The organism is Streptomyces sp. NPDC001153, from assembly GCF_053598315.1.
In genome coordinates this window covers 55962-112538 of sequence record NZ_JBSFJZ010000011.1, presented here as the reverse complement: position 1 = coordinate 112538, position 56577 = coordinate 55962, and the positions used below count along the sequence as shown (strand labels likewise).

Annotated in this window: 50 protein-coding genes, 2 tRNA genes and 4 pseudogenes (2 of these 56 running past the window's edge); 37 read left to right on the top strand and 19 right to left on the bottom strand. The window is 71.8% G+C overall.

Annotated elements, in window-relative coordinates; translation table 11 throughout:
• The 6 genes in view from ACWDEN_RS14960 to ACWDEN_RS14935 are tightly spaced (at most 30 nt apart) and all read right to left on the bottom strand, a layout consistent with a single transcriptional unit that may run on beyond the window.
• Positions 1-10, bottom strand: the 5' portion of a protein-coding gene (locus tag ACWDEN_RS14960) for a cytochrome P450 (protein ID WP_450859237.1). The gene continues 1223 nt to the left of window position 1, outside the view; 10 of the gene's 1233 nt are visible here — the first part of the coding sequence; its start codon is at positions 8-10; the stop codon falls past the left edge of the window.
• Positions 7-1692 carry an AMP-binding protein gene (locus ACWDEN_RS14955; protein WP_450859235.1) on the bottom strand — a complete coding sequence of 562 codons (1686 nt, stop codon included), beginning with the start codon at positions 1690-1692 and terminating at the stop codon, positions 7-9. Before ACWDEN_RS14955 ends, ACWDEN_RS14960 begins: the two co-directional genes overlap by 4 nt.
• Before the next feature lie 30 nt (positions 1693-1722).
• Positions 1723-2892, bottom strand: a complete 1170-nt coding sequence (locus ACWDEN_RS14950) for an FAD-dependent oxidoreductase (RefSeq protein WP_450859233.1) — start codon at positions 2890-2892, stop codon at positions 1723-1725.
• Complete coding sequence (locus ACWDEN_RS14945) at positions 2889-4169, bottom strand: DegT/DnrJ/EryC1/StrS aminotransferase family protein (protein ID WP_450859231.1); 1281 nt, start codon at positions 4167-4169, stop codon at positions 2889-2891. Before ACWDEN_RS14945 ends, ACWDEN_RS14950 begins: the two co-directional genes overlap by 4 nt.
• Positions 4163-5218, bottom strand: coding sequence for a 4-hydroxy-2-oxovalerate aldolase (gene dmpG, locus ACWDEN_RS14940; protein WP_266529219.1), 1056 nt, complete (start codon positions 5216-5218; stop codon positions 4163-4165). Before dmpG ends, ACWDEN_RS14945 begins: the two co-directional genes overlap by 7 nt.
• Positions 5215-6105, bottom strand: a complete 891-nt coding sequence (locus tag ACWDEN_RS14935; protein WP_351608692.1) for an acetaldehyde dehydrogenase (acetylating) — start codon at positions 6103-6105, stop codon at positions 5215-5217. The genes dmpG and ACWDEN_RS14935 overlap by 4 nt, the downstream gene beginning before the upstream one ends.
• Positions 6106-6383: 278 nt before the next feature.
• On the opposite strand from ACWDEN_RS14935, the gene ACWDEN_RS14930 reads away from it, so the two are divergent.
• From ACWDEN_RS14930 to ACWDEN_RS14895, 8 genes are read left to right on the top strand one after another with little or no spacing between them, the layout of a single operon-like run.
• Positions 6384-8417 carry an amino acid adenylation domain-containing protein gene (locus ACWDEN_RS14930; RefSeq protein WP_450859228.1) on the top strand — a complete coding sequence of 678 codons (2034 nt, stop codon included), beginning with the start codon at positions 6384-6386 and terminating at the stop codon, positions 8415-8417.
• 6 nt (positions 8418-8423) lie between these two features.
• On the top strand, positions 8424-9245 hold the full coding sequence (locus ACWDEN_RS14925; RefSeq protein ID WP_450859226.1) for a thioesterase II family protein: 822 nt from the start codon (positions 8424-8426) through the stop codon (positions 9243-9245).
• Positions 9235-10425, top strand: coding sequence for a cytochrome P450 (locus ACWDEN_RS14920; RefSeq protein WP_351608683.1), 1191 nt, complete (start codon positions 9235-9237; stop codon positions 10423-10425). Before ACWDEN_RS14925 ends, ACWDEN_RS14920 begins: the two co-directional genes overlap by 11 nt.
• A 13-nt stretch (positions 10426-10438) precedes the next feature.
• Positions 10439-11119 carry a uracil phosphoribosyltransferase gene (upp, locus tag ACWDEN_RS14915; RefSeq protein ID WP_351608680.1) on the top strand — a complete coding sequence of 227 codons (681 nt, stop codon included), beginning with the start codon at positions 10439-10441 and terminating at the stop codon, positions 11117-11119.
• 39 nt (positions 11120-11158) lie between these two features.
• Positions 11159-12463 carry an ATP-grasp domain-containing protein gene (locus ACWDEN_RS14910; protein WP_351608677.1) on the top strand — a complete coding sequence of 435 codons (1305 nt, stop codon included), beginning with the start codon at positions 11159-11161 and terminating at the stop codon, positions 12461-12463.
• A gap of 27 nt (positions 12464-12490) precedes the next feature.
• Entirely contained in the window at positions 12491-13765 is a 1275-nt protein-coding gene (locus ACWDEN_RS14905) for a histidinol-phosphate transaminase (protein ID WP_351608674.1), read from the top strand.
• A 35-nt stretch (positions 13766-13800) separates the two neighbouring features.
• A complete protein-coding gene (locus ACWDEN_RS14900) occupies positions 13801-14229 on the top strand; it encodes a cobalamin B12-binding domain-containing protein (RefSeq protein WP_450859223.1) in 429 nt (142 codons plus the stop codon).
• Positions 14229-15500, top strand: coding sequence for a methylaspartate mutase (locus tag ACWDEN_RS14895; protein ID WP_450859221.1), 1272 nt, complete (start codon positions 14229-14231; stop codon positions 15498-15500). The genes ACWDEN_RS14900 and ACWDEN_RS14895 overlap by 1 nt, the downstream gene beginning before the upstream one ends.
• A gap of 104 nt (positions 15501-15604) precedes the next feature.
• Here ACWDEN_RS14895 and ACWDEN_RS14890 read toward each other — a convergent pair whose 3' ends face one another.
• Entirely contained in the window at positions 15605-15898 is a 294-nt protein-coding gene (locus tag ACWDEN_RS14890) for a hypothetical protein (protein WP_351608666.1), read from the bottom strand.
• 48 nt (positions 15899-15946) lie between these two features.
• Between ACWDEN_RS14890 and ACWDEN_RS14885 the strand changes: the two are divergent.
• Together ACWDEN_RS14885 and ACWDEN_RS14880 are read left to right on the top strand one after the other, a co-directional pair.
• Positions 15947-16602, top strand: a pseudogene (locus ACWDEN_RS14885) (transposase family protein).
• Positions 16603-16680: 78 nt separating this feature from the next.
• The gene (locus tag ACWDEN_RS14880; protein ID WP_450859218.1) at positions 16681-19605 is read left to right on the top strand and encodes a BTAD domain-containing putative transcriptional regulator; all 2925 of its coding nucleotides are present in this window, start codon (positions 16681-16683) and stop codon (positions 19603-19605) included.
• On the opposite strand, the gene ACWDEN_RS14875 is transcribed toward ACWDEN_RS14880, so the two are convergent.
• A complete protein-coding gene (locus tag ACWDEN_RS14875; protein ID WP_450859371.1) occupies positions 19571-22690 on the bottom strand; it encodes a BTAD domain-containing putative transcriptional regulator in 3120 nt (1039 codons plus the stop codon). The two genes, ACWDEN_RS14880 and ACWDEN_RS14875, sit on opposite strands and share 35 nt — an antisense overlap.
• Positions 22691-22908: 218 nt before the next feature.
• A pseudogene (locus tag ACWDEN_RS14870) lies at positions 22909-23028 on the bottom strand (CorA family divalent cation transporter); the annotation flags it as partial.
• Between the two features lie 333 nt (positions 23029-23361).
• On the opposite strand from ACWDEN_RS14870, the pseudogene ACWDEN_RS14865 reads away from it, so the two are divergent.
• Positions 23362-24087: pseudogene (locus ACWDEN_RS14865) on the top strand (site-specific integrase); the annotation flags it as partial.
• Positions 24088-24630: 543 nt separating this feature from the next.
• On the opposite strand, the gene ACWDEN_RS14860 reads toward ACWDEN_RS14865, so the two are convergent.
• Positions 24631-24704 (bottom strand) — tRNA-Pro (locus tag ACWDEN_RS14860).
• Between the two features lie 105 nt (positions 24705-24809).
• Between ACWDEN_RS14860 and ACWDEN_RS14855 the strand changes: the two genes are divergently transcribed.
• Entirely contained in the window at positions 24810-25322 is a 513-nt protein-coding gene (locus ACWDEN_RS14855; protein ID WP_450859216.1) for a DUF309 domain-containing protein, read from the top strand.
• 44 nt (positions 25323-25366) lie between these two features.
• A complete protein-coding gene (gene cobF / locus ACWDEN_RS14850; RefSeq protein WP_450859214.1) occupies positions 25367-26140 on the top strand; it encodes a precorrin-6A synthase (deacetylating) in 774 nt (257 codons plus the stop codon).
• A 45-nt stretch (positions 26141-26185) separates the two neighbouring features.
• Here the strand turns inward: cobF and ACWDEN_RS14845 are convergent, their stop codons facing one another.
• Entirely contained in the window at positions 26186-26932 is a 747-nt protein-coding gene (locus tag ACWDEN_RS14845; RefSeq protein WP_351608653.1) for a cobalt-precorrin-6A reductase, read from the bottom strand.
• 71 nt (positions 26933-27003) lie between these two features.
• Here ACWDEN_RS14845 and ACWDEN_RS14840 point away from each other — a divergent pair, with 71 nt between their 5' ends.
• Positions 27004-27795, top strand: coding sequence for a TIGR01458 family HAD-type hydrolase (locus ACWDEN_RS14840; protein WP_450859369.1), 792 nt, complete (start codon positions 27004-27006; stop codon positions 27793-27795).
• On the opposite strand, the gene ACWDEN_RS14835 is transcribed toward ACWDEN_RS14840, so the two are convergent.
• The 3 genes from ACWDEN_RS14835 to ACWDEN_RS14825 form a co-directional block, all read right to left on the bottom strand.
• Positions 27792-28565, bottom strand: coding sequence for a sulfite exporter TauE/SafE family protein (locus ACWDEN_RS14835; protein ID WP_351608651.1), 774 nt, complete (start codon positions 28563-28565; stop codon positions 27792-27794). The genes ACWDEN_RS14840 and ACWDEN_RS14835 overlap by 4 nt on opposite strands.
• Before the next feature lie 146 nt (positions 28566-28711).
• Positions 28712-30226: a long-chain-fatty-acid--CoA ligase gene (locus ACWDEN_RS14830; protein WP_450859211.1), complete on the bottom strand. Its 1515-nt coding sequence runs from the start codon at positions 30224-30226 to the stop codon at positions 28712-28714.
• A 61-nt stretch (positions 30227-30287) separates the two neighbouring features.
• On the bottom strand, positions 30288-31475 hold the full coding sequence (locus ACWDEN_RS14825; protein ID WP_351608648.1) for a thiolase family protein: 1188 nt from the start codon (positions 31473-31475) through the stop codon (positions 30288-30290).
• A 172-nt stretch (positions 31476-31647) separates the two neighbouring features.
• Here ACWDEN_RS14825 and ACWDEN_RS14820 point away from each other — a divergent pair, with 172 nt between their 5' ends.
• The 5 genes from ACWDEN_RS14820 to ACWDEN_RS14800 all read left to right on the top strand — a co-directional run bounded on the left by ACWDEN_RS14820 (position 31648) and on the right by ACWDEN_RS14800 (position 34947).
• Positions 31648-32457, top strand: coding sequence for an alpha/beta hydrolase (locus ACWDEN_RS14820; RefSeq protein ID WP_450859209.1), 810 nt, complete (start codon positions 31648-31650; stop codon positions 32455-32457).
• An 85-nt stretch (positions 32458-32542) separates the two neighbouring features.
• Positions 32543-33034 carry a Dps family protein gene (locus ACWDEN_RS14815; protein WP_351608643.1) on the top strand — a complete coding sequence of 164 codons (492 nt, stop codon included), beginning with the start codon at positions 32543-32545 and terminating at the stop codon, positions 33032-33034.
• A 30-nt stretch (positions 33035-33064) separates the two neighbouring features.
• Positions 33065-33409, top strand: a complete 345-nt coding sequence (locus ACWDEN_RS14810) for a DUF3140 domain-containing protein (RefSeq protein ID WP_351608640.1) — start codon at positions 33065-33067, stop codon at positions 33407-33409.
• A 2-nt stretch (positions 33410-33411) separates the two neighbouring features.
• Entirely contained in the window at positions 33412-34059 is a 648-nt protein-coding gene (locus tag ACWDEN_RS14805; RefSeq protein ID WP_351608638.1) for an endonuclease, read from the top strand.
• Positions 34060-34107: 48 nt separating this feature from the next.
• Positions 34108-34947 carry an SAM-dependent methyltransferase gene (locus ACWDEN_RS14800; protein ID WP_351608635.1) on the top strand — a complete coding sequence of 280 codons (840 nt, stop codon included), beginning with the start codon at positions 34108-34110 and terminating at the stop codon, positions 34945-34947.
• Here the strand turns inward: ACWDEN_RS14800 and ACWDEN_RS14795 are convergent.
• Positions 34937-35797 (bottom strand): Cof-type HAD-IIB family hydrolase, encoded by an 861-nt coding sequence (locus tag ACWDEN_RS14795; RefSeq protein ID WP_450859205.1) that lies wholly within the window; start codon positions 35795-35797, stop codon positions 34937-34939. The genes ACWDEN_RS14800 and ACWDEN_RS14795 overlap by 11 nt on opposite strands.
• Before the next feature lie 225 nt (positions 35798-36022).
• Between ACWDEN_RS14795 and ACWDEN_RS14790 the strand changes: the two genes are divergently transcribed.
• The 16 genes from ACWDEN_RS14790 to ACWDEN_RS14715 all read left to right on the top strand — a co-directional run bounded on the left by ACWDEN_RS14790 (position 36023) and on the right by ACWDEN_RS14715 (position 52341).
• A complete protein-coding gene (locus ACWDEN_RS14790; RefSeq protein ID WP_351608783.1) occupies positions 36023-36835 on the top strand; it encodes an SAM-dependent methyltransferase in 813 nt (270 codons plus the stop codon).
• A gap of 79 nt (positions 36836-36914) precedes the next feature.
• Positions 36915-38318: a glutamine synthetase gene (locus ACWDEN_RS14785; protein ID WP_450859203.1), complete on the top strand. Its 1404-nt coding sequence runs from the start codon at positions 36915-36917 to the stop codon at positions 38316-38318.
• Positions 38319-38320: 2 nt separating this feature from the next.
• Positions 38321-39496, top strand: a complete 1176-nt coding sequence (locus ACWDEN_RS14780; protein ID WP_351608629.1) for an amidohydrolase family protein — start codon at positions 38321-38323, stop codon at positions 39494-39496.
• Between the two features lie 7 nt (positions 39497-39503).
• Entirely contained in the window at positions 39504-40040 is a 537-nt protein-coding gene (locus ACWDEN_RS14775) for an NUDIX hydrolase family protein (RefSeq protein WP_351608627.1), read from the top strand.
• A gap of 183 nt (positions 40041-40223) precedes the next feature.
• Positions 40224-41018, top strand: a complete 795-nt coding sequence (locus ACWDEN_RS14770) for a COG4705 family protein (RefSeq protein WP_351608624.1) — start codon at positions 40224-40226, stop codon at positions 41016-41018.
• A 159-nt stretch (positions 41019-41177) separates the two neighbouring features.
• A complete protein-coding gene (locus ACWDEN_RS14765) occupies positions 41178-42512 on the top strand; it encodes a PP2C family protein-serine/threonine phosphatase (protein ID WP_450859200.1) in 1335 nt (444 codons plus the stop codon).
• 113 nt (positions 42513-42625) lie between these two features.
• Positions 42626-43684, top strand: a complete 1059-nt coding sequence (locus ACWDEN_RS14760; protein ID WP_450859198.1) for an MASE1 domain-containing protein — start codon at positions 42626-42628, stop codon at positions 43682-43684.
• A gap of 30 nt (positions 43685-43714) precedes the next feature.
• Positions 43715-44329: a TetR/AcrR family transcriptional regulator gene (locus ACWDEN_RS14755; protein WP_351608615.1), complete on the top strand. Its 615-nt coding sequence runs from the start codon at positions 43715-43717 to the stop codon at positions 44327-44329.
• A gap of 611 nt (positions 44330-44940) precedes the next feature.
• Positions 44941-45864, top strand: a complete 924-nt coding sequence (locus ACWDEN_RS14750; RefSeq protein ID WP_450859196.1) for a LysR family transcriptional regulator — start codon at positions 44941-44943, stop codon at positions 45862-45864.
• 873 nt (positions 45865-46737) lie between these two features.
• Positions 46738-47922 (top strand): YbfB/YjiJ family MFS transporter, encoded by a 1185-nt coding sequence (locus tag ACWDEN_RS14745; RefSeq protein WP_450859367.1) that lies wholly within the window; start codon positions 46738-46740, stop codon positions 47920-47922.
• Positions 47923-48009: 87 nt separating this feature from the next.
• Entirely contained in the window at positions 48010-48621 is a 612-nt protein-coding gene (gene wrbA, locus ACWDEN_RS14740) for an NAD(P)H:quinone oxidoreductase type IV (RefSeq protein ID WP_351611603.1), read from the top strand.
• Between the two features lie 298 nt (positions 48622-48919).
• A complete protein-coding gene (locus ACWDEN_RS14735) occupies positions 48920-49222 on the top strand; it encodes a muconolactone Delta-isomerase family protein (protein ID WP_351611606.1) in 303 nt (100 codons plus the stop codon).
• Between the two features lie 120 nt (positions 49223-49342).
• Complete coding sequence (locus tag ACWDEN_RS14730; protein ID WP_450859193.1) at positions 49343-49714, top strand: YybH family protein; 372 nt, start codon at positions 49343-49345, stop codon at positions 49712-49714.
• A 330-nt stretch (positions 49715-50044) separates the two neighbouring features.
• Complete coding sequence (locus ACWDEN_RS14725; RefSeq protein ID WP_351611611.1) at positions 50045-50758, top strand: SDR family NAD(P)-dependent oxidoreductase; 714 nt, start codon at positions 50045-50047, stop codon at positions 50756-50758.
• An 81-nt stretch (positions 50759-50839) separates the two neighbouring features.
• Positions 50840-51700 carry an oxidoreductase gene (locus ACWDEN_RS14720; RefSeq protein WP_450859191.1) on the top strand — a complete coding sequence of 287 codons (861 nt, stop codon included), beginning with the start codon at positions 50840-50842 and terminating at the stop codon, positions 51698-51700.
• The gene (locus ACWDEN_RS14715; protein ID WP_351611616.1) at positions 51697-52341 is read left to right on the top strand and encodes a mycothiol-dependent nitroreductase Rv2466c family protein; all 645 of its coding nucleotides are present in this window, start codon (positions 51697-51699) and stop codon (positions 52339-52341) included. The genes ACWDEN_RS14720 and ACWDEN_RS14715 overlap by 4 nt, the downstream gene beginning before the upstream one ends.
• Positions 52342-52465: 124 nt before the next feature.
• Here the strand turns inward: ACWDEN_RS14715 and ACWDEN_RS14710 are convergent.
• Positions 52466-52539, bottom strand: a tRNA-Pro gene (locus ACWDEN_RS14710).
• 125 nt (positions 52540-52664) lie between these two features.
• Between ACWDEN_RS14710 and ACWDEN_RS14705 the strand changes: the two genes are divergently transcribed.
• Together ACWDEN_RS14705 and ACWDEN_RS14700 are read left to right on the top strand one after the other, a co-directional pair.
• On the top strand, positions 52665-53372 hold the full coding sequence (locus ACWDEN_RS14705; RefSeq protein WP_351611618.1) for a transketolase: 708 nt from the start codon (positions 52665-52667) through the stop codon (positions 53370-53372).
• Positions 53373-53404: 32 nt separating this feature from the next.
• Positions 53405-54319 carry a transketolase family protein gene (locus tag ACWDEN_RS14700; RefSeq protein WP_351611619.1) on the top strand — a complete coding sequence of 305 codons (915 nt, stop codon included), beginning with the start codon at positions 53405-53407 and terminating at the stop codon, positions 54317-54319.
• Positions 54320-54467: 148 nt separating this feature from the next.
• Here the strand turns inward: ACWDEN_RS14700 and ACWDEN_RS14695 are convergent, their stop codons facing one another.
• From ACWDEN_RS14695 to ACWDEN_RS14685, 3 genes and pseudogenes are all read right to left on the bottom strand, one after another.
• The gene (locus ACWDEN_RS14695) at positions 54468-55757 is read right to left on the bottom strand and encodes an MFS transporter (RefSeq protein WP_450859188.1); all 1290 of its coding nucleotides are present in this window, start codon (positions 55755-55757) and stop codon (positions 54468-54470) included.
• 93 nt (positions 55758-55850) lie between these two features.
• Entirely contained in the window at positions 55851-56210 is a 360-nt protein-coding gene (locus ACWDEN_RS14690; RefSeq protein ID WP_351611624.1) for an MmcQ/YjbR family DNA-binding protein, read from the bottom strand.
• 30 nt (positions 56211-56240) lie between these two features.
• Positions 56241-56577, bottom strand: a pseudogene (locus ACWDEN_RS14685) (GNAT family N-acetyltransferase) (it continues 117 nt past the right edge of the window).

Below are 56577 nucleotides of genomic sequence, written 5' to 3'. Positions count from 1 at the left end.
TCTCGGTCATGGGATGGGTTCCCGTTCCTCTCGGGCCTGCCGGTCCGCTGCCGCCGCGCGCAGCGCGACCCGGTTGATCTTGCCGACGCCGATCATCGGGAGGGCGTCCACCACCCTTAATTCCTCGGGCAGTTTGTACGTGGCGATTCCGTGCTCGGTGAGGAAGCGGCGCAGGCCCAGCAGCGTCGGCTGTTTCTCCGGGTCGGAGGGGACGGCGAAGACGCAGACCGTCTGCCCCCACACCGGGTGCGGCATCGCGACCGCCGCGACCGCCCGCAGCAAGGGGTGCTCGGCGAGCAGCGATTCGATCTCCCCGGCGGAGATCTTCTCCCCGCCGCGGTTGATGACGTCGCCGATCCGGCCCTCCACCACCAGCCCGCCCGAGGGGTGGAGGCGTGCCAGGTCGCCGGTGCGGTAGAAGCCGTCGTCGGTGAAGGCGCGCGCGTCGGCCTCCGGTGCCGCGTAGTACCCGGCGACCGTGTACGGGCCCCTGGTCAGCAGCTCTCCCGTCTCGCCGGGGGCCACCTCGGTGCCGTCCTCGGCCACGATGCGGATCTCGTCGCCGGGTGAGGCCGGGCGCCCCTGGGTGTGGGTGATGATGTCAGCGGGGTCGTCCAGTGCGGTGTAGGTCAGCAGCCCCTCGCTCATGCCGTAGCACTGCTGCACCGTGCAGCCGAGCAGCTGGTGCGCCTCGGCCGCCGGGGCGGGCTCCAGACGGGCGCCGCCGGCCTGCATCACGCGCAGCGACGTCGGCCCGCGGCCCCGCTGCCGGACCTCGTTCAGCCACTGGGTGACCAGCGCGGGTACCAGCGTCGTGTGCGTCACCCCCTCCCGGTCGACGAGGTCGAGCGCCGCGCCGGGATCTCCCGGCGAGCCCAGGACCACCCGGCCGCCGAAGGCCAGGACGCCGAAGATGCCGGGGCAGTTGAGGACGAATCCGTGCGCCCCCGACATGACGGCGAGGTAGACCGTGTCCGGCGACAGCCCGGCCCACCGGGCGGCCGTCCGGATCATGTAGCCGTAGCCCTCGTGGGCGCGCGCGATCGCCTTCGGCGGGCCGGTGGTCCCGCTGGACAGCAGGAAGACGGCGGGCTCGTCGGCCAGCGGCGGCCCCAGGTCGGGCAGGGGACTTGCCCCGGGGTCCGGACGGCACAGCTCGACCAGGTCCTCGGTGTCTTCCGGAACCGTGTCCGAGGTGCGGTCGGCGACCAGGATGTGCCGGATGCCCGGGCAGCTCTCCCGCAGCTCCCTCGCCAGCGCGACATGGTCGAAGCGCTGCCAGCGGCGCGGTACGGCCACGGCCGTGGGCCGGGTGGCCGCCACGGCCGCCAGCAGCTCGCGGCGGCGCAGCGTGGGTACCGCCATGACCGGGTGGGCGCCCAGCCGCATCAGCGCCAGCGGCAGGACGACCAGCTCCAGGTCGTTGGGGAGCTGGACCAGGACACGGTCCCCGCGCGCGATCCCCAGGGCGGACAGCCGGGCGGCGGCGCCGGCGACGGCGTCCGCCAGCTCACGCCGGGTCAGCCGGCCGCCGGGGCCTTGGACGGCCTCCTTCCCGGGGTCCTCGTCGACGTGCCGCAGCACCAGCCGGTCGACCCGCTCGGGACGCCACCACCCGCGGTCGCGGTACTCCCGCGCGCGGTCCGGCGGGACTCTCGGGAGGCCGGGGTCCTCGGGGCGGAATGAGTTCACGCCCTGTCACCTTCCTTTCTCGCGGCCACGTCAGTCAGCCGACTGCGGGGCGAGCCGTGAGATGTCGTACGCGGTGGAGTCGTCCACGGCCAGGTCGGCGCAGATCCGGCCGAACAGCGGGACGAACTTGAACGCCCAGCCCGCCCCGTAGACGACGAGCTTGTCCCCGTGCGTCATCAGGTCTCGCGCGGTGCCGAGGAAGAACTGCCGTTCGGGGTCCGTGGGCAGCACGGCCAGGCAGGTCGAGGTCCGCACCGGGTCGGGATCGACGGTGGGCAGATGGTCCCGCAGCCAGCCCGAGAGCCGGTCCATCTGGCGCCGGTCGGCGACGCCGGTGGCCGCCGACGGGTGGCCGAGCGGGTCCACCTCGAAGATCGGCCCGCAGCGCACGAACTCCCCGGGCGCCCACGGGTTGTGGCCGAACCCGTAGAACAGGTTGGTGTCCTGCGGCGTCGGCTGCTGGAAGGCGAACCAGAACGGCGCCTCGTCCACCGGCCGGGCCTGCCGGTAGGCCGCGATGGCCATCTCGTACACCGAGTACGCCAGGCGCGCCCCCAGCGGCTCCAGCAGGTCGTTGGTGTAGGGGCCGCAGGCCAGTACGACCTTGCCGGCGCGGTAGGTGCCCCGGTCGGTGGTGACGCTCACGCCGTCCGCGTCCGGCACGAGTTCCGTCACCGTCTCACCGGCGCGCAGGACACTGCCGGCCGCCTGGGCGAGGGTGAAGAGCGCCGCCAGTGTCCCCCTGACGTCGATGGTCCCGCCGTCGGGCTGGAGGAACCCCTCATAGTCCCGGGGCAGGCCGCGGAAGCCGAACCGCCGCTCGATGTCGGTGGCCTTGAGCCACTCGTAGCGCACCGAGAGCTTGTCCATCATCTCGGCGGTCCCCGATATCTGGCCCTCGTTGGTGACGACGTCGACGTCCCCGAACCAGAGGCTGCCGATCTCGTGGATGAGGCGGCGCTCGCAGCGGCTCTCCAGCGCGCGCCACAGCGGAAGGGTCTCCAGCGTCAGGCGGAACAGGTCCTCCTGCGTGTACTGGAGCCGCCAGTGCCGCTCGGCGCCGCTGGTGCCCACGGACTCGTTGAAGAACGTGTGCCGCTCCAGGACCAGGACCCGCCGGCCGCGCTCGGCGACCTGCCAGGCGGCGGCCAGGCCGACGGGCCCGCCTCCCACGACCACCACGTCATAGGACTCCGTCATGCCCGGGCCTCCTCGTAACTCGACGTGCCGCCCTCGCCGTTGTCCCGCCGTCCGGTGAGCGCTGATTTCAGGGCCAGCACCAGGTGCTCGACCTGGCCGTCGGTCATCGACGGGTAGCAGGGCAGGTTGACCTGCTCGTGGAACCAGATCCGCTCGGTGACCGGACACTCGCCGAGCCGGTGGCCCCGGCCCCGCCACTCGGGGCGCAGATGCAGGGGGAAGTAGCGCACCTGCATCTGGACCCCGGCGTCTTCGAGGGCGTGGATCACCTCCTCGCGGCTCACCCCCTGCCCCGGCCGGACGAAGAACGTGAACAGGTGGTAGGGGTGGTGGATGTCCTCGGGCACGTCGGCCAGCCGCACGTGCGGGAACTCGGCCAGGGTCTGGGCGAGCCGCCCGGCGATCCACCGCCGCCGCCCGGCCAGCTCCCCGAGACGCTCCAGCTGGACGAGCCCGACGGCCGCCCCGGCCTCGCTGAGCGTGGCGTTGCTCCCGGGATGGCGGATGCGCAGGCACTCCTTCTCGTACGAGTCCCCCGCCCACATCATCCAGGGCTCCGAGCGCTTGTACGGCCCGGCGAGCAGCGGTGACGGCACGAGGGCCCCGTCGGCGGCGTTGGAGCGGATGCGGTCGACGCGCTCGGCCCACTCGGGGTCGTCGAAGGTGAGCATCCCGCCCTCGCCGAGCGTCGTGATGTTCTTGCTGGAGTGGAAGCTGAAGCACCCGATGTCGCCGAGCACGCCGGGCCGCCGGCCGCGGTAGAGGGCACCCAGCGCGTGCGCGCAGTCCTCGATCACCCGGACGCCGTGCCGGCGGGCCACCCGCATGATCTCGTCCATGCGGGCCGGCCGGCCGCCGTAGTGGACCAGGATCAGGGCCCGGGTCCGCGGGGTGATCAGCGACTCGAACGAGTCGACGTCCACGTTCAGGGTGTCCGGCTCCACGTCGCAGAAACGGACCGTCACATCGTGGGCCAGCAAGGGGTCGGCGGTCGCCTTGAAGGTCTGCGGGGTCACGATGACCTCGTCACCGGGGGCGAGGTCCAGCAGGTGCACGGCGAGCGCGACGGCGACGGTTCCGCTGGTGACGGTCATCGCGTACCGGCTGCCGATGTGCTCGCGCATCGCCCGCTCGAACGCGCCTCGCCACCGCCCTTGCGAGAGGCTCTCGCCGGACCGGACGACCTCGCCCAGCGCGGCCAGCTCGGCCTCCCCGAGGATGCTTCCCACAGCGGGGGCCGGCACGAAGTACCGGGAGTTCTCGTTCACGGTCAGCATGAGCCGGTCCCACGGCCCGCCGGGCTTCCCCCGTCCCGGGCGGCGCGCAGGGCCAGCGCCACCTCCACGATCAGGTCCTCCTGGCCCGCGACCACCTGACGCCTGCCGAGTTCGAAGAAGACGTCGCGCGGGTCGACCCCTTCCCGCGCTGCGATGTCGAGCACCGGTTTCTTGAACCCGGAGAACACGCCGGCCAGCCCGCTGACGATGGAGACGGAGTCGATGGTGGGCGGCGCCGGCATCAGCTCCCGCCCGGCGATGTCCGCGGCGTCCAGGAGCCGGTACAGGTCGATGCCCGTCCGGAACCCCAGCCGTTCCAGCACCGGCACCAGGACCTCCAGCTGGGTGTTGCCGGCGCCGGCGCCGAAGCCCCGGGCACACGCGTCGAGGATGCCGGCCCCCGCCTGAGCCGCCGCGATCGAGTTCGCCACGGCCATGCCGAGGTTGTTGTGCCCGTGGAACATCACCGGCACGTCGACGGCGGCGCAGATTGCCCCGATGCGGGCGGTGACGTCCGAGGGCAGGAAGTGCCCCGAGGAGTCGAGGATGCCCACGCCGGTGGCGCCGTACCCGACCAGGCGCGCGCACTCCTCGGCGAGCTGGTCGGGGCTCGCCATGTGCGTCATCAGGAGGATGCCGTGCGCCTCCACGCCCTCGTCGCGCAGGAAGCCGAGGTGCCGCTCGGCGACGCTGGCCTCGGTGCAGTGCGTCGCGATGCGTACCAGGTCGACCTCGTACGCGAGGGCGTTCTTGATGTCCTGGGTGGTGGCCCAGCCCGGGAACATGAGGACCCCGAGCTTGCTGGTCGTCAGGGTCTCCCGGGCGATCGACATCATCTCGTCGTCGCTCAGCCGGGCCCGGCCGACCTGGAGGGACGAGGCGGCCAGCCCGTTGCCGTGGCCGACCTCGACGACCGGGACGGCCGCGGCGTCCGCGGCCTTCAGATAGGCGCGGAACTGCTCCGCGCCGAGGCTGTGCCGCACGGCGTGCTGGCCGTCGCGCAGCGTCGGGTCGTGGATCTGGACCGGCCTGCCCGCTTCCTGGCTCATGCCGTCTCCCTGCCTGCCAGTGCGAGCCGGTCCGCCGCGTAACACTCGGCGGCCTGGATCGCGGCGGAATTGATGATGTCGAGATTCCCGGCGTAGTGCGGCAGCCGGTCGCCGGACGAGGTGACCTCCACGGAGACGAAGGCCGTGGAGTCGTTGACGGTGCACACGCTGACGCCGAATCCCTTGACGTACGTACGGATCTCGTCAGCCGCTCTCGTCACCAGCGCGCGCACCGAGTCGGTGGTGAGGTCCCGGCCCCGCAGGTACATGGCGACCCTGAAGGTGGCCGCGGGCCGGGCGGGGCTGATGTTGACGAGCGCCTTCACGTCCTCGACGCCGGTGAACCAGCGGATCGCGTCCTGCGTGGTCTGCACGTACTCGTCGAGGTTCAGGCGCGAGGCGCGGCCCACGCTCAGGGTGGCGGCCGTGGTCACGACCTCGACGCAGTCGATCTCGTGCACTCTCGCGATCGCGTGCAGGATCGGTACGCACGCCTGCCCGCCGCAGGTCACCATACTGATGTCGCGGTGGGAGCCGATGTCCTCCCGGTTGACGGACGGGACGATCATCTGCCCGACCCTGCTGGGCGTCAGGTCGACGATCATCGCCCCGGACGCCGCGAGCCTCTCCGCGTGCTCGGCGTGGAACGACGCGTTGGTGGCGTCGAACACCACGTCGAAGTCCTCCTCGGCGTCGACGAGGGACTGGATGCCCCCGGTCGCCACCGGCAGCCCGCGCCGGGCCGCCCGCCGCAGCTCGGCGGCGTCGTGCCGCCCCGCGACGAGCCGCAGGTCGAGACAGTCCGAGCGCATGATCTTGGTCACCAGGTCCATACCGATGAGTCCGGCGCCGAGGACCGATACGGACAGCCGTCCAGTTGCTTGCATGTACGGTCGCCTTTCCGTCAAGGTGCGGCGTGATCCGCCCCGGGACCGCCCGCGGAGGCCGGCCGCGGTGGTCCCTACGCGGCCCAGCCTGGAACCGGGGCCTTGCCGACGGCTCGCCGTCGCGCTGACCGGTCGCCGCCGCGGGCGGGGCAAGCGAGGCGGCGAGGTCCTCGCAGGGACGCGGCGACATGCTGTGCGGGCACCACCCCGGGGGGCTTCCCCCGCTACAACGCCAGTCCGTACGCCGCACCTTTAGCATCCGAAGGGGACTGCGAGCCGTGGTCAACCCGATTCATGACGACAACGGTGTCTCTCTGGTCCTGGTGAACAGCGAGAACCGGCACGCTCTGTGGGCCGGCGGCCTCGACGTACCGCCGGGCTGGCGCGTCGCGCACCGGGCGGCGAGCCGCCGGGAGTGCCTGGAGTACATCGGCGCCCACTGGCGGGACATCCGGCCCGCGAGACTCCCGGACGCCGGGAAGGACGCGGGCGCCTGCCTGCACGACCTGTTCGCCGCCCAGGTCGCGCGCACCCCCGAGGCGCCGGCCCTGATCTGGCGGGACCAGGAGCTGACGTACCGTCAACTCGACGACGATTGCAGCAAGTTGGCCGCACACCTGCGGCAGCGCGGCGTCGGGCCCGGCGCGTTCGTGGGCCTGTGCGTCGAGCGGTCGCCGCAGATGATCACGGCCCTGCTCGGCGTCCTGAAGACCGGCGCCGCCTACGTGCCCCTCGACCCCGAGTACCCGGTCGAGCGGCTGCGGTACGTCCTGTCCGACACGGGTGCACGCCTGCTCCTGACCCAGGAGCCGCTCCGCCCGCTCTTCCCGGACTACGACGGCGAGATCGTCTGCCTCGACCAGCACCGGCAGGACATCGACGCCCTGCCCACCGCGCCCGCGCCGGACAGCCCCGTCCCGCTGCCGTCGGACGCCGCCTACGTCATCCACACCTCCGGCTCCACGGGCCGCCCCAAGGGCGTCCTGGTGACGCACCGCTCCCTGGCGAACCACAGCTCCGCCGTGAACCGGCACTTCGCGTTCGCCCCCGGCGACCGCGTCCTGCAGTGCAGGCCGCTGAGCTTCGACGCCGCCGCCGAGGAAATCTTCCCGCCGCTCCTGCACGGCGCGGCCCTCGTCCTCGGCAGCGACCCCCTGCGCCAGACGTTCCGGGCCCTGACCCAGCAGGTCATCGACACCGGCACGACCTTCCTGAGCGTGCCCACGGCCTTCTGGCACAGCTGGGTCGCGGAGGAGGACTGCCTGCTGCGGCTGGCTACGGAGTCCGCGCTGCGCACGATGATCGTGGCCGGCGAGAAGGCGGCCCGCCAGGCGCTGCTGACCTGGAAGAAACGGGTCGGCGAGGACATCCGCTGGTTCAACGTCTACGGCCCCACCGAGGGCACCATCACCACGACGGTCCACGAGCCGGGCGCCGACTGGGAGGCCGGCGAGTACGACTCCGTCCCGATCGGCCGCCCCATCGACAACGTCCGCACGCACGTCCTCGACGACGCCCTGCGGCCGGTCCCGGCGGGAACGCCGGGCGAGCTGTTCATCGGCGGGGCGGGCGTGGCCGTCGGCTACCTCAACGCGCCGCGGACCACCGCCGAGCGGTTCCTGCCCGACCCCTTCTCCGGCGTGCCCGGCAGCCGGCTCTACCGCACCGGGGACCTGGTGCGCGCGGACGCCGACGGCTGCCTGGAGTTCCTCGGCCGCCGGGACCACCAGGTGAAACTGCGCGGCTACCGCATCGAACTCGGCGAGATCGAGACCGTGCTCGCCGAGCACCGGGACGTCCGGTCGTCCGTCGCCCAGGTGACCGGCGACGGCCCCGACAGCACCCTCGTGTGCTTCGTGACCGCCGACGAGCGGACCGCACCGCCGGCCGCCGAACTGATCGCCCACCTGCGGAGCCGGCTGCCCTGGTACATGATCCCGACGGCCGTCCACGTCCTGGACGCCTTCCCCATGACCCCCAACGGGAAGATCGACCGGACCGCCCTGCTCGCCCTCGAACCCGACGACGACGGCGAGGCCGTCCACATCGCGCCGCGCACCCCCGTGGAAGCGGTCCTGGCGGACATCTGGGAGGACATCCTCGGCCGCCGCGGCATCAGCGTCGACGCCGACTTCTTCCAGGTGGGCGGACACTCCCTGCTCGCCGCGAGCCTCATCGCCCGCATCCGCGCCCGGTTCGACGTCGCGATGACGGCCCGCGTGCTGTTCGAGTCCCCGACCATCGCCGGACTCGCCGAAGCCGTCACCCGGGCGACCGGCGACGGCGCGGCGGACCGCGCCGGGCGGAGCTGACCGGCGGTGGCACCGCGACAGATCGCCGCCGCGCGGCCCGACAGCCCCTGGCTGCGCACCTTCGGGCCGCCGGAGCCGTCGGCCCCGGCCCGGCTCGTGTGCTTCCCGCACGCCGGGGGCGCGGCCAGCTACTTCCGGGACTGGGGCGGCCGGGACCTCGCCGGGGCCGAGGTGTGGGCCGTCCAGTACCCGGGCCGCGAGAACCGGATCCGGGAGGAGTTCCCGCCCGACCTGCACACCCTCGCCGACCAGATCACCGAGGAGCTGCGCGGACTCCTCGACCGGCCCGCCGTCTTCTTCGGGCACAGCATGGGCGCCGTCGTCGGCTACGAGGTCCTGCGCCGCCTCACGGCCGGCGGCCGGGGCGGCGCCGTACGCCACCTCGTGGTCTCGGGATGCGGCGCCCCCCACCGGGTGCGCCCCTTCGCCGGACAGGAAGGCGCCCACCTCCTGGACGACGACCGGCTCGTGGCCCTCCTCAAGGAGCTGGGCTCCGGCAACGCGGGCCTGCTGGACGACCCGGACATGCGCTCGGCCTTCCTGCCGGCGGTCCGCGACGACTACCGCATCGTCCAGTCCTACGTCCCGCGCGCCGGCGGCCCGCCCCTGCGGACCGACGTCACCGCGTTCGTGGGCCGCCAGGACGCGGCGGTCGGCGTCGGCGACGCGGGCGCCTGGGCCGACGCGACCCGGGGCCGCTTCACGCTCCGCACCTTCCCCGGCGGCCACTTCTACCTGGGAGAACACCCGGACGACGTCCTGCACGCCCTGCGCGAGGTTCTCCGTCCCGCCACCACGATCGACACCGGGAGAGCTGATGAACGTTGACCTGTCCGACCCGCTCCTGTACCGGGACTCCGACCCCGGACCGGTCTGGTCGCGGCTGCGCGCCGAACACCCCGTCTACCGCAACGAGCGGGCGGGCGGGGAGCACTTCTGGGCGGTGATGACCCACGGCCTGTGCACGGACATGCTGACCGACCCCCGCGTGTTCAGCTCCCAGAACGGGATGCGCCTCGACTCCGACCCGCAGGTCCTCGCCGCCGCGGCCGGCAAGATGCTCAACATCACCGACCCGCCCCGGCACGACAAGATCCGCAAGGTCGTCAGCTCGGCGTTCACCCCGCGCATGGTGAGCCGGCTGGAGGCCACCATGCGCAAGACGGCCGCCAAGGCCATCGACGAGGCGCTGGCCGCAGGGGAGTGCGAGTTCACGCGCGTCGCCCAGAAACTGCCGGTCTCGGTCATCTGCGACATGCTCGGCGTCGCGCCCGCCGACTGGGACTTCATGGTCGAGCGCACCCGCTTCGCCTGGAGCTCCACCGCCCTCGACGAGGCCGAGGAGGCGCGCAAGATCCAGGCCCACACCGAGATCCTGCTCCACTTCCAGGACCTCGCCGCGCAGCGCAGGCGGGAGCCGAAGGACGACCTCATGAGCGCCCTGGTGTGCGGCGAGATCGACGGCGCCCCGCTGACCGACCAGGAGATCCTCTACAACTGCGACGCCCTGGTCTCCGGCGGCAACGAGACGACCCGGCACGCCACCGTCGGCGGACTGCTCGCCCTCATCGACAACCCGAACCAGTGGCACCGCCTGCGCGACGAGCCCGCCCTCATGCCCTCGGCGATCCAGGAGATCGTGCGCTACACCTCGCCCGTCATGCACGCGCTGCGCACCGCGACCGAGGACGTCGAGTTCGGCGGCGAGCTGATCAGCGCCGGCGACCACGTCGTCGCGTGGCTGCCCTCGGCCAACCGCGACGAGAAGGTCTTCGACGACCCCGACCGCTTCGACATCGAGCGCGAACCCAACCGCCACCTGGGCTTCATCCAGGGCAACCACTACTGCATCGGCTCCTCGCTCGCCAAGCTCGAACTCACGGTGATGTTCGAGGAAATCCTGGCGCGGGTCGAGGTCGCCGAACTCGCCGGCCAGGTCCGCCGCCTGCGCTCGAACCTGCTGTGGGGGTTCGACTCGCTTCCCGTGAAATTCCTTCCGAGGGCCTGAGGAGAGCTGCCCCATGACCGCGCCGACCGCCCCCTCGATCGACAAGTACCTCGGCACCAACGTCCGTCTGCTGCCCCAGACCGACCAACTGCGCGCCCTGCACACCGCGATCCGCGACCGGGACGCCCGCCGCGAGGACTTCGTCCGCTACGCGCGCCGGATCATCCGCCTGCTGATCGAGGCGGGCATGGACCTGCTGCCCTTCGAGCCGCACGAGGTCCGCACCCCGACCGGCGCCGCCTACCAGGGGCTGCGCTTCGCCTCCGGGCTGTGCGGGGTCACCGTGGTGCGCGCCGGGGAGAGCATGGAGGGCGAACTGCGGGACGTCTGCCCGGGGATCAGGATCGGGAAGATCCTCATCCAGCGGGACGAGACGACCAAGGAGGCCCGCCTCTACTACACCGCCCTGCCCGCCGACATCGCCCGGCGGCACGTCCTGCTGCTCGACCCGGTCATGGCGACCGGCGGGACCGCGCTGGCGGCGCTGCGGGTGCTGACGGACCTCGGCGTGCCCGAGGAGAACATCGTCTTCGTCAACTTCATCACCGTCCCCGAGGGCATCACCGCCGTCAGCGAGCAGTACCCGCGGGTGCGGATCGTGACCTCCGCCATCGAGGAGCGGCTGACCGAGGACGCGTGGATGCTGCCCGGCATCGGGGACTTCGGGGACCGCTACTTCGGCACGGACGCCTGACGCGTGCGCGGCCGGCTTCCCCGACCGGCCTGGAAGACCGTGAAACGACGACTGATCGAATGGATGCACATGAAGGCCGAACAGGGGCCGTTTCTCCTGCTGAACACCAAGGAGATCGTCTCGCGCCTGCACGAGTGGTTCCCCGACGCCGCGCGGGAGCTGGTCGTGGTGACCACGAGAGCGGACATCCCCTCCGCCGACATCGCCGCGTACGCTCAGCGCTTCCTCCACCTGGAGGTGGTGCCCGACCTCTGGGAGCTGCCGGACGCCGAACTCCTGGACCTCGCCCGGCGGTTCGGCGTACGCCGGATCCTGTCGCTCGGCGAGCGCGAGGTGCTGCGCGCGGCGCGCATGCGGGCCGAGCTCGGCCTGCCCGGCCAGAGCCTCGCCTCGGCCACGGCGTACCGGGACAAGCACGTCATGAAGTCGACCCTGGCGGCGGCGGGCATCGACGTCGCCCCCATGCGCAAGTTCCGGTCCAACGACGAACTCGCCGAGTTCACGTGGAAGGTCGGCTTCCCGGTCGTCGTCAAGGAACTCGACTCCGGTGCGTCGAACGGCACCGTGGTCCTGATGGACGAAGAGGACCTGCGCGCTCTCCCGGAGCGTGCCACCGGAACCCCCCGGCTGGCCGAAGCCTGGGTCGAGGGCGACTTCTACCACGTCAACGGCCTCATGAAGGACGGCGAGGTGGTGCTGGCGGTGCCCTCCCGCAACCTGTACTCCGACTGGTTCTCGGTCGCCTACGACGCCCCGACCATGACGGGGATGATGCCCGACGAGCACCCCCTGTCCGAGCGGCTGCGCAGCACCGCGCGGCAGGTCGTGGCCGCGCTGCCCGCCGTACCCGACCTGTGCGCCTTCCACCTCGAACTGTTCCACACCGCCGACGACCGCGTGGTCGTCTGCGAGATCGCCTGCCGGGCGGGCGCGGCCCTCGTCACCGACGTCCACGAAGCCGTGCTGGGCATGAACTTCTACGGCGCGAGCCTGCTCGGCCAGGCCGGACGCGGTGACCAGGTCGAGATCCGCCCGACCGGCGAACGGCTCGGCTTCGTCTGGTTCCCGCCGGCCAAGGGAGTCCTGCGCGCGCTGCCCGACACGTGCCCGCTGCCGGGGACGGTGAGCTACCGGCCCTGCGGCGACGTCGGACGCCTCTACGGCAGCTCCCCCGGACTCGGCCGGCCCGTCGCCGAGATGGTCTTCCGGCTCACCGAGCCGGACACCGGGGCGGAGCTGCGGCGGATCGAGGAGTGGTGGGACGACAACGTCGTCTGGGAGCACCGGACCAACGCGGTGCCCGAGCGCTGGAAGACGCCCCGAAGGAAGCCGGCCGACGCGTAGCGGCCCGGCGATCGGACCGGAGGACCCGTGTACGAACTGCTGAAGACGATCATGATCGAGGAGCTGGACGTGGAGGCCGACCAGGTGTCCCCGGACGCGAGCCGCGAGGACGCGGGCCTGGACTCCCTCGCCACCTTCGAACTCTCCCTGGCGCTCAGCCAGCGCCTCGGCGTCACCATCGCCGACGAGGACCTGTTCGGCCTCAAGACGCTGGCGGACATCGCCGAGTTCCTGGAGAAGCGCACCGGAGGGGGAGCTCCCCAGGACGCCGGACTCGCCCGGCTGCTCGGCGGCGAGGACGGCTTCCCCCCGGACCACCCCGCCCCCGCCCACCAACTCGCCCGCAACGAAACCCCGTTCCAGCCCCCCGAGTCCGTGCTGAACGCGATCACCCGCGCCGCCACCGAGGCCAACCGGTACCCGGACCCGGCCTGCGGAGAGCTGCGCGCCGCACTCGCCCGGCACTACGACCTCTCCCCGGACCGCGTCGCGGTGGGCGCCGGATCGATCACGCTCCTCCAGGCACTGCTCACGGTGACCGCCGAACCGGGAGCAGCCGTCGCCTACTCGTGGCCGTCCTTCGACGGCTACGAGGTGCTCGCGGACCTCGCCGGATTCCGCACGGTACGCGTCCCGCTGGCCGAGGACGGGCACGACCTCGACGCCCTGGCCGCGGCGGTCGACGAGCACACCCGCCTGGTGCTGCTCTGCAACCCCAACAACCCCACCGGCACCGCGTCGGGCGAGGCCGACCTCCTGCGGTTCCTCGACGCCGTCCCGCGCACGTGCCTGGTCGTGCTCGACGAGGCGTACTGCGAATACGCGCGGGACCCCGGCCTCGGTGCCCGCCTGCTCACCTCGTGGCCGAACCTGATCGTCGCCCGCACCTTCTCCAAGGCGTACGGCCTCGCCGGCCTGCGCGTCGGCTACCTGCTCGCGGAGCCCGGCCTGATCTCCCGCGTCCAGCGCATGGTCATGCCGTTGAGCGTCAGCGACGTCGCCCAGGCCGCCGCCGTCGCGTCGCTGGCGGCGGAGAAGGAGCTCCTCGGCCGCGTCCAGGACACGGCCGCCGAACGGGACCGCGTCCGCGCCGCGCTGCTCGCCCTGGGATTCGACGTGCCGCCTTCGGAGGCGAACTTCCTCTGGCTGCCGCTCGGCGCTCGTGCCCAGGAGTTCGCCGCCGCGTGCGCGTCGGCCGGAGTCGACGTACGGCCCTATCCGGGTGACGGCGTGCGCGTGACGACAGGAACCGCGGAGGACAATGACGCGTTCCTGGCAGCGGCCGAGATGAACCGCCCGTGAATTCTGTTTCCCGTGGAAACGGAAGGACATTCGTCGTGACCAGCGTTTCGTCGGATTCCCACATGTGGAACCTCGTTTTTCTCCAGTTATTGCTTGAGGAGAACGGCGGACAGGTGGTCAACCTCGGCGCGTGCACTCCGGACGAACTGGTCATGTCCGAATGCCTCAGAATCCGTCCGGACGCCTTGGTCATCAGCACGGTCAACGGGCACGGCCATATCGACGGCCTACGGCTGATCAGAAAGATTCGCGGGCATTCGGGGCTCGCCTCCATGAAAGTCGTCATCGGCGGAAAGCTCGGCGTCCACGGTTCCCGGCACGCAGGAACCCGGGCGGAACTGGTCGCGAACGGCTTCGACGCGGTGTTCGAGGCGGACGCCGATCTCGACCGGTTCCTCGACTGCCTCGGACTGGGCCCGCCCGCGCCGAAACGCGTCGCCTCCACGGAAATCCGGAGTACCTGATGGCACCTCCTACCGGACCCGGACGCTTCACCCGGTTCGTCCGGCGGGCGTCGAGCGAAGGGAAAGTGGTCGTCCAGCCGCGCATGGGGTTCGGCACGGTCGAGCAGATGCGCGCGGGACTCGATGCGGTCAGGAACGTCGACGCGGCCACGGTGGGCACCATCACCGTCGACAGCTACACACGGGTGAACGATCACGCCTCGGCCCTTCTCGCTCTGGAGAAGGGCGCGGACCTCAACGGGTTCCCGCTGGTGGCCCACGGCGCGGCGATGACCCGCGAGGTGCTCGCCGGGATCGCGGGCGAGGACTTCCCGGTGCAGGTGAGGCACGGCTCGGCGTTGCCCCGCGAGTTGTTCGAGGGACTGGTGGCGGCCGGCGCCGACGCCACCGAAGGCGGCCCTGTCTCCTACTGTCTGCCGTACAGCCGCGTCCCTCTGGCGCAAGCCGTCGACGCCTGGGCGGAATGCTGCGAGATGCTCGCGGGAATCAGCAAACCGGTGCATCTGGAGAGTTTCGGCGGCTGCATGCTGGGACAGTTGTGCCCGCCGAGCCTGCTGATCTCCCTGAGCATTCTGGAAGGCTTGTTCTTCCGCGAACACGGACTGCGGGACATTTCCGTCAGCTACGCCCAGCAGACGAATCAGCAACAGGACATCGAGGCGATCCACGCCCTGCGCGCCCTGGCGAAGGAATGGCTCGGAGACACCGACTGGCACGCCGTCCTGTACACCTACATGGGCGTTTATCCCCGCAGCCGACAGGGGGCGTACGGGCTGCTCGAAGCGAGTGCGAGGCTCGCCGCCAGATCCGGGACCGAGCGGCTGATCGTCAAGACCGCGGTGGAGGCCAGCAGAATCCCGTCGATCACGGAGAACGTCGACGCCCTGGAACGCGCCGCGAGGGCGGCCGAGCGGGAGGCGGTGGCCGAACCGGCCGGAATTCCGGACTCCGGGATCTACGAGGAGGCCCAGGCGATCATCACGCACACGCTGACCCTCGGCAGCGATGTCGGAAAGGCGCTCGTCCGCGCGTTCGCCCTCGGGCACCTCGACATCCCGTTCTGCCTGCACCAGGACAACGCGAACCGCTGCCGGGCCCGCATCGACGACCGTGGCCGGCTCACCTGGGCCGACCCCGCAGGGGTGCCGATTCCCCGGGCGCGCGATCTGGCCGGGAACCGGCAGCGGCTCACCGCCCGGGGCCTCCTCGACATGCTCAGTTACAACGAACGGCGCTACGACCACCCGTCCCGGACCAGCCACCCCCGTTGACGGGCCGCACGGCGAGGAAGATCACGAACCAAGAGTTGTCCCGCAACACTGGGCTCGTCCCCAGCGCCTGCTGCACGTACGTATCTCGACGGCGTGGGAGGCGCTCAGTCCAGAGCAGCGATCACTGCCTCAGACACCATCACTCCTGCCTCCTGGATCCGCTGACGCATGTTCCCTTCGTACAGCCAGGCGCAAGCCTCGATCGTTGGGTGGAGTTCGGCGAGGATCAACGCCGCACGCTTCGGTACGTGGGCTTCCTTCCTCCACGCCGTCCCGCAGCGATCGATCTGCTCCTGTAGCTGAAGGAGCGCCTGCTCATCGAACCCTTCGTTCATGCGCAGGGGGATCACGAAACGATCCGCCGCCTCTTCCAGACGACTCACCAAGTCCGTCTCCACATGCGCCTCCGTATCGGTCAGTTCGCAACGCGGTGGGACGATCTTCTCGTGGCAGGTGTGATCACGGCGTCAAGCCGTCCTGGATACGTCCGTTCACCGGGCTGAGCCCGCGCCGCTTCGGCAAACTGGTGAACGCCATGCGCCGCGCGGGAGCGGACGCGGTCCGGCGTGGTCGGCCATGGAGCTTGCCCCTGGAGGACCGCCTCCTGCTGGTCGCGGCGTACTGGCGAACCGACTTGACGCCACGCCGGCCGGCGCCGCTGTTCGGAATCTCGAAGTCCGCGGCCGACCGCATCATCAACCGCCTCGCACCGCTGCTCGCCCTGCGGACGCGCAGACACTTCCGCAAGGACACCGTGCTCATCAACGACTGCAGGGCGTGGGAGTTGTCCGGAGCGAAGGCAGCCGTCGGCGACACCACGGTGATCGCGCACGGCGGTTCCCGTGGCACTGGCCTGGGGATCCCGCAGCGTCACGAGCCCGGCCAGGCGGAACTCCCGGCCTGGAAAGAGGAGCACAACCGCTCACACCGCAAGGTCCGTGCTCGTGTCGAGCACGCCTTCGCCCGCGTGAAGAACCGGAAGATCCTCCGCGACTGCCGCTTGAGGGGAGACGGTGTTCATCACGCCATGCTTGGCACAGCCCGCCTGCACAACCTCGCGCTCGCCGGACAGACCGCCGGAGGCGGCCGTGCCCGATGCTGAACGATCGACTCAGTTGATCATTGCGGGACAGCCTTTAGGGTTGGAGCGTTCAGGATCCTCCTACCGGGACCAGTGAAGATGAGAGAAGACCAGGATCATCACGTGCGGTTCGCGGTCCTGGGGTCGGTCAAAGTGTGGCGAAGAGGCGCCGAGTTACCCCTCGGACCACCGAAGCAGCGCGCCTTGCTGGCGTTGCTCCTGCTGCACGCCGGACAGACCGTCGGCCTGAGCCGGATCGTCGACGTCCTGTGGCACGGCGACCCTCCGAACAGCGCCGTGAACGTCGTCCACCGCCACATCGGCTCCTTGCGGAAACTGCTGGAGCCCGACCTCCCGCCCCGCGCCCCGGGCGCCCTGCTGGTGCGCCGCGCCGGGGGGTACGGCATCGACGCCGACGCCACCACCCTCGACCTGCTGCGCTTCCGTGAACTTCTCGCCCGCGCCCGCGACGCCGACGACGACGGCGAGGTGAGCGCCGCCGCCGAGCTCTACACCCAGGCCCTCTCCCTCTGGCGCGGAGAAGCAGCGCAGGGAGTCTCCCCGGACATCCGGGTTCACCCCCTGTTCTCCGCCGTCGACAGCGAACACCTGGCGGCCCTGCGCGAGGGCGCCGACCTGATGCTGGCGCTGGGCACACCCGCCCCGGTCCTGCCCCTGCTGCACCGGGCGGTCGCACAGTACCCACTGGACGAGGCGGTGCACGCCCGGCTGATCCAGGCGCTCGCCCGGACGGGGCGTCAGGCGGAGGCGGTCGGCCTGTTCCAGGAGATGAGCCTGCGGCTGAGGAACGAGCTCGGTATCGAGCCGGGCCGCGAGCTCCGCCTCGCCCACGCGAGCCTGCTGCGCAGCTCGGAACAGGCCGCGACACCGATGGACGAGCGCCGGGAAGCCCCGCCTGCGGAGAACCCCGCGCCGCCGAACGCGCCGGCTGTGGTCCGTCCCACCCAACTCCCGCTGGACCTGCGCACCTTCGTCGGCCGCCGGGACGAACTGGCCCGGATCACCAGCGCCCTCGACAAGCTCGACGAAGCCTCCGCGACCAGCTCGGCGGTGATCAACACCATCGAGGGAATGGCCGGCGTGGGCAAGACGGCCCTCGCCGTGCACCTCGCCCACCGCCTCGCGCCCCGGTTCCCCGACGGCCAGCTCTACGTCAACCTCCGCGGCTTCGACGCGAGCGGACCCTGCGTCACCGCCGCGGAGGCCCTGCGCTCGTTCCTCATCGCCCTCGGCGTCTCCGCCCGCCACCTGCCCGCCGACCTCGACTCCCAGATGGCCCTCTACCGGAGCATCCTCGCGGACCGCCGGGTTCTGATCGTCCTCGACAACGCGCGCGACTCGCAGCACGTACGCCCCCTGCTGCCGGGCAGCAGCACCTGCCTCGTCGTCATCACCAGCCGCACCCAGCTGCGCGGCCTCGTCGCCACCCACGGAGCCGCCCCCCTGATCCTCGGCCCGCTCAGCGAGGCGGAGTCCCGTGAGGTCCTCGCGCGCCACCTGGGCCAGGACCGCACCGCCGCCGAACCCGAGGCCGTCGACGCGATCGTGGAGTTCTGCCACCGCCTGCCCCTCGCCCTCGCGGTCATCGCGGCGCGCGCGGCCACCCTGCCCGGCTTCTCCCTCGCCTCCATAGCCGCCGAACTCCGGGCCGGCCACGACAGCCTCGACGCCTTCGCCGACGACGACCCCTACACCGACCTGCGCACCGTCTTCTCCTGGTCCCTCGACGGCCTCGGCCCCGAGGCGGCCAGGCTCCTGCGGCTGCTGTCCCTGCACCCCGGACCGGATCTGTCCGCCTCGGCCGCGGCGAGCCTGGCCGCGCTGCCGCCGCGCCGGACCACGACGCTGCTGGCCAGGCTCGCCGACGCCCACCTGATGATCCGGCCGCTGCCGAACCGCTTCGTCTTCCACGACATGCTCAAGATCTACGCGTCCGAGCAGCTCCAGGACCACGACGACGCCGACACGCGCGCAGCGGCCGTACGGCGGCTGCTCGACCACTACGTCCACGGCGCCCACGCCGCCACGACCGCGCTGACGCCCGACCGCATCGACGCCGCACCCGACGCCCCCGCGGAACCGGGCGTCGAACTGGAGCCCCTCACGGACCCGGCCTCGGCCGCGGCCTGGCTGGAGCGGGAACTGCCCGTGCTGCTGGCCACCGTGGAGCGGGCCGGGAGCACGGGCTACCCGGACCGCGCCTGGCTGCTGGCCCAGACCCTGGAGCTGTACCTGGACCGCAGGGGCCGCTGGCAGGACCAGATCGACATCCAGTCCATCGCCGTGGACGCCGCCCTCGCGCTCCAGGACCGGCGCCGCGAGGCGAAGGCCCGCCGGGCCCTGGGATTCGCGTACGGGCGCCTCACCCAGGACGACCGGGCCGACAGCGAACTCCAGGAGGCGATGGTCCTGTTCACCGGACTCGGCGATCAGGGCGGCCAGGCCCGCACGCACCGGTCGCTGGCCTTCCTGGCCAACGTCCGCGAGGACCACGAGGCGGCCCTGCGCCACTACGCGCAGGCCCTCGACCTGTACCGGGCGGCCGGCAACCTCACCGGACGGGCGCTCGTCCTCAACGAGACGGGATGGACCCACATCCTGAACGGCGCCTACGAGCAGGCCGTGGCCGTGTGCGCCCAGGCGGTGGCCCTGCACCAGGGGAGCGGCGACACCAACGGCGAGGCCGCGGCCTGGGACAGCCTCGGGTACGCCCACCACCACATGGGCCACCACGAGGAGGCCCTCTGCTGCTACGAGCGCGCCCTGAAGCTCTACCAGCACATGAACGACCGCTACCTGGAGGCCGACACCCTTCTGCACATGGGAGACACCCACGAGGCCCGGGGAAACCGCGCCGCCGCCCTGCCCCTGTGGCGGGAGGCGGTGCGGATCCTCGACGGACTCGGCCACCCCGAGGCCGGTCAGGCCCGCCGCCGGCTGAGCGGCGAGGGAACCGGCGACCCGGCCGCTACGAAGCGGACATCAGGGGACACAGCCGGGTGAACGGCAGAGTGCGGCTCACATAGGCGAACTCCCCCCGGGACCTGACCTCCGCGGCCGACGACCGCAGCGTCCGCCGGGCGTCCTCGACCGCCCCGCTGCTGTGCTGGGCGTGGGCCAGCAGGCCCAGGTGGAGCGGCAGCCGGATGAGCAGGCGCCGCTCGCGCAGCTCGGCGATCGCCGACTCCAGGCTGTCGAGCGCGGCGGCCTCGCCGGTCTGCTGGAGCGCCCAGCTCCGGCACACCCGGAGCATGGAGGTCCAGTGGCTCAGCCCGTGGGCGCGGGCGATGTCCAGGCCCCGGCCGCTGGAGGCCGCCGCCCCGTGGGGGTCCTCGTCCAGGGCCGCTATCAGGGAGTGGAAGTAGTACGCGCTCGCCTGGTCGACCGGCGTGCCGTCCCGGCCGGTGGCCACGAGCAGCTCCTCGCACAGCGCGCGCGCCTCGTCGGTGGCGCCGAGCAGCCACAGGGTGAGGACGCGGTGGTTCATGGCCATGAACCGCGGGCCGTGCTGGGAGCGGAGGGTTATGCCCTCCCGCTGTTCGGGGGTCAGCTTCTCGGCCACCCGCTCGGCCTCGGTCAGGGCGGTGAGCGCGTCGCCGGTCTCGCTCGGCAACAGGAGCAGTCCGCGGGCGATCCGCTCGTAGAACCGGATCTCCAGGGCGCCGGACCGCTCGGCGAGGGCGCGCAGCTGCTCCGCCTGCCGGGCGCCCTCGGCGGGCCGGCCGGTGACCAGTTCGGCCACGAACTGCCGCAGCAGCATGGCGCCCTCCTCGATGGTCCGGCCCGCCGTGGCGGCGGACAGCTTCCGGATGCGCTCAGCCTCGGCCGCCACCTCGTGGTCGCTGTAGCCGCGGGTGACGGTCGCCGTGGAGAGGAGTTGGGTGCGCAGGTCCAGCGTCTGCTCCGACGCCGTGTCACCGTCCCGGGGCGCGGCGGCCAGCAGGGTGTGAGCGTGCTCGAACCAGGTCTGCGCACGCCGGTAGTCGCCGTCGCCGATGGCCTGTTCACCGGCGCGCCTGAGGTGCGGCAGCACGTCCTCGGCCGGCAGGGCCAGCGCGGCCTGCCAGGCGTGCTCGGCCATCTGCTCGCTCGCCTCGGGAGAGCCGCCGTGGCGGGCGCCGAGCACACCGACGGCGCGCGCGTGCAGGGCCGCCCGCTCCTGGCGGCGCATCTCCGCCAGGAGGACGTCGCGGATGAGGCCGTAGCGGAAGACGAGCCGGTGCGGGTCGTCGGGGTCGCTGCGCATGAGCCCGGTCCGCAGGACCTCCTCCAGTACGTCGTGGCCGGCGCCGCCGTCGTCCAGCATGGCGGTCAGCGAGGCCAGCGCCGCCTCGCCGCCGAGCACGGCGGAGCACTGGAGGAGGTGCAGGACGCGCGGGGGCAGCCCGGCGAACCGCCGGCGCAGCATGCTGCGGACGCCCGTCGGGATCCCGGCGCGCACGACGTCGGCCGCACGGGGGTCGCGCAGGCGCCGCGCCCCGCCGGCGTCGGCGAGCAACTGGTCGAGGAGGTAGGGGTTGCCGGCGCTGCGCTCGTACAGCGCCCGTACGACGGACGCGTCGACGCCGGGCCCGGCCTGGGCCGTGACCGCGGCCCGGACATGGTCCTCGGTGAGGTTGTCCAGGTGCACGACCTTGGTGCGGGAGTCGGCCAGGAGGTCGACGAGCGGGCCGTCGGTCTCGGGCCCGGCCCCGAGACCGGGTTCGCGGACCGTGATCACCACGCTGACGGGTCGCCCCTGCGTGCGGTTGCTGAGCAGGCCGAGCACGCCGAGGGTGAGCCGGTCCGCCCGGTGCACGTCTTCGAGGACGAGCAGGAGCGGGCTGTCGTCGGCGCACTGGAGGATCGCCTCGCACAGCGCGTCCTGGGTGAGGAAGTCCATCGGGTCCGCGGGGTGCCCCGACAGCGTTGTCACCGGGTGGCGTTCGACGCACTGCTGGCGCAGGCCGTCGAAGGACACCCCGTACGGGACTTCGAGCCGGCGCAGCACCTGCTGCCACACCCAGCCGACGGGCATCCCCTCGCTGCCGCGGCAGTTGACGCGGATCACCTCCGCCTGCGGGTGCGGCGGCCGTGCCTGGTCCGTGGCCCGCGCCACCAGCTCGGTCTTGCCGACGCCCGCCTCGCCGACGACGGCGGTGGTGTGCCCGCTGCCGCGCAGGGCACCGGTGATGGACGACCGCAGAGCGTCGAGGGCGTCGTCGCGGCAGGGGAAGGCGGACCAGGCCGCCGGTGCCGTACCCCGCTGTCCGGCCTCGGGGACGGCCGCCGGACCGTCCGCCGGCGCGGGCCCCTCCGCCTCCCGCTCGGCCACGGTGCCGGGCCGGACGCGTACCTCGACGGCGGCCGGGGCGGGCGCCTGGTCGTCGAGTTCGTGGCGCAGCAGGGCGAGGTGGACGCGCTGGAGCTCGCGGGCCGGGGCGACCCCGAGTTCCTCGGAGAGGTAGGCGCGCGTCCGGTCGTACAGCTGGAGCGCCTCGGCCTGCCGGCCCAGGCGGTACAGGCCCGTCATGAGGCTGCCGACCAGGCGTTCGTCGGTGGGCTGGAGGGACACCTCGCGGCGCAGCAGCGCGACGGCGTCACCGGCCTCGCCGAGCGCGAGCAGCGTGTCGGCGTGGGCCGCGACGGCGGTGGTCCGCAGGAGGCTCAGGCGCGCCGCCTCCTCCGCGAGCGGGGTGTAGGCCGCGAGGTCCAGGAAGGGGTCGGCCCGCCATAACCGCAGCGCCTGGTCGAACACGTCGCGGGCGTCCTGGAGCCGGCCGTCGGCCACATGGCGCTGCCCCCGCGAGACGAGGCTCTCGAACCGGGACAGGTCGAACGTGCCCGGCTCCACCGTCAGGACGTACCCGGGGGCCTGGTAGCGCAGCGGGGCGATCGGCCCGTGCTGTCCGATCAGCACCCGCCGCAGGTGGGACAGGTACGTCTGCAGGGTGGCCTGCGGGCGTCTGGGGAGGCTGTCGCCCCACAGTTCGTCGACGAGCTGATCGGCGGGCACCACCTGGCCCAGCCGGATCAGCAGCAGTCCCAGCACGGCCCGGTGCCGTGGGGGACCGAGAGGCACCTGCTCGGCCCCGCGCCGAGCCGTCATCACACCGAAAGCCTCGAACGACAGATCTGCCAGGGACGCGGTTTGTTGCTCTTGAGCTGTGTACGCCATGCCGGGGGCTCTTGCCTTTCGACGGTCACGCACTTGACGGGCGGTCGATCGTACGGCGGGGCAGGTGCTGAAACTGTGCCGATCAAGTGACGCACAGAACACGCCATGAACACGGGCGGGTACGAGCCATGTGCCGGGCGGCGGACGGCTCAGAGCCAGTCGCGGCGCTTGAAGACGACGTACAGGCTCACGCACACCACGCCCATCAGCGCGATGGCGAACGGGTACCCGAACGCCCGGCGCAGCTCCGGCATGTGTGTGAAGTTCATGCGGTCTCCTCCATGCGCCGGCGTACGGCGGAGAGGTCGGGGGCGTCCGCGTGACGGACCGTCAGGACGAAGCCGGGGCCCAGGAAGACGTGGAGTTCGCCGAAGTCGTCCCTTAATTGACGGTGTCGTGCGGTCTTCCCTCTCGGGTCAAGGGCCGGCGGAGGTACGGAGGCGGCTTGCGTAGCCCTTGACGCGCAGGGTTCCTACAGGTCACCGAATAGGCCTGAAGCAGCTCAACAGCCTCGAAATCCCGTCGCCAGACATTTGTTGTGCGATCAACCTGGCAGTGCGTCGAAGCTGGATCGTTCGTAACGTTGCCGAACAGATGAGACCGAGGTGAAGGCCTTTATCGAGGCCAGCAAGGATCATCGCCTATTCGGCGTTATGCTGCTCACCCTCATCGCCGAGCGGCCCGCTGAGGTATGTGGGGCCCGCTGGAAAGAGGACGTGGACCTCACAGGTTCAGGAACCATCGCTGTGGGCAACACTCGGACCATCGTCTACGACCGGACCCAGGAGCAGGGCCTGCGAAATAAGGTCGTTGAGAAGCAGCCCAAGACGCAAGACGGCAAGCGAGTGCTGCCGTTGCCCAAGCCCGTACATACTGCACTCCAGACCTTCGCCGCGCTCCAGGAGCAGGAGAAGGCCAAGGCCGGCGAGGCCTATGAGGACTCCGGCTATGTCGTGGTCGACGAGTGGGGCCGACCGTTTAAGACAGACAAGCTACGGCGCGAGGCGCAGAAGCTCATGGAGGAGGCAGGCGTCCGCCGAGTCCGTCTCTACGATGCTCGCCACGCCTGCCTGTCCTGGATGGCCAACAACGGTGTGCCCGACACGGTCGTGTCAGCCTGGGCCGGGCACAGCGACCTGTCTTTCACCAAGCGGGTGTACGTCCATCCCGACCCCCAGGATCGGAGAAGTTCGGGGAGGCACGCTGTTGGCGGGTTTCTTCACTGTGGCGCTCGGTGCCTCCCCGGCCTCGGCCGTCGCGGCTCGGTCGGTGGAAGCATGCAGCCCGAAGACCGACAACCGCAGTTCGGACAACTGGACTGCGGCTGATTGGAAGATCTGCGTCGGCAACTACAGTGGGCCCCACGGCGAGATCGACGCCAAGTGCTACGCGGGCCAGACCATCGGTTGGAACGCAAGCCGCTGCCGGATCACAGGACACTTCGAGATCCACAAAGGACAGGACGTCATCGAGGCCGGCAGGTTTTCAGTCGATGTGCCTCTGAACGGGATCAACACCGCTCGTCCGTTCCGCTTTGATTGCCGTGGGAACGGCCAGTACACCTTCAGTACCAGTGGTGTCTTCGGGACACTTCTGACACAGGGCTCGACTGGATCCGCTTACCCCCGGCCCGGGCACCAGTGGGTGAACATCGCGGACGCGACTGCCACGGTCACTATGTGCTGAGCTGAGCGAACTCGCTCCTTCTCGCAGAATGCCCCGGCCATCTTGAGGGTGTGGCCCGGGGCATTCTGGTGATCATCAGGCATCTGTGACGAAATGTGACACGACAGCTGGCAGGAACGATCAAGGGCCCTGCCTCACCGTGGTGAAACAGGGCCCTCATCTGCGACTTTGGAGCGATGCTCCCGTCGGGACGACAGGATTTGAACCTGCGACCCCTTGACCCCCAGTCAAGTGCGCTACCAAGCTGCGCCACGTCCCGTTGCGCTCACTCGCGGTGACCCGCGTGATCGCGCGAACAGCACTTTACCCCACCTTCGGGGGTGGGCCGAAGAGGGCCGGGGGTGAGCCGGGGACAATCGGTTGTATGACGAACGCGGGCGCATCGGATGCCAGGGACCGGGACCCGGACGGGCGGGCACGCAACGCGCGGCCCCGGGACGGGCTCGGCCGGCCGCTGCCCTACGGCGCGGAGGGCGTCCCCCGGCAGCCGGAGGGTGTCGTGCGGCAGCCGCAGGAGACGGTCAGGGAGGCGCAGGTGCTGCTGGACGCCGGGCGGCCGTTCCACGCGCACGAGGTGTTCGAGGACGCCTGGAAGTCGGGGCCCGAGGAGGAGCGCACGCTGTGGCGGGGGCTCGCCCAGCTGGCGGTGGGCCTCACCCACGCGGCGCGCGGGAACGCCGTCGGCGGGGCCCGGCTGCTGCGGCGGGGCGCGGGTGCGCTCGCGGAATGGGAGAGCGGGCAGGGCGAGGACCGGCCGTACGGGATCGACCTCGCCGGGCTCGTCCGGTGGGCGCGGGAGCTGGCGGGGCGGGTGGAGAGCGGGGCCCGGGACCGGCCGGTGGACGCCGGGGAGGAGGCGCCCCGGCTCCTTTCCTGACGGGCCCGTCTCCCGCTGTCAGTGGCATGCGGCAGACTCGGGGCGTGCGAAAGATTCATGTCATCGGTATCGGCGCGGGCGACCCCGACCAGCTGACCCTGCAGGCGGTCAAGGCGCTGCGGAGCACGGACGTGTTCTTCCTGCTCGACAAGGGCGAGGTGAAGAGCGATCTCACCCAGCTCCGCCGGGACATGCTGGACGCGCATCTGCCCGAGGGGTCCTACCGGGTGGTGGAGGCCCGTGACCCGGAGCGGGACCGGAAGGCGGGCGGGTCGGCGTACTCGCCGGCGGTGGAGGACTGGCGCAGCGCCCGCGCCGGGATCTACGAGCGGCTGATCGCCGACGAGCTGGGCGAGGACGGCACCGGCGCCTTCCTGGTGTGGGGCGACCCGGCGTTGTACGACAGCACGCTCGGGATTCTGCAGGAGGTGCTGGAGCGCGGCGCGGTAGCGTTCGCGTACGACGTGATACCCGGCATCAGCAGTGTCTCCGCCCTGGTCGCGCGGCACCGCACGGGCCTGAACCGGGTGGCCCGGCCGGTGCAGATCACCACCGGGCGGCGGCTGGCCGAGGGGTTCCCCGAGGGCGTGGACGACGTGGTCGTGATGCTGGACGCGCACCAGGCTTTCCGGAAGTACGCCGAGGACGAGATCGACATCTACTGGGGCGCGTACCTCGGCACTCCGGACGAGCTGCTGGTCTCCGGCCCGATCGCCGAGGCCGGTCCGCGCATCGAGCGGCTGCGGGCCGAGGCACGCGAACGCAAGGGCTGGATCATGGACACGTATCTGCTGCGCAGAAACCCAGGGGATCAGTAGCTGCGCCGGGCGTGCTGCCGGCGGCGCGACCGTGCCGGTCGGTCCTCACTCCGGGCTGAGCCCGAGCCGGTCCAGTACGCCCGCCACATCGGAGACCGCCGCCACGCCCTGCGGAAGCGGGGGGCGCCGTACGACGACCACGGGCAGGCCCAGTTCCCGCGCCGCCGTCAGCTTCGCGGCCGTGGCCTCCCCGCCGCTGTCCTTGGTCACCAGCAACTCGATGCGGTGGGCGCGCAGCAGCTCCGTCTCGTCGGCGACCGTGAACGGGCCGCGTGCGAGGACCAGTTCGGTGTCCGGCGGCATGGGCGGCTCGGGCGGGTCGACCGACCGTACGACGAAGTGCAGTTCCGTCAGGTGAGCGAACGCGGCGAGGCCCAGGCGTCCGGTGCTCAGGAAGATCCGGCGGCCCAGGCCGGGCAGCACGCCGGCGGCCGCCGCCAGGGACGGGACGTCGTACCAGCGGTCGCCGGGGCCCGGCCGCCAGCCGGGGCGGCGCAGGAGGACCAGGGGAACGTCCGTGGCCGCCGCCGCCCGGACCGCGTTGGCCGTGATCGTCTCGGCGAAGGGGTGGGTGGCGTCGACCAGGGCGTCGACGTGGTGCGCGCGCAGCCAGTCGGCCAGGCCCTCCGCACCGCCGAAGCCGCCGGTCCGCACCTCGCCCGCCACCGCTCCGGGCCGCGCGACCCGGCCGGCCAGGGACGTGGTCACCCGGACGCCGGTCCGGGCGGCGAGGTCGGCGGCGAGGCGGCGGGCCTCGGTGGTGCCGCCGAGGATCAGGACGTGCGCGGGCATAGGGGTGAGCGTACGAGGTCGTACGGGACGGTCCGCCGTGCGGGTCGCTACGGTCTTCGGTCATGGAGGTCATCGAATCCGTGCGTGCCGTGCTGATCGACATCGACGGTGTGCTCACCGTCTCCTGGAAGCCGCTGCCGGGCGCGGTGGAGGCGCTGCGCGCGATCCGCGCGGCGGGGCTCGGCGTGGCGCTGGTGACCAACACGACGTCCCGGACCCGGGCGTCGATCGCCGAGACGCTGAGCGGCGCCGGTTTCGACGTGCGCGCCGAGGACGTCCTCACCGCGCCCGCCGTCACCGCCGCCCACCTCGCCGAACACTTCCCGGGCGCCCGCTGTGCCCTTCTCAACAGCGGAGACATCGGGGAGGACCTCGGTGACCTCACCCTCGTCGAGGAGCATCCGGACGTGGTCGTTCTCGGCGGTGCCGGGCCCGAGTTCGACTACACGGCGCTCAACCGGGCCTTCGGGCATCTCCAGCGGGGAGCCCGGCTGGTCGCCACGCACCGCAACCTGTACTGGCGCACCGACGAGGGGCTGCAACTGGACTCGGGCGCGTTCCTGCTGGGGCTGGAGAAGGCCGCTCGGGTGGAGGCGGAGGTCACGGGCAAGCCGTCCCCGGCGTTCTTCGAGGCGGCGCTGGCCCGGCTGGGGGTGAGCGCGGACCGGGCGCTGATGGTGGGCGACGACATCGAGTCGGACGTCCTCGCGGCACAGCGGGCCGGGATCACGGGTGTGCTCGTCAGGACGGGGAAGTACCAGCCGGAGACCCATGAGCACGCGAGCGGCACACCGGACCACGTGCTGGACTCCTTCGCGGACCTGCCGGCCCTGCTGGGGCTCGCCCAGGACACCGAGAGCTAGCGCAGGAGCAGTTGCACTCCGCCCACGATCGTCGCCGCGATCACGAGTTGTTCGAAGAGTCGCTGGTTGATCCTGTTCACAGCCCACTTGCCGAACAACGCTCCGGGCACGACGAACACCGCGAGCGCCGCGTCAAGGAGCAGCGAGCGCCCGTCGATCAGACCAAGGCCCGCGCTGAAGGGCACCTTGGACACGTTCACGATGAGGAAGAAGAAGGCGGAGGTGCCGAGGAAGCCCAGCTTCCGGAAGCCCGCGGACAGCAGATACATCGACATCACCGGGCCGCCCGCGTTGGCGACCATCGTGGTGAACCCGCCGAGCACGCCGTACGAACGGGCTTTGGCGCGGCCGGCGCGCGAGGTGACCTGCTCCGGCGCCTCCCCGGCGTCCGCGGTGCGCCGCCGCCACACCGTCACCCCCGCCATCAGCAGCAGGATCGCGCCGATCGAGGTCCGTACGATCCCGTCGTCGGCCCACACCAGGAACAGTGTGCCGACCACCACCCCGGCCGCGACGGCCGGGAACAGCCGCCACAGGGTGGGCCAGTGGGCGTGCCGCCGGTAGGTGAGGACGGCGAGCACGTCACCGGCGATCAGGACGGGCAGCAGGATCCCGGTGGAGGCGCGGGCGGGCAGGACCGCGGCGAAGATCGCGAGACTGACCGTGTTGGCCCCGCTCACCGCGGTCTTGGAGAAGCCGACGAGCAGGGCCGCGAAGGCGAGCGCCGCGAACCCCCAGCCGGATATGTGCCAGAGCGTCATCGTGTTCATGCGGGGACCGATGTTATGTACGGACAAGCTCCGGCGTAAGGACCGTCTCGCCAGTTGGCCCCGTCCCGACCCCGCCGCGTCCCCTCCCGACCCGCCGCGCCCCCGCCGCGCCGCACCGCGGCCCTCGCCGCGATCCCTTCCGCCCGCTACGGCCGTTCCGCGTACTGCGCCCGCAGCTCCCGCTTGAGCACCTTCATGCTGGGCCCGAGCGGCATGGCGTCCGTGAACTCCACGCGCCGCGGGTACTTGTGCCGGCCGAGGTGCTCCTTCGACCACTCGGTGATCGCGGCGGCGTCGGGGGCGGTGCCCGGTGCCGGTACGACGACGGCGCAGACCTCCTCGCCGTGCAGTTCGTCGGGCAGGCCGATGACCGCGACCTGGGCGATGCCGGGGTGGCGCATCAGCACCTCCTCGACCTCCCTCGGGTACACGTTGTAGCCGCCGCGGATGATGACGTCCTTCTTGCGGTCGACGATCCTCAAAAAGCCCTGCTCGTCCTTGGTGCCGAGGTCACCGGTGCGGAACCAGCCGTCGACCAGGGCCTCCGCGGTGGCCTCGGGCCGGCCGAGGTAGCCGGAGAAGACGTTGTGGCCGCGGATGACGACCTCGCCGAGCTCACCGGGCGGCAGCAGCTCGATGCGGCGCTCCACCTCGGCCCGCGCGATCTCCACGTCGATGCCCCACAGCGGGTGGCCGATGGTGCCGGCCCGGGTGCCGAACACGGGCTGGTTGACGGTGGCCGTCGGCGAGGTCTCCGACAGCCCGTACCCCTCGTAGATCTTCGCCCCGAACGCCTCCTCGAACCGCTCCAGTACGGCGACCGGGAGCGAGGCCCCGCCGGAGACGCACACGCGCAGGGCGGGCAGCGCGCCGGCGTCCGGGGCGGCCGCGGCGAGGGCGACGAACATGGTCGGCACGCCGTGGAAGGTGTTCACCCCCTCCTTGACCATCAGTTCGATGGCGCGGGCCGCGTCGAAGCGGGGCAGCAGCACGAGCGTGGCGCCCGCCCGCCAGGTGGAGTTGAGCGACACCGTCTGCCCGAAGGCGTGGAACAGCGGCAGCGCGCCGAGGGCGATGTCGTCGGCGCGGATGTCGTTGGCGTCGAAGGCGTTGACAGTCGCGTTCATCACGAGGTTGAAGTGGCTGAGCACGGCGCCCTTCGGCACGCCGGTCGTCCCGCTCGTGTAGAAGATCACCGCCGGGTCGTCGGCGGCGCGGGTGACGTACGACGGCAGCGGCTCGGCGCCGGCGGCCAGCTTGTCGAACTCCTCGCCCAGGACGGCCACTTGGACGCCGGTGGCCTCGGCGGCCGCCCGGCCGGTCGCCGCCTGGGCCGGGTGCACGAGCAGCAGCGTCGCCCCGCTGTCCCTGAGCACGTGCTCGACCTCGCCGGCCGACAGCAGGAGGTGGACGGGGACGACGACTCCGCCCGCCGCGGCGATCGCGTAGTAGGCGACCGGGAACTCGGCGGTGTTCGGGGCCATCAGCGCCACCCGGTCACCGGGGCGTACGCCGAGCCCGGTGATCGCGCCCGCCCGGGCCAGGGCCCTGCGCCACACCTCCGCGAAGGACAGCCGCAGGTCCCCCTCGACCAGCGCGGTGCTGTCGGGGCGACGCCGGGCGTTCTCGGCGAGGATGGCGGCGACGGACAAGGTTGCCATGGAGTACTGCTCCGTTTCCCAGCTGCGGCTCGACTGACCAGATCCCCCCGTCGCAAGAGCGCTAGTGCCGCTCGACCAGCACCGCGCTCCCCTGCCCCACGCCCACGCACATGGTCGCGAGACCCCGCTCGGCGCCCGTGCGCCGCATCCGGTGCAGGAGTGTCGTCAGGATGCGGGCGCCCGAGCAGCCGAGGGGATGCCCGAGGGCGATGGCGCCGCCGGTCGGGTTGACCAGGCCGGGGTCGATGCCGAGCTGGTCGACGCAGGCGAGGGCCTGCGCGGCGAACGCCTCGTTGAACTCGGCCTCCTGGAGGTCGGCGATGCCCCAGCCGGCCCGGGCGAGCGCCTTGCGGGTGGCGGGGACCGGGCCGATGCCCATCACGTCGGGATGAACCCCGGCGGAGGCGCCGGCGACATAGCGGCCCAGGGATTCCAGGCCCAGCTCGTTCAGGGCCTCCTCGCTGACCAGGAGCAGCCCGGCCGCGCCGTCGTTCATCGGCGAGGCGTTGCCCGCGGTGACCGTGCCGCCCTGCCGGAAGACCGGCTTCAACCTCGACAGCTTCTCCAGCGAGGTGTCCTCGCGGACGCACTCGTCCTGCTCGACCACGATGCCGTCCGGCCGCTCCACGGGCAGGAGTTCGTCGTCGAAGTGCCCGTTCTTGCGTGCGGCGGCGGCGAGTTGGTGGCTGCGCAGGGCGAACTCGTCCTGCCGCTCACGGGAGATGCCGTACCGCTCGGCGACCTCCTCGGCGGTCTCCCCCATGGACAGCAGGCCGTGCAGCTCCTTCATCGCCGGGTTGACCAGGCGCCAGCCGAGCCGGGTGTCGTGGGTCTCGATGCGCTGTGGCAGGGCCTCGTCCGGGCGGGGCAGCACGAAGGGGGCGCGGCTCATGGACTCCGAGCCGCCCGCGATCACGATGTCGGCCTCCCCGGCGGCGATGGTGCGGGCTGCGGTGGTGACCGCTTCGAGGCCGGAGGCGCACAGCCGGTTGACGGTGGCGCCGGGCACGGACTCGGGCAGCCCGGCGAGCAGGGCGGCCATGCGGGCGACGTTGCGGTTGTCCTCGCCGGCCTGGTTGGCCGCGCCCCAGTAGACGTCGTCGACCCGGGCCGGGTCGAGGGCGGGCACGTCGGCCACCACGTGGCGGATCACGGTCGCCGCCAGGTCGTCGGGGCGGACGGACGAGAGGGCTCCACGCAGCTTGCCGATGGGGGTGCGGCGGGCGGCCGCGAAGTGGACGGGACGCACGGCTTCGACTCCTGACCTACGACCGATCGACGGCACTGTCGATCAGCGGACCACACGGGAACACGTGACACTCGGGAACACTTAATTAGCACTGCTAGTTTTGGACTATAGACCGCCGACCGGCCTGCTGGGAAGATCCTCCCGGACCTTCACCGCGTCACCCGGAGGAGACATGCCCCACGTCCGCGAGCACAGCGTCGACGGCACCCACGGACCGGTCGCCGTACACGAGTGGCCGCACCCGGCGCCGCGGTACCTCGCCCTGGTGGTGCACGGGTACGGCGAGCACGCGCGCCGGTACGACGAGCCGGCCGCGGTACTGACCGGGCACGGGGCGGCCGTGTACGGGCCCGATCACGTCGGCCACGGCAGGTCGGCCGGGGAGCGGGTGCTGATCGAGGACTTCGAGGACGTGGTCACCGATGTGCATACGGTGGCGGACCTCGCCCGGGCCGCGCACCCCGGCATGCCGCTGGTCCTGATCGGCCACTCGATGGGCGGGCTGATCGCGGCCCGGTACGCCCAGCGGTACGGCGCCGAGCTGAGCGCGCTGATCCTGTCCGGACCGGTGATCGGCGCCTGGGAGCTGCCCGGGCGGCTGCTGGCCCTGCCGGAGATCCCGGACACCCCGGTGAGCCCGGCCGCGCTCTCGAGGGACCCGGCCGTCGGCGCCGCCTACGCGGCCGATCCGCTGGTGTGGCACGGGCCGATGAAGCGGCCGACGGTGGAGGCGTTCGCACGCACTCTGCGGACCGTCGAACATGGCGGTGACATCGGGGCGCTGCCGCTGCTGTGGCTGCACGGGGACGACGACCGGCTGGTGCCGCTGCCCGGCAGCCGGGTCGGCGTGGAGCGGCTGGCCGGTTCCCGGCTGACCGAGCGGATCTTCGCCGGGGCGCGGCACGAGGTGTTCCACGAGACGGACAAGAAGGAGGTCTTCGCCGAGGTGATCCGCTTCCTGGACCGGTCACTGCCCCTCTGATCAGGCCTGTTTGCTCCCCCGAGCGCTGGGCACCCGCCCTTGCGGACACGACCGTACGCAAGCGACGAAAGGGGACGGACGCACCATGACGGTGATGAAGAGCACGCTGCCCGAGGAGGCGCTCGGCGTCACCGGGACCGCCCTGCAGGAGACCCTGGTGGACCTGCTCGGACTGTCGCTGATCGGGAAGCAGGCGCACTGGAACATCGTGGGACCGCGGTTCCGGTCGATCCACCTCCAGCTCGACGAGGTGGTGGCGACGGCCCGCGCCCACTCCGACACGGTCGCCGAGCGCGCCGCCGCGCTGGGCGTGCCCCCGGACGGCCGGCCCGAGACCGTCGCCGCGACCTTCGCGCTGCCCGGCACGAAGGACGGCCGGCTGCGCGACACCGAGGTCGTGGAGCTGATGGTGTCGGCGCTCGAAGCGATCGTCGGGCGGCTCCGCGAACGGATCGCGGCCACGGCGAAGCCCGACCCCGTCACGCAGGACCTGCTGATCTCCGTCACCGCCGACCTGGAGAAGCAGCGCTGGATGTTCGAGGCCGAGAACCAGCCGCGCGCGACCGCCTCCAGCTAGTACGACACCCCCGCACGGAAGGGGCGACCCATGGCCGACTCCCTCGAAATCGAAGCGCTGTGGGAGGACTTCCACCGCGTGGTGAACATGACCTCGGCGGAGCTCGCGGCCTGGCTGCGGGTCCGGGACGCCGACGAGGAGACCGAGCCGCTGCCCGAGCAGGCGGGCACGGAGACCGGGCAGCATGTCCTCGCCATCCTCCAGAAGCGCCGTACGGATCTCACCGACGACGACGTCCGCGTGATGCACCAGGTCGTCGACACGGTCGGAGACCTGGTGGACATGGAGGACGAGCCGGAGCCGGAGACGGCGCCGGAGGACACCCGCCGCCGGCACCGGCTGATGACACTGGGCCACGACCCGCTCAAGCCGTAGCCATGAACCGCGACGAACGAGTCCTGCGCGAGCTGCTGTCGGAGTACGGGCAGACCTACGCCGAGGAGGCCGGCATCAGGCTGACGAACACCCCGCAGCCGCTGTACCGGCTGCTCGTGCTGTCCCTGCTGCTCAGCGCCCGGATCCGCGCCTCGGTCGCGGTGGCCGCCGCGCAGGCCCTGCACGAGGACCACCTCGACAGCCCGCGCCGCATGGCCGACGCGGACTGGCAGCAGCGGGTGGACGCGCTCGGCCGCGGCGGCTACCGGCGCTACGACGAGCGCACCGCCACCCAACTCGGCGACGGTGCCGAGCTGTTGCTGGACCGCTGGTCAGGCGACCTGCGCCGGCTGCACGAGGAGGCGCACGGCGACACCGGCGAGCTCAGGCAACTGCTCCAGGAGGAGCCGGGGATCGGCCCGGCCGGCGCCGACATCTTCCTGCGCGAGGCCCAGCGCGTCTGGCACGAGATCGCGCCCTACCTGGACGACAAGGCGCTCTCCGGGGCCCAGCGGCTCGGCCTGCCGAAGGACGCGGGCAAGCTGACCGAGCTCGCCGGGGACACCGAACCGGCCGTGCTGGCCGCCGCGTTGGTGCGGGCCGCACTCGACAAGGAGGTGGCCCAAGACTGTCTGCGCCGCGCCGGATGATCGTGTCAGACTGCTGCTCGCATCCCGGCGGGAGTGAAGGAGCAGCACGTGACGGGGACCGAGCCGGCCGCGCAGGAGATCGACACCACACGGCCCCATCCGGCCAGGGTGTACGACTGGTTCCTCGGCGGCAAGGACAACTACCCCGTCGACGAGCGGCTCGGCCGGCAGATCGCGGCCGTGGACGGAGGCGGCGCGCCGCGGGCCGCCCGCGCCAACCGGGCGTTCATGCACCGGGCCACGCGCGCGCTCGCCGAGGCCGGCATCCGCCAGTTCCTGGACATCGGCACCGGCATACCGACCGAGCCGAACCTGCACCAGATCGCGCAGTCGGTGGCGCCCGACGCGCGGGTGGTCTACGTCGACAACGACCCGATCGTGCTGGCCCACGCGGGCGCGCTGCTGCGCGGCACCCCCGAGGGCGTGACGGAGTATGTGCAGGCCGACGCCCGCGATCCGCACGCCATTCTCGAACAGGCCGCCCACGTCCTGGACTTCGGCCGTCCAGTGGCCCTGTCCCTGATCGCGCTGCTGCACTTCGTCGCCGACGAGGACGGCGCCCACGAGGTCGTGTCGACCCTGGTCGAGGCGCTGGCGCCGGGCAGTTGCCTGGTGCTGTCGATGATGACGGCCGACTTCGAGCCGGAGAACGTCCGGAAGGGCATCGCCGCGTACGCGGCGGGCGGAGTGACCCTGGTCGCCCGCTCCCGGCACGAGGTGGCCGCGTTCTTCGAGGGACTCGACCTGCTGGAGCCGGGCGTCGTACCGGTCGACGCCTGGCGCGGCGAGCGAGCCGCGGACGGCGCGGGGCCGGTCTCGCTGTACGGCGGAGTCGGCGTCCTTCGCCGGCCGGCACCGGCCGGGGTCGCGCACACCGCTACACGCTGATCCCGAGCACGTGGGCGATGGTGCGCAGCACGCCGTTGTCGTTGTTGGACGGGGCGAGGTGGCGGGCCCTGCGGACGACCTCCGGGTGGGCGCCCGCCATCGCGAAGGACCACTCGGCGGCGTCGAGCATCTCCAGGTCGTTGAAGTAGTCGCCGAAGACCATGGTCTGCGCCGGCGTGATGCCGAGCGCCCGCTGCAGACCGCGCAGCGCGGTGCCCTTGTTCGCGGTGTGGTTCATCACGTCCACCCAGTGCTCGCCGGAGACGACGACCTGGTGGGTGGCGGTGAACTCCGCGAGGGCCGGGGCGGTGGAGTTCTCGGCGGACCCGAAGTCGAACAGGGCGACCTTGATCACGTCGTCCTCGACGGCGGTGACGTCCTCGACGATCCGGTGCACGGCGTAGTACTTGCGCACCTCCGCCAGGAACGCCTCGTCGGTCCGCTCGACGTAGGCCGCCCGCTTGCCGCAGACCACGGCGCCGGCGTCCACGCCGCCCGCGACCAGCCGCCGTACCGTACGGGCCACCCCGGCGGCGACGGCCCTGTCCATCGTGTCGGAGCTCAGCTCCACGCCGTCGCGGACCACGTAGGTGCCGTTCTCCGCGATGAACACCATGCCCTCGGCGACCTCGGCGAACTGCTCGGCCAGCGTGGCGTACTGACGGCCGCTCGCCGGGCTGAACAGCACGCCCCGCCTGCGCAGTTCGGCGAGCATCGGCCACAGCCCGTCGGGGATCCGCTTGTCGTCGTCCAGCAGCGTGCCGTCCATGTCGGTGACGATCAGCCGGATGTCGGCGGGGCCCGCGGGCAGGCCGGGGGTGTCGAGGAGGGGCGTGGGCGTGGCGGGCATGTCCTGCTTCCGGTCGGGGACGGCGTACCGGTCCAGTGTTCCTCATGGGCCGCGACGTCCCGGAACCGGTTCCTTGTGCGCCGAAACGTCCCGGAACCGGTTGTTCATGGACCGAAACGTCCCGGAGCGGGCCCGAACCGCCCACGGTGCGCGTTTCCCGGGACAGCGCGATCACCGGGCGGCACAATGACGACGGAGAACCGAGAACCGGAGAAGGGCGGCGACGTGACCGAGGGCCACTCCCCGACAGCCGGACCGGAGAAACTGGACACCTCCGTGGCGCACAACGCCCGGGTGTGGAACTACTGGATCGGCGGCAAGGACAACTACGAGGTCGACCAGCGGGTCGGTGATCGCGTCGCCGGGATGTTCCCGGTGATCCGGGCGGTGGCCCGCGCGGACCGGGAGTTCCTGGCCCGGGCGGTGCGGTTCCTGGCCGCCGAGCGCGGGACGCGGCAGTTCCTGGACGTGGGCACCGGCCTGCCGACGGTCGACAACACCCACGAGATCGCGCAGCGGATCGCCCCGGAGTCACGGGTCGTGTACGTCGACAACGACCCGATCGTGCTCGTGCACGCCCGCTCGCTGCTCACCAGCTCACCCGAGGGCGTCACCGACTACGTCGACGCCGATGTCCGCGACCCGGACGGCATCCTGCTGCGCGCCGCCGAGACCCTGGACCTGACCAGGCCGGTCGCGCTGATGATGCTGGGCATCCTGAACTTCGTCCTGGACACCGGCGAGGCCCGGGACATCGTGCGGCGGCTCATGGCCGCGCTGCCCTCGGGCAGCCACCTGGTCCTCACCCACCCGACCTACGACAGTGACGTGGGCGGCGAGGGCAACCGGGCCGCGATGGAGTTCTGGAACGCCAACGCCACCCCGCCGATCACCGCCCGCAGCCGCGCGGAGATCGCCGGCTTCCTCGAGGGCCTGGAGCTGCTCGAGCCGGGTCTGGTGCCCTGCTCGCAGTGGCGCGCCGGGGCGGAATCCGCCGCCGCTGTGCCGCAGTTCGGTGCCGTGGCCGTGAAACCCTGACGCCGGCACGGACGGACCGACGCCGAGCAGGACGCAGGCGGGACCGACACCGAGGAGGACGTATGGCCGAGGAGGACGTATGACCACCCTTGCCGACCCCGTGCCCGGTGGGCGCCCGGAGGATCTGCGCCGGGTCGCGGGACTCACCGCCGACCTCGCCGCGCGGGGCGTGCGCGGGATCGTGCTGGCCTATGTGGACACCGCGGGTGTCTGCCGGGTGAAGACGGTTCCGACTGCGCGGCTGGAGGCGGCCGTGTCCTGGGGTGTCGGCATGTCCCCGGTGTTCGACACCTTCCTCGCGGGCGACTCGATCGTCACCACCGACGTCCTCGGCTCCCCGGACGGTGACCTCAGGCTCTACCCGGACCTGGACCGGCTGGTGGAGCTGGCCGGGCAGCCCGGCTGGGCGTGGGCGCCGGTGGACCGGATCACCCAGGAGGGAGAGCGCCACCCCGGCTGCGCCCGAACCTTTCTGCGCCGGATCGTCGCCGACGCCGCCGACCGGCACGGCCTCGCCTTCAAGGCGGCGATCGAGGTCGAGTGGGCGGTCGGGCTCGGCTCGGCACCCCCCGGGGAGTTCGTGCCGGCGGTGTCGGGACCGGCGTACGGGGCGATCCGGCAGGTCGAGCTGAGCGACTACACCGCCGATCTGCTGGCCGCGTTCGACGCCCAGGGCGTGCCCGTCGACCAGCTGCATCCCGAGTACGCGGCCGGGCAGTTCGAGGTCTCGGCGGGCGCCCTGGACCCGGTGGCGGCGGCCGACCGCAGTGTGCTGGTCCGGCAGACCATCCGGGCGGTCGCGCAGCGGCACGGCCTCAGGGTGTCGTTCTCGCCCGCGGTGTCCGCCGAAGGGGTCGGCAACGGCGGCCATGTCCACGTCTCCTGCTGGCGCCAGGACGTGAACCTGCACGCGGGCGGGGAGCGCCGCTACGGCATGACGCCCGAGGCGGAGTCCTTCGCGGCCGGGATCCTGGCCCGCCTGCCCGCGCTGACGGCGGTCACCGCGCCGAGTCCCGCCAGCTATCTGCGGCTCAAACCGTCCCAGTGGGCCGGAGTGTTCACCGCCTGGGGCCGGGAGACCCGCGAGACGGCGCTGCGCGTGATCACCGGCTCGGCGGGCCGCCGCGAGCAGGAGGCCAACCTGGAGGTGAAGCCGGTCGACCTGGCCGCCAACCCCTATCTCGCCCTCGGCTGCGTCATCGCCGCCGGTCTGGACGGGATCGGGTCCTCCCTCGCCCTCCCGGAGGAGATCACCGGCGACCCGGCCCGGTACGGCCCGGACGAGGCGGCGGCTCTCGGCGTACGGCGACTGCCCGAGTCGCTGTCCCAGGCCGCCCGGGAGTTCCGGGCGGACGAGGTGCTGCGGGCGGCGCTGGGCCCGGTGCTCGCGGACGCGGTGACCGCCGTACGGCTCGGCGAGGCGGCGGCCGTCGACGGCTTGGACGACGCGCGGGTGGCGGCGGCCTACCGCTGGGTGTACTGACCATGGCGACGCCGGGACCCGTCCACGAGGCCCTCGCCGAGCTGGAGCTGGTGGACCACCACTGCCACGGCGCCGTGACGGCCGGCCTCGCGCCCGCGGAGTTCGCCTCGCTGCTGACCGAGGGCGAGGCCTGGCCCGGCGTCTCGCCCTTCGACACCCCGGCCGGTCTGGCCGTACGCCGCCACTGCGCGCCCCTGCTGGACCTGCCCCGGCACGCGCCGCCGGCCGACTATGTGGCCCGCCGCACGGAACTGGGCCCGCAGGAGGTCAACCGTCGCTTCCTGCGGGCCGCGGCAGCACGGGCGTTCCTCGTGGACACCGGCTACGCCCCGCATCCGCTCACCTCCCCGGCCGAGCTGGCGGAGGCCTCCGGTGCCGCCGCGTTCGAGGTCGTACGCCTGGAGCAGGTGGCGGAGGCGGTGGCCGCGCGGGGCGTCGAGCCGGGTGAGTACGCGGTCCGTTTCCGTGCCGCCGCCGAGGACGCCGTACGCCGGCCGGGCGTGGTGGCGGTGAAGTCGGTGGCCGCCTACCGCACCGGCTTCGCCCTGGACCCGGCGCGCCCGGCGGACGCCGAGGTGACCGGGGCCGCCCGGGGCTGGCTCGCGGACGGCGGCCGGCTCACCGATCCGGTCCTGGTACGGCACCTGCTGTGGACCGCCGTGGACCTCGGTCTGCCGCTGCAGCTGCACACCGGTTTCGGCGACGCCGACCTGCGGCTGCACCACGCCGACCCGGCCCTGCTGACCGACTGGCTGCGGCTGACGTCCGGCACGGTCCCGGTGCTGCTGCTGCACTGCTGGCCGTACCACCGCCAGGCCGCCTACCTCGCCGCGGTGTTCGAGCAGGTGTACCTGGACGTGGGTCTCGCCCTGCACCACACGGGCCCGGCCCGCTGCCGGGCGGTGCTGGAGGAGGCGCTGGAGATCACCCCGTTCCGGAAGATGCTCTACAGCTCCGACGCCTACGGGGTGGCCGAATTCCACCACCTCGGCGCCCTGTGCTTCCGGCAGGGGCTCGCCGGTCTGCTCCAAACGCGCGTCGACGCCGACGAGTTGAGCCTGTCCGACGCCCTGCGGATCGCGGCTTGGACCGGCCGTGACAACGCGCTGCGCCTCTACGGACCGCCCGTATCCGACCCGGCCCGCGATCCCAGCGGACTCCCCACCCGGAAAGTATGATCAAGCAATGTCTGACATCACCGAGACGACGCCCGGCTGGCTGAGCAGTGACGAGCTGGAAATGGCCAGGGCCCGGATGCCGATCCTGTACGTCGAGGCCGTGCCCGTGCGCGTGGACGACAGCGGCGAAGTCACCAGCATCGGTGTGCTGCTGCGGATCGGCCCGGACGGGACGGTCAGCCGGACCCTGGTGTCCGGCCGCGTCCTGCACCACGAGCGGGTCCGCGACGCCCTGCTGCGCCACCTGGAGAAGGACCTCGGCCCGGTGGCGCTGCCCCGGGTCCCGCCGTCCCTGCAGCCGTTCACGGTGGCGGAGTACTTCCCCACGGCGGGCATCACGCCGTACCACGACCCGCGCCAGCACGCGGTGTCCCTCGCCTACATCGTCCCGGTCAGCGGCGACTGCCGCCCCCGGCAGGACGCGCTGGACCTCGTCTGGTTCAGCCCGCAGGAGGCCGCCTCCCCGGCGGTGCAGAGCGAGATGCCGGGCGGGCACGGGGTGCTGCTGAAGCAGGCGCTCGCGCACATGGGCCTGAGCTTCTGACGTCGGCGGCCGTCTGACCCGCCTGTCTATCAGGCCGGTCAGGCCGTCGGCCAGGGCTTTCCCCGACGCGTTCAGGTTGCGGTCAGGCCCACGGCGGCCTGTGACAACATCTGCACCAGAAGCCCCAAAACAATGGCAAAGGCATCTGGGGCAAGGTCAGTTGGGCGTGCGAAAGTGCAGGCCATGAGCACAGAGCAGGTCCTGGACGACCGCCCCCGCGGGCACGCACGCGCGCGCATACGTGAGAGCGCGAACAAGGTGCCGGAGGTCACCGTCTACTTCTGGATCATCAAGGTCCTCACCACCGGCATGGGCGAGACCGCCTTCGACTTCCTGGCCCGCACGCTGGGCAACATCCCCGCGGTCGGCCTCGGCGGCCTTGCGTTCCTCGCCTCGCTCGTGCTCCAGTTCGCCGTCCGCCGGTACATTGCCTGGATCTACTGGACGGCGATCGTCATGGTCAGCGTGTTCGGCACGATGGCCGCGGATGCGTTCCACGTCGTCCTCGGCGTCCCGTACACCCTGTCCACCCCGCTGTTCATGATCGCCCTGGCCGCCGTCTTCGTCTTCTGGTACAAGTCCGAGCGCACCCTGTCCATCCACTCCATCCGCACCCGGCGCCGCGAGCTCTTCTACTGGGCGGCCGTCCTCGCCACCTTCGCGCTGGGCACCGCCGCGGGCGACCTCACCGCGACGATCGGCCTCGGCTACCTGGGCTCGGCCGTCCTGTTCGCCGTGGCGATCTGCGTCCCGGCCGTCGCCCACCGCGCCGGCCTGCTGGGCGCGGTCACCGCGTTCTGGACCGCGTACGTCATCACCCGCCCGCTGGGCGCCTCCCTCGCCGACTGGATCGCGCTGCCCGGCAGGCGCGGCGGCCTGGACTTCGGCCTGGGCCCGGTGACGCTGGCCTGGACGGTGGCCATTCTCGCGCTGGTCGGCTACCTCGCCGTGTCACGCCAGGACGTCCAAACCGCCTGAAACCGCCCGCATCATCGCAGAGGGCCTCGCCGGCAGCGCCGGCGAGGCCCTCTCTCCTGTCGTGCCGGCCGCCGTCATACCGCCCGTCCAGGGCACCGATGCCACAATCGAAGTGACGCTGCCGTCCCGCATGGACCGGGGTCGTGTCAGGAGGCCGGAATGGCGGGAGACAAGGCGGGGAGACAGCCGAGCCGGCCGTACCTCCCCGACCTGCACATACGTCTTCGCTCCGAGCTGGGCCGGATCGACGAGCAGCTGCGTGCCCTGCTGTCCTCCATGGACCGGCTGCAGGGCCTGCTGGACGCGGTGGTGGCCATCAGCCGTGAGGTGGAACTGCCCGCGGTGCTGCACCGTATCGTGACGACCGCCATGAACCTGGTGGGCGCCCGCTACGGGGCCCTGGGCGTGCTCGACGAGTCCGGGGAACGACTGGGGCAGTTCATCACGGCCGGTCTGTCCGAGCAGGAACGCAAGGCTCTTGCCACGGCCGGACTGCCTCGTGGTCTGGGCGTCCTCGGCCACCTGATCCGCTACCCCGACCCCCTGCGGATCGACGACATCCCCGGCCATCCCTCCTCCACCGGATTCCCGGCCGGCCACCCGCGCCTGCGCACCCTGCTCGGCGTCGCCATCAGCGTGCGCGGCGAGATCTACGGCGACCTCTACCTCTCCGAGCGGTACGACGGACAGCCCTTCGACGAGCACGACGAGAACGTCGTCGTCGCCCTGGCCGGCGCCGCCGGCATCGCGATCGAGAACGTCCGCCTTTTCGAACGGATTCGCCTCGGAGCCGAGCAGTTCCAGCGGCTCCTGCTGCCCACTCTGCCCGATCTGCGGCCGTTCACCGCCGCCGCCATCTACCGGCCCGCCGCCGAGCCGAGTCAGCTCGGCGGGGACTGGTACGACGCCATCCCCCTGCCCGACGACGTCGTGGCGGTCGTCATCGGCGACGTGGTCGGCCATGATCTGCAGGCCGCGGCCGCCATGGCCGCCACGCGCAACATGCTGCGCGCTCTCGTGTTCGACCAGAACAGTCCGCCCGGCGCGGTCCTCGCCCAGCTCGACCGGACACTGGAGATGATCACGAACAATCGCGTCACGACCACCACCCTGGCCCGCATCGAACCGGAGGGACCGGGCTGGCGACTGCGCTGGAGCACCGCGGGCCACGTTCCGCCGCTGCTGATCACCCGTGAGCACCACGTCAGCTATCTGCTCGCCGAGCCCGGTCTGCCGCTCGGTGTCGACACCGAGCAGCCGCGCCCGGACCACTCCCGCCTCCTGCCCCCGGAGGCGACCGTCGTCTTCTACACCGACGGGCTGATCGAGCACCCCGGCCACCCCATCGACGAGAGCCTGAGCGAACTCGCCGGTCTCGCCGAGGCCCATGCCGCCCTTCCCCTGCCGGAGTTCGTCCAGGCACTGGCCGACCGCCACCCCAGTGACGGCCACGACGACATGGCCATCCTCGCCCTGCGCACCCCGCCCGCCTGACCCCCTGGGGAACCCGCTCGGTGCCGCTCCCGGGCCGGTCGGCCTGCCGTGGAGGATCCGGGGGATCCGGCGGATGATGGGTTTCAGAGCGATGTCAAATCGGAGGTCGCCCGATGTCTGTCGCGCGGCATCAATGGCTCCGGCGCGGTGGTCCGGCGGCCTTCCTGGAGATCTGTGTCATCGCCGCGCTGTACTACGGCTCGGCCAGGCTTGGGCTGCTCCAGCAACTGGTGCGCGGCCAGGTCACCCCCCTGTGGCCGCCGAGCGGTATCGCGGTGGCGAGCCTGCTCCTGCGCGGCCCGCGGGTCTGGCCGGGTATCGCACTCGGCGCGTTCCTGGTCAACATCTCACTGGGACCGTCGCTCCCGGCCGTCCTCGCCATCGCGGCGGGGAACACCCTCGCGCCCGTCTGCTCCTACCTGCTGCTCCGCCGTACGGGGTTCCGGGAAGACCTGGACCGTCTGCGGGACGCGCTCGCGCTGATCTTCCTCGGCGCGTTCACCGGGATGCTGGTCAGCGCGACGACGGGCAGCGGGACCCTGGTCCTCGCCGGGGTGCTGAGCCGCGGCGACTTCTGGCCGACGTGGTCGGTCTGGTGGACCGGCGACGCGATGGGCGTCCTGGTGGTCACGCCGGTCCTGCTGGTCCTCCGCTCGGTACACCGGCCGAAGGGCGTGCGGCCGTACCGGTGGGCGGAGGGGCTGCTGCTCGTGGCGGCCACGGCCTGCGTCGGATTCCTCGTGACCGGTCACACGCCCCTGCTGTTCCTCGGGTTCCCGCTGCTGATCTGGGCGGCCTTCCGCTTCCAGCTGGCCGGGGCCGCGCTCTGCGCGCTGGCCGTGTCGACCTTCGCGATCATCGCCGGTACCGAGAGATCGGGTCCGTTCGCCGGTCAGGACCTGCTCACCAGGATGATCACCTTGCAGGCCTTCAACGGTTCTGCCGCGCTGACCGCGCTCCTCCTCGCGGCGGTCATCAGCGAGCGGACCCAGGCCCAGCAGGAGATCGCGCGGGCCTGCGCGCAGCTCGCCGCGATGGCCGCCAGGATCGCCACCGGCAACCATCACCCGATGGTCCCCGACAGGGAGGGCGAGAAGGAGCCCGCAGACCCGCGGACACCACCAAGGCCGCCCCCCAACCCTGAGAAGGCGACTAGCCGACCGGTCTATTAATCATAGGCGATCGGTCGTATCCTCAGAGCCATGGGACGCACCAGTGATGCGAGGGAGAAGATCCTCACCGCCGCGCAGTCGCTCATCGAGCTGCGCGGCTACTCAGCGTTGGGCGTGGCTGAGATCTGCAAGGCCGCCGGCGTGCCCAAGGGCAGCTTCTACTACTTCTTCGAGTCCAAGGAGGCTCTCGCCCTGGCCGTGCTGGACGAGCACTGGGAAGCCCAGCGCGCTGACTGGGTGCGGGCCCTGCAAAGCGATGCGGAGCCGCTGCTGCGGCTGCGCCGGCTCTTCGAGGAGACCGAGGCCGACCTGCGCACAGGCCAGCAGACCTGCGGGACCGTCTCCGGCTGCATGTTCGGCAACCTCACCCTGGAGCTGAGCAACCAGACCGAGCCCATCCGCGAACGCCTGCAGCAGATCTTCGAGGCCCAGGTGGAGATGGTCGACAAGGTCATCGCCGAAGCTCGGCAGCGCGGTGACGTCACCGTCGGGGACACCCGGGAGGCCGCCCGGTCGGTGGTCGCCCAGCTCGAGGGCCAGGTGTTGTTCGCCAAGCTCTACAACAACACCCAGCACCTCGAAGCCCTGTGGGACAACTGCTTGTCGCTGCTCTCCGCACGCCGTCCGGACGAAGTGGCCGTCTGATTTTCGGCCGGTTTCATGCAGCGGCGCCCGCGTTCTCGAGGTGGACGACGGCGTCGACGATGCCGCTGATCCGGGCCGCCTATGGGATGGCCAGCGCCTTGTTGGCACTTGCGGCCGGGGCCGCTGCGGTCAGGGTGGGCACTGTCCTGCCGCGCGCCGACGAAGCCGGGACCCCGGTCCCGTACCGTGCCGCGCTGCTGACCCGGCACGCCGTCAGACCGTGATGACGCGGGCGTTCACCGGCCGCCCGGCGCGAGCGCTGCGCGACGACCTCACCGATCGGCACAGCGGCCCGGCCACGGACGGTCACCCCGCCCCGCCCCACCTGACGAGCCCTGGGCACGGCGCCGCAACAGCGGCGAACGATCCGGAGAGGATCAATCTGCGGGCAGGCACGGGCTACCGCCACGCGACGGCGCGCCCGCCGCGCAGATCCTCCGCCGGTTGGCCTCCCGGGTGCGAGGGAACCCGCCCTCCGCATGACCGAGGTGGGCCGGAGCGGAGGCTGCGCCACGTGCGCCGCCTCTGTGGGACTCACCCGCCGGCACCCCTCGGGGGAAGAGCGAAGATCCTTCCCGTACTGGGAGGTCAGGCCTCTCACCACGCGTAGCATGACCGGCGTGGAATTGCGTCAGGTGCGGTACTTCCTGGCGGTCGCCGAGGAGCTGAACTTCGGGCGGGCCGCGGGCCGCCTCCTGATCGCGGGTCCGTCCTTGTCCCAGCAGATCAAGGCGTTGGAACGCGACCTCGGTGTGCGCCTGTTCGACCGGGACCGCCGCTCGGTCAGCCTCACCCCGGCCGGAGCGGCGCTCCTGCCGTACGCCCGCGCCCTTCTGGACAGCGCCGACGACCTACGCCACCGCGCGGCGCGGATCGCCGGCTCGGAGCCGGTCCGGCTCGGTTACGTCAGCTGGCTGCCCGCGGACCTCGCCGCGCGGACCTCGGCCGTGGCTCGTGTGGACGTGGATCCCTGGGTCGCGCCCTCGCACACACAGGCCGCCCGGGTCGCGGAGGGCAGCCTCGACCTCGCGGTGTGCTGGGTCCGCCGGGAGGACCTGGACGCACGGGGTCTCAACTCCCGGCTCATCGGCGCCGACCGCCTGTACGCGGTCTCCGTCGGCCGTGACGCCGATGAGGTCCGCGCCCGGGACGTCGTCGTCCTTCTGGACGACGACGCGACTGCATGGCTCTCCTGGAACGCCTTCGCCGAGCAGCTCGCCCGCGACACCGGCGCCCGCGCGGCGCACATTTCCGACGGCGGCATCACAGGGCCGGCGTTCTTCGACCACGTGCGCCGATCGCGCCGACCGATCCTCAACTCTCCGAAGGCCCAGACCACTCCGCTCCCGCCCGAACTGGTCGCGCATCCCGTGGTCGAGCCGAAGGTCTACTGGACCTGGTCCCTGGTGTGGCGGCGCAGCGAGGTGCGCGCGGCCGTGCTGAACACCGTCGACGCCCTGACCGACGGGGTCGGCGACCTCGGCATCCACGCCCCTGACGCCTGGCTTCCCGACGAGGATCCGTACAAGCGGTAGCACTGTCCCCGGATGCCCCGGGCCGCGCCATGGGGCCCAGGGCATGACCTGGGCGGGCGTGCTCGGCAGAAACACGGCCCCTGGGAGGCTGAGGCTCCCAGCAGGGAGGAGGCTGGTCGTGGAGTCCGCCCAGGTGACGGGCGCAGTGTGAACCCATGGGAATCGGGCGGCACGTCATCTCAAGGGCTCCGGGCAGCAGCCCGCGGTCGGTCACCGTACGGCTGGTGGGCGGGCTGACGGCGCTGCTGGAGATCGACGGCCTGCGACTGCTGACCGACCCGACGTCCGACAGGGTCGGATCCGTCGTCGGCGCGGCCCAGCCCCCCGTGGGCTCCGCGTCCCGGCCGATGCACGGCGTGCTGCTCTCGCAGCACCGGCACGCTGATGGACTCGACGGCCCCGGACGTCTCCTCTTCCCGACTGTGCCGATGACGCTCACGACCGCGGCGGCCGCGGACCGCCTGGGGCGGAACGCCACCGCGCTGTCTGCCTGGTACCCCTCACACTGGACCGGCCTGACGGCGGCTCGGTCAAGGTCACCGGCGTGGCGGAGTGGTTCGCCCCGGTCGGTCTCGCCCTGGCTGCAGCCACGCGCTTCGATGCCCGCCCCCCGACGGGCCACGAGCGACCACCTGACCATCCTTCGAACCGGTGAGCACTGCGTCGTCCGAAGCACCGATTGGCCGCCGCAACCCGGCGAATCCGACCCGGCCGGCAGAGCCGCCCCCTGCCGTTCCAGCTGATCCGTCGAACACCCTCGAGGAACATCGCATGACCGCACCACCGTCGCGAGACCGGGCATCCGCCGCGAAAGGGGCGCTCCCCTCACCCTGGGTCCACGTCGCGCAGGCCGCTGCCGCGCTGGCGACCGGCATGGGTGTGGGCCGCTTCGTCTACACCCCGATCCTCCCACTGATGCACGCACAGGCCGGGTTGTCGGTCGGGGCAGGGGCGAACCTGGCCACCGCCAACTACGTGGGATACCTGGTCGGGGCTCTCGCCGGGACCTTCCAGCCGCGGCTGGTGCGTTCCGCGGCCGCGCTGCGCGGCAGCCTGCTGGCGCTGGTCGTCTCTCTGGCCGCGATGCCGCTGACCCACTCCGCCACCCTGTGGTTGCTGCTCAGGCTGGGCGCGGGAGTCTTCAGCGCGCTGATCTTCGTCATCGCCGTCAGTTCACTGCTCAGCCACCTGCGCGAGCACCCGGCGCACCTGCCCGGCTGGGCGTTCGGCGGAGTCGGCGCCGGCATCGCCCTGTCGGGCCTGCTCGTCCTGGTGCTGCGCACGGTCGGCACCTGGCAGGCCGCGTGGTGGGCTTCCGCAGCCCTGGCCGCGGCGCTCACCCTCGCCGCCTGGGGCCTGCGACCCGAGCCTGCCCCCGGGCCGGCCTCCACCGCCGCGGGAACCGACGTACGGACGTCCGGGCCGCGCACCCATCGCTGGTTCGGCGCCCTGTTCGCGTCCTACACCCTGGAGGGCATCGGCTACATCATCGCCGGTACGTTCCTGGTCGCGGCCATCGAGCAGACCTCGCCCGGTTGGATCGGCAGTGGCGCCTGGGTGCTGGTGGGGCTGGCGGCCGTCCCGTCCTCCGCACTGTGGGCCTGGCTGGGACGCCGGTGGTCCCGTCCCGACCTGCTGCTTGCCGCGCTCGGCGTGCAGGCCGTGGGCATCGCCCTGCCCGCGTTGGTCGGCGGGGTCGCGGCCGCGCTGATCTCCGCGGTGCTCTTCGGGGCGACCTTCATAGGCGTGAGCACGCTGGCCCTCGCGGCGGGCGCGCACCTGCGGTTCCCTCGCGCCGTGGCTCTGCTGACCGCCGGATACTCGGTCGGTCAGATCCTCGGCCCGCTGGTCGCCACCCCCCTGCTCCACCACGGCTACCACCAGGCCCTGATCCTGGCCTCCGTCGTCGTCCTGACCGCGGCGCTCGCCGCCCTGGTTCTCCGCATCGGATTCCCGCACCACGTGCCGACCCCGGGTCACCCCGTCCGGCGCTCCGAACCCGCCCCCGGCAGCCCACTCGCCCCTGTGGACACCGCCGAGAGCCCGGTGACCGAGTGAAGGTCTTTCGAAAACTAGCCGACCGGTCTACTATTAATCCCTGGTCGACTTCCTGACCGCCAAGTTCCCATGAAGTGGAGAGCCCCTGTGGCCACCCCCGTCAAGCTCGCCGTTGTCTACTACTCGTCCACCGGCACGATCGCCGAGATCGCCAAGGAGCTCCGTGACGCCGGCGTCAAGGCCGGTGCCGAGGTCCGCCTGCTCAAGGTCGCCGAGCTCGCTCCCCGGGCGGCGATCGACTCCAACCCCGCCTGGGCCGCCCACCACGCCGCCACCGCGGACATCCCCGAAGCCACGCCCGAGGACATCGAGTGGGCCGACGCCGTCCTCTTTGGCACCCCCACCCGCTTCGGCAACGTCTCCTCCCAGCTCAAGCAGTTCATCGACACCCTCGGCGGCCTCTGGGTCCAGGGCAAGCTCGCCGACAAGGTCTACAGCGGCTTCGTGTCCAGCGCCACAGCCCACGCGGGCCAGGAGTCCACGCTGCTCGCCCTCTACAACTCCGTCCACCACTTCGGCGGCATCACCGTCAGCCCCGGCTTCACCGATCCCGCGAAGTTCATCGACGGCAACCCGTACGGCACCTCTCACGTCGACGCCCAGGGGAACAACCCCGTCGACGACGCCACCCGCACCGCCGCCCGCATCCAGGCCGAGCGCGCTGTCAAGATCGCCGCAGGGCTCAAGTCCGCTGCCTGATCAGCCCGTTGACGCAAGGCCGGTCGGCGCCGCGCTCCCGCCGACGGCGTTGGCCCAGCGACCACCTCACCGGCCGGTCCTTGCCCCCGCCCGTCGGCGGCATCGGCCGCCACGGGGCCCCGTGCGCTCGCGCGCACCGCTCCCATCGGACGGCGCGGCCCTGCCCCGCCGTCCGATGGTCACCGACCGGCCAGATCCTCCACGGAAGAAGTGCAGGTATCCGGCTCCGTGGTCGCACGATCGCCCTCGCGGACGGTTCCGACCGCCCGAGGCCCTACAGAACCGAGAGGAAAGGACCATGAACGAGTTCCTGGTCGAGCTCACCACGACCGTGCCCGAGGGCACGGACACCACCGAGGTCAGCCGGCGCCGCGCCGACGAGGCCGTCCGGGCGAAGGAGCTCGCCGCCGCGGGACACCTGGTCCGGCTGTGGCGCCCGGTGGGCGAGCTCCGCAGCATAGGAGTGTGGCGCGCCGACGACGAGGCGGATCTGCGCGAGAAGGTCCTAGGCACCCTGCCCCTGTGGCCCTGGATGACCGCGGTGGTCACCGCCGTACAGCCGCACCCCAACGACCCGGGCGCAAACGGCTGGACCTCCTGATCCAGCTCGACCCGCCGCCCGCGCGATGCCGGTGGCCCGGGCGGTGGACATGTTCCACGAGCGAGGCAACGCTCACCATCGGGTGCCCCAGCGCGGCCCCTTCGCGAGACGAGAACCCTGATGAACAACACGGCAGCGCAGGAAGCGATCCTGTGTGGCGTCATGGACCGATGGAAGTCCGCGGTCGATGCACATGAACCGCGGCAGGTCGCCGCGTGTTTCACCGAGGACGCCATCTTCCAGGGACTCCATCCCTACACCGTCGGCCGCCCGGGAGTCGCCGAGTACTACGATTCCCAGCCTCTCGGCTTGGCGGCGGACTACCGGGTACTGGAAACACGGCAGTTGGCCGAGGACATCCTGCTCGGCTACCTGGGCGTCGACTTCTCCTTCACCGACCGGCCAACCCTCAAGGTCACCCTCAGCGTGGTCCTCAGGCGTGTCGCCGACCAGTGGCACATCGCTCACTACCAGGTGTCGAAACTGGATTGACGAGCCCTTAGGGAGCGGCAGTCCGGCCTTTGCCGGCGGACTCGGGCCCGCTCCCGCGCCCCGGAGCATGGCGCCGGCCGAGAACTTCACAGGCGCGACGCGCCTGGCGACCCTCACCGTGCGCCGGAACGGCGCACTCGCCCGGGTGACAGCGGCGTGCACCCGGACCCGTTTCCTTCCACCTGGTAGGCGAGAGCTCCCACCGCAGGTGGCAGGCATGCGGCGCCACGACCGGGCAAGTGCCGCCATGGAACATTGTCGACCGGTCGACTAGTTTCACCGAAGCAGGCCTCGAGAAACCGGCCCCCACCCTCACTGGAGAGAACCACCATGAACACTCCTGACCAGAAGGTCGCCGTCATCACCGGCGCGTCGCAGGGCATCGGCGCCGGTCTGGTGGACGCCTACCGCAAGCTCGGCTACGCCGTCGTCGCCACCTCCCGCGGCATCGCCGCCTCGCAGGATCCGAACGTCCTCACCGTTCAGGGCGACATCGCCGACCCTGCCACCGCCGAACGCGTCATCGCCGCCGGGCTCGACCGCTTCGGCCGTATGGACACCCTGGTCAATAACGCGGGCGTCTTCGTCGCCAAGCCGTTCACCGAGTACACGCAGCAGGACTACGACGCGGTCACCGGTGTCAACCTGACCGGGTTCTTCCGCATCACCCAGCTCGCCGTCGAGCAGATGGTCCGCCAGGGAGGCGGGCACGTCGTCCAGATCACCACCAGCCTGGTCGACCACGCCAATTCCGCGGTCCCCTCGGTGCTGGCCTCCCTGACCAAGGGCGGCCTGCAGTCCGCCACCAAGGCGCTGGCCATCGAATACGCCACCCGGGGCGTCCGCAGCAACGCCGTCGCACTCGGCGTCATCAAGACGCCCATGCACTCCGAGGACGACCACGGTGCGCTCGCCGCACTGCATCCGGTCGGCCGGATGGGCGAGATCAGCGACATCGTCGACGCGGTCGTCTACCTCGAGAACGCCCCCTTCGCCACCGGAGAGATCCTCCATGTCGACGGCGGCCAGAGCGCCGGCCACTGACGGCGGACGCCTGCCCCAAGGGGCCTGCCCGGGCGCCGCGCCTGGCACCCGGGGCGCCCGCGTCATCACACAGGAGTTCTCATGAGCAAAACCTTCCTCATCACAGGCGTCAGCACGGGCCTGGGGCGCGCCTTCGCCCGCGAGGCGCTGGCGGCAGGTCACCAGGTCGTCGGCACGGTCCGCATGCCGGACCGGATTCCCGAGTTCGAGGCCCTGGCTCCGGGCCACGCCACGGGGATGCTGCTGGACGTCACGGACGAGCACGCGGTGACCGCCGTGGTCGACCGGATCGAACGAGAGGTTGATCCGATCGATGTGCTGATCAGCAATGCCGGCTACGGAGTCGAAGGGACCGTTGAGGAATCCTCGATGGACGACCTGCGCCGTCAGTTCGACGTCAATGTCCACGGGACGGTGGCGGTCATCAAGGCCGTCCTTCCCTTCATGCGGCGCCGCCGCCGCGGACACATCGTCACCCTGTCGTCCATGGCGGGCCTCACCGCGCTGCCCGGAGTCGCCTTCTACGGCGCCAGCAAGTTCGCCGTCGAGGGCATTTCCGCCTCCCTGGCCCAAGAAGTGGCCCCGTTCGGTATCCACGTCACCTCTCTCGCTCTCGGCTCGTTCCGCACGGACTGGGCAGGACGCTCCATGATCCGCGTCCCGCGGACCATCCCCGACTACGACACCGTCTTCGACCCCATCCGCGCCGCCCGCAAGGCCAAGGACGGCAACCAGGCCGGTGACCCCGCCCGCGCCGCCAAGGCCCTCATGACAGTGCTGGACGCCGAGGATCCTCCCGTGCACCTGGTGCTCGGCAGCGACGCGCTGCGCCTGATCCAGCAAGGTCGGCAACAGCTCCAGAACGACGTCGATGTCTGGGCGCCTCTGTCGGCCTCCACCGACTACCGGGCCGACGACACCATCACAGGACCCCGAACATGACCAACGCCCCCGCGCCCCTGCCCGTCGACTTCTGGTTCGATCCCGTCTGCCCGTGGACCTGGCTGACCTCCCGCTGGATGCTGGACGTCCGCGCGAGCCGGCCGATCGGCATCACATGGCACGTCATGAGCCTGGCCGTCCTCAACGAGGCCCGCCTCGACCAACTGCCGGAGCACATCCGAGAACTCATGGACCGGGCCTGGGCGCCTGTCCGCGTTCTGACAGCCGCGCAGACGGCCTTCGGCTCCGAGGCACTGGAGCCCCTTTACACCGCGCTCGGTACGCGCTACCACCTCGAGCAGCAACCGAAAACCCGCGCCACCATCGAGGCCGCCCTCCGCGAGGTCGGGCTGCCCGTCCGCCTCGCCGACGCCGGTGACTCCCCCGCCCACGACGAGGCGCTGCGCCAGTCGCACGGCGCGGGCATCGCCCTCGTGGGTTCCGAGGTCGGCAGTCCCGTCGTCGCCGTACCGGGCCCGCACGCTCCGTCGGGCAAGGTGGCCTTCTTCGGCCCCGTCGTCACACCGGCGCCCAAGGGTGAGGAGGCGGCACGCCTGTGGGACGGCATCCTCGCTGTCGCCGCCACGCCCGGCTTCTACGAGATCAAGCGCGGTCGCACCGTCGGCCCGCTCTTCGACTGAGAAGCCAATCCACTCAGCGGTCAACGGACTTGTTCTCCCGCCGACCCCCGAGAATGATCAGAGGGCCGTTTCGAGTCTCCTCTGAAACGGCCCTCTGACCTGCGACTACGAAGCTGTCTTCGAGTCGGGACGACAGGATTTGAACCTGCGACCCCTTGACCCCCAGTCAAGTGCGCTACCAAGCTGCGCCACGTCCCGTTGCCGTTTGACCTGGGGTTTCCCCGGTCGAAACGCGCAGGGAAACAATACCGCACTCCGCTCGGTGGTCGCGCACCGATTTCCCGGTTGACCTCAAGCTTGCTTGAGGTTGCACGATCGTCGACATGACGATCACAGCGGACGAGAACCGCAGGTACGGCTACGACGACCTGCCCGGCCTGATGAGTCTGATGACCGGCGACGAGAAGCACGGCCCGGCGGCCACTTCCACGCTCGACGTGCTGTGGGTGCTCTACGACCGGGTGCTCCGGGTGACGCCGGAGCGTCGGGACGATGCGCTCCGGGACCGGTTCCTGCTGAGCAAGGGGCACGGGCCCATGGCGTACTACGCCGTGCTGGCCGCGAAGGGGTTCGTGCCCGTGGACTGGCTGCCCGGGTTCGGGTCGTACGACTCCCCGCTCGGGCATCACCCGGACCGGGTGCTGGTGCCGGGCGCCGAGATCGGCAGCGGCTCACTCGGGCACGGGCTGCCGATCGCGGTGGGCAGCGCGCTGGGCCTGCGGGCACAGGCGCTGCACGATCCGGCGGTCTGGGTGCTGATCGGGGACGCCGAGCTGGACGAGGGCAGCAACCACGAGGCGATCGCCTTCGCCGGGCCCGCCGGACTGGAGCGGCTGCACACGATCGTGGTCGACAACTCCTCCGCCAGCCATGCCCTGCCCGGCGGGATCGCCGCCCGGTTCGAGGCGGCGGGCTGGTCGGCGGTGACCGTCGACGGACGCGATCACGAGGCGCTGTACGCCGCGTTCACCGCGCCGCACCCCGGGCGGCCGCACGTGGTCGTGGCCCGCGTCGAGCCGAAGAACGCCTGACCTTCACCGCTCCTTGGAAAGGGCTCAGCTTCATGGACACCATGCGTGACCGTTTCGCCCCCGTCGTCTCCCGGCTGCTGGACGAGGACCCGCGCGTCGCGGTGGTCCTCGCCGAGATCGGCAAGGACGGCTTCCGCGAGGTCATGGCCCGGCATCCCGACCGGGTCATCAACGTCGGCATCCGCGAGCAGCTGCTGGTCGGAACGGCGGCGGGGCTGGCGCTGACCGGACTGCGCCCCGTGGTGCACACCTTCGCCAGCTTCCTCGTGGAGCGGCCGTTCGAGCAGGTCAAGCTGGATCTCGGGCACCAGAACACCGGGGCGGTGCTGGTGAGCGCGGCCGCCTCCTTCGACTGGCCGGCCGGCGGCTACACGCACATGGCACCCGGCGACGTGGCGCTCCTCGACACGCTGGACGGCTGGACCGTGCACGTGCCCGGACACCCGGACGAGGCCGAGACACTGCTGCAGCACGCGGTCGCCGCGGGCGACGACAAGGTGTACGTACGGCTGTCCGTGCAGGCCAACCGGCAGGGACGGCCGATCGACGGCAAGCACGTCGTCACCGTCCGCGAGGGCCGCCGGGGCGTGGTCCTCGCCGTGGGACCGGTGCTGGACTCGGTCCTCGCCGCCACGGAGGGCCTGGATGTGACCGTCCTGTACGCGACGACCGTACGGCCCTTCGACGCGGCCGGTCTGCGCCGGGCCACGGAGGCGGCGGGCACCGACGTCGTCCTGGTCGAGCCGTATCTCGCCGGCACCTCGACGACCGCGGTGAGCGAGGCCCTCGCCGACGTGCCGCACCGGGTCCTGGGCCTCGGCGTCGGCCGCCGCGAGCTGCGCCGCTACGGGACGATCGAGGAGCACACCGCCGCGCACGGGCTGGACCCGGCGAGCCTGCGGGAGCGGATCTGGCGGTTCGTGGCGCCCGCCCGCCGGGCCGGTTGAGCGCCGTGCTCGGCTGCGGGGATGCGTGGGGGCTGATCGCGCCCACGCGGCGGAGGCGCACATTGGTACAGCCCCGCGCCCCTGGCGCCGGCAAGCGACCCCACCCCCGGCCGGCAGCAGCACAGGGCACACCTGCGCACGCCTGTGGTCAGTGCGCGGGCGTGCTGGTGTCGGCGCGGGCCAGATTCCGTATCGCGGGAACCGCGAGCAGGGCCATGGCCACCGCCAGGCCGGCCCCGGCGGAGACCAGCAGGACATGCCCGGCGCCGAGCGCACCGGCCGCCGGGCCCGCCAGCGCCTGGCCGACCGGCATCATGGCGAGCGAGCCGGCGACGTCGTAGGCGTGGACGCGGTTGAGGACGTCCGGCGGGACCTGGGTCTGCACGCTGGTCGCCCACATCACGCCCCAGAACGACATCCCGGCGCCCGCCACGGCCGCTCCCGTCGCCATCGCCGGCACGCCGAGGCCCGCGCCGACGGCCGCGGGGAAGCCGAAGAAGGCGAACAGGGAGAGCGCGCCCGCGCGGAGCATACGGCGGGGCCGCAGCCGGAGGGCGAGCAGCCCGCCGACGACCGTGCCTGCGCCGAGGGCGGAGTTGACCAGGCCGTAGGCGCGCGGGCCGTGCCGCTGGACGACCTCCGTGGCGACGAGGGGGACGGTCGGGCCCCAGACGGCGATCATGTACAGGCACCAGATGGCGATCACGCCCCACAGCCAGGTCCGGGATCTGAACTCCCGCCAGCCCTGGACCAGATCGGCCCGGAAGGCACGCATCCCGCGGCCGGTGGCGGCACGGGCGCCCTCGGGGAGCGGGGGCAGCCGGAGCAGCAGCAGGCACAGGGCGCTCATGGCGTAGGTGGCGGCGTGCGCGGCGAACACCGCGCCGGGCGAGGCGAAGCCGACCAGGAGACCGGCGACGGCCGGGCCGGCGAGCTGGGCGGCGGACTCGGCGACACGGACCGCGCCGTTGGCGCCCTGGATGTCGGCGGCCAGCCGGGGCACCGTACTGGCCACGCCCGGCTGGAACACCGCTCCCGCCACGCCGTTGACGAAACCGATCGCACAGATCTGCCACAGCACGACATGCCCGGCGAAGAACAGGCCCGCGGCGAGGGACTGGGTGACGAGCCGGACGAGGTCGGCGCCGATCATCAGCCTGCGGGTGCTGAACCGGTCGGCGATGACCCCGCCGAAGACGACGAGCCCGGCGAACGCCGCCGCCGTCGAGGCCATGGCGAGGCCGACCGCGCCCGCGCCGTACCCGTGTTCCAGCAGGCCGGCGGCGAGGGCCACGGGCAGCATGGTGTCGCCGAGGCGGGCGACGGCCCGGGCCACGAAGAACAGCGCGAAGTCCCGGGACCAGACGGGCCGCCGGCCGGCCCGGGCTCGCTGTGCCCCCCGCGTGGTCGTGTCGTGCCGTGAGTCCGTTCCCGTCATCGCGGATGCTCCCTCCCCGCCGCCCCCGCGGTACCGTGCCCCGTCCGCACCGCGCGGGATCATGCCACGCCGGGCCGGTCCGCACGGGTGTTTTCACTCCCCGGACGGCAGCCCCAACTCGGGGTGGGCGTCGAGGAGTCGGGGCGGTGCGGCCTGCCGCCAGGAGTCGGCGAGGATGTCGCGCAGCTCCTCCTCGTCCTCCAGCGCGGCGAGTCTCGCTCTGACCCAGGCGAACTGCGCCTCGTGGTCGGCGATCCAGAACTTCTCCGGCTCGGCCAGCACCAGTTCGTCGCGCTCCTCCTTGGGGCAGCGCACGGCGATGGACGTCTCGTCCTCGGGCAGGGTCGCGAACATCTTCCCGGCCACCCGGAACGTGGGCATGCTCCAGGCGACCTTCTCCGTGGTGTCCGGCAGGGACAGGGCGATACGGCGTACGTCTTCGGCATCCGGCATGCAACGCACCGTAGCGCCTGCCACTGACAGTCACCCGGTCGGCGGCTCCAGCCGCTTGTAGTACAAGGTCGTCGGGCGCAGCTCGCCGCCGGGACTCTCCGCGTAGTCGGGGATGACACCGGTCCGGGTCCAGCCGGCCGAGCGGTAGAGGTGCTCGGCGGGGCTGCCGGTCTCGGTGTCGAGACGGAGCAGGGTGACGCCGGCGTTTCACCAGTTCCGCTCGGTGGCGGCTGTTCGGCTTGTCGGGGTGGACCAGGTTCACGGTGCCCGTCGGCCGGCCGGTGCCGTCGAGTGCCGCCCAGACGGCGAGCCGGCCCGCCGCCGTCGCCTCGGCCCGCTCCCGCCACCAGGTGGTGGCCTCCTCATG

Excerpts from the sequence above, each read along its gene's own strand:
- ACWDEN_RS14950 (WP_450859233.1), bottom strand. The coding sequence starts at position 2,892 with ATGACGGAGTCCTATGACGTGGTGGTCGTGGGAGGCGGGCCCGTCGGC.
- ACWDEN_RS14945 (WP_450859231.1), bottom strand. The coding sequence starts at position 4,169 with ATGCTGACCGTGAACGAGAACTCCCGGTACTTCGTGCCGGCCCCCGCT.
- dmpG (WP_266529219.1), bottom strand. The coding sequence starts at position 5,218 with ATGAGCCAGGAAGCGGGCAGGCCGGTCCAGATCCACGACCCGACGCTG.
- ACWDEN_RS14935 (WP_351608692.1), bottom strand. The coding sequence starts at position 6,105 with ATGCAAGCAACTGGACGGCTGTCCGTATCGGTCCTCGGCGCCGGACTC.
- ACWDEN_RS14920 (WP_351608683.1), top strand. The coding sequence starts at position 9,235 with ATGAACGTTGACCTGTCCGACCCGCTCCTGTACCGGGACTCCGACCCC.
- upp (WP_351608680.1), top strand. The coding sequence starts at position 10,439 with ATGACCGCGCCGACCGCCCCCTCGATCGACAAGTACCTCGGCACCAAC.
- ACWDEN_RS14895 (WP_450859221.1), top strand. The coding sequence starts at position 14,229 with ATGGCACCTCCTACCGGACCCGGACGCTTCACCCGGTTCGTCCGGCGG.
- ACWDEN_RS14880 (WP_450859218.1), top strand. The coding sequence starts at position 16,681 with ATGAGAGAAGACCAGGATCATCACGTGCGGTTCGCGGTCCTGGGGTCG.
- ACWDEN_RS14875 (WP_450859371.1), bottom strand. The coding sequence starts at position 22,690 with ATGACGGCTCGGCGCGGGGCCGAGCAGGTGCCTCTCGGTCCCCCACGG.
- ACWDEN_RS14855 (WP_450859216.1), top strand. The coding sequence starts at position 24,810 with ATGACGAACGCGGGCGCATCGGATGCCAGGGACCGGGACCCGGACGGG.
- ACWDEN_RS14845 (WP_351608653.1), bottom strand. The coding sequence starts at position 26,932 with ATGCCCGCGCACGTCCTGATCCTCGGCGGCACCACCGAGGCCCGCCGC.
- ACWDEN_RS14835 (WP_351608651.1), bottom strand. The coding sequence starts at position 28,565 with ATGAACACGATGACGCTCTGGCACATATCCGGCTGGGGGTTCGCGGCG.
- ACWDEN_RS14830 (WP_450859211.1), bottom strand. The coding sequence starts at position 30,226 with ATGGCAACCTTGTCCGTCGCCGCCATCCTCGCCGAGAACGCCCGGCGT.
- ACWDEN_RS14820 (WP_450859209.1), top strand. The coding sequence starts at position 31,648 with ATGCCCCACGTCCGCGAGCACAGCGTCGACGGCACCCACGGACCGGTC.
- ACWDEN_RS14815 (WP_351608643.1), top strand. The coding sequence starts at position 32,543 with ATGACGGTGATGAAGAGCACGCTGCCCGAGGAGGCGCTCGGCGTCACC.
- ACWDEN_RS14810 (WP_351608640.1), top strand. The coding sequence starts at position 33,065 with ATGGCCGACTCCCTCGAAATCGAAGCGCTGTGGGAGGACTTCCACCGC.
- ACWDEN_RS14805 (WP_351608638.1), top strand. The coding sequence starts at position 33,412 with ATGAACCGCGACGAACGAGTCCTGCGCGAGCTGCTGTCGGAGTACGGG.
- ACWDEN_RS14795 (WP_450859205.1), bottom strand. The coding sequence starts at position 35,797 with ATGCCCGCCACGCCCACGCCCCTCCTCGACACCCCCGGCCTGCCCGCG.
- ACWDEN_RS14785 (WP_450859203.1), top strand. The coding sequence starts at position 36,915 with ATGACCACCCTTGCCGACCCCGTGCCCGGTGGGCGCCCGGAGGATCTG.
- ACWDEN_RS14780 (WP_351608629.1), top strand. The coding sequence starts at position 38,321 with ATGGCGACGCCGGGACCCGTCCACGAGGCCCTCGCCGAGCTGGAGCTG.
- ACWDEN_RS14775 (WP_351608627.1), top strand. The coding sequence starts at position 39,504 with ATGTCTGACATCACCGAGACGACGCCCGGCTGGCTGAGCAGTGACGAG.
- ACWDEN_RS14770 (WP_351608624.1), top strand. The coding sequence starts at position 40,224 with ATGAGCACAGAGCAGGTCCTGGACGACCGCCCCCGCGGGCACGCACGC.
- ACWDEN_RS14765 (WP_450859200.1), top strand. The coding sequence starts at position 41,178 with ATGGCGGGAGACAAGGCGGGGAGACAGCCGAGCCGGCCGTACCTCCCC.
- ACWDEN_RS14760 (WP_450859198.1), top strand. The coding sequence starts at position 42,626 with ATGTCTGTCGCGCGGCATCAATGGCTCCGGCGCGGTGGTCCGGCGGCC.
- ACWDEN_RS14755 (WP_351608615.1), top strand. The coding sequence starts at position 43,715 with ATGGGACGCACCAGTGATGCGAGGGAGAAGATCCTCACCGCCGCGCAG.
- ACWDEN_RS14750 (WP_450859196.1), top strand. The coding sequence starts at position 44,941 with ATGACCGGCGTGGAATTGCGTCAGGTGCGGTACTTCCTGGCGGTCGCC.
- ACWDEN_RS14745 (WP_450859367.1), top strand. The coding sequence starts at position 46,738 with ATGGGTGTGGGCCGCTTCGTCTACACCCCGATCCTCCCACTGATGCAC.
- ACWDEN_RS14735 (WP_351611606.1), top strand. The coding sequence starts at position 48,920 with ATGAACGAGTTCCTGGTCGAGCTCACCACGACCGTGCCCGAGGGCACG.
- ACWDEN_RS14730 (WP_450859193.1), top strand. The coding sequence starts at position 49,343 with ATGAACAACACGGCAGCGCAGGAAGCGATCCTGTGTGGCGTCATGGAC.
- ACWDEN_RS14725 (WP_351611611.1), top strand. The coding sequence starts at position 50,045 with ATGAACACTCCTGACCAGAAGGTCGCCGTCATCACCGGCGCGTCGCAG.
- ACWDEN_RS14720 (WP_450859191.1), top strand. The coding sequence starts at position 50,840 with ATGAGCAAAACCTTCCTCATCACAGGCGTCAGCACGGGCCTGGGGCGC.
- ACWDEN_RS14715 (WP_351611616.1), top strand. The coding sequence starts at position 51,697 with ATGACCAACGCCCCCGCGCCCCTGCCCGTCGACTTCTGGTTCGATCCC.
- ACWDEN_RS14705 (WP_351611618.1), top strand. The coding sequence starts at position 52,665 with ATGACGATCACAGCGGACGAGAACCGCAGGTACGGCTACGACGACCTG.
- ACWDEN_RS14700 (WP_351611619.1), top strand. The coding sequence starts at position 53,405 with ATGGACACCATGCGTGACCGTTTCGCCCCCGTCGTCTCCCGGCTGCTG.
- ACWDEN_RS14695 (WP_450859188.1), bottom strand. The coding sequence starts at position 55,757 with ATGACGGGAACGGACTCACGGCACGACACGACCACGCGGGGGGCACAG.
- ACWDEN_RS14690 (WP_351611624.1), bottom strand. The coding sequence starts at position 56,210 with ATGCCGGATGCCGAAGACGTACGCCGTATCGCCCTGTCCCTGCCGGAC.